We start from the raw sequence: 53,905 nt of genomic DNA on the forward strand, positions 1-53,905 counted from the left end.
TTTTGTCCGACTGCCTGCTCGACCCATGCAGGAACGCCCGTACCCAATTGCAAACTCCGTCCATTCCGGGCGCATATTACGCCCTGTGAACACGGAGCCTAGGCACACTGGCGGGCAGATGGCCATGCCACGGAGGCAAATTTGCACTGTTTTGGCCCTCAAACGGGCCTCTTATCCACCGAAAGCACCGCCCCCGGGGCCTCCGGAGGGACAAATTCCTTGCTCACCGGGAGTTCAGCGGGCAATTCTAGGGTGACAGTACGCCCGCAATGGCTGCTCGCGGGCACGGGAGAATTCACGATGAAACTGGGTCGCACCATCCTTTCCGCTACGCTTGCCGTGTCTCTTGCCGCTTGCGGCGGTGGGGACAGCAACGGTGGCAACTTCGCAGGAGGTGGCGGCGGGGGAGTCGGTGGTGGCGGCACATGCTCGCTTTCGGAGCGGCAGGACTGGGCCCTTTCGGTGCTGCAGGAATGGTACCTCTTCCCAACCCTGCTCGATACCAGCGTCAACAAGGCCAATTTCAACGACCTCCAGAGCTATATCGATGCGCTGGTGGCGCCGGCGCGGGCGCAGAACCGCGACCGCTTCTTCACCTACATCACCTCGATCGAGGAGGAGAACCGCCTCATCAACAGCGGCTCGAATGCCGGTTTCGGCATCCGCCTGATCTACGACACGGTGAACAACCGCGTGTTCGTGGCCGAGGCTTTCGAGAATGCGCCCGCTTTCCCGCAGGGCTTCGATCGCGGCACGGAGCTCCTCCAGATCAATGGCCAGACAGTCTCCTCGCTCATGGCGAGCGGCGGCCCGTCGGCCGTCAGCCAGGCGCTTGGCCCGTCCGATCCGGGCGTGACGCGCAGCTTCGTTATCCAGAACGGCGGCGTGCAAAGCAGCGTTACGGTCACCAAGGCAGAGTACGGGCTCGATCCCGTTTCGGACCGCTACGGCGTCGTCGTGCTCAACGACGGCACCGAGGATGTCGGCTACATCAACCTGCGCACCTTCATCGTGCAGGACGCCGGCCCGCAGCTGCGCGACGCTTTCCAGCAGTTCCGCAACCAGGGGATCGACAAGGTCATCCTCGATTTGCGCTATAATGGCGGCGGCCTGGTTTCGGTGGCCGAACTGCTCGGCGACCTTATGGCCGACGGTCTCGAGGGCCAGATTTTCTCCGAAACGAAGCTTCGCCCCTCCAAGGCATCCGAGGAATCGACCGACCTGTTTGCCAACCAGCCCGAGCAGATTGGCGTTACCAAGCTCGCCATCATCGGCCGCGGCGGCACAGCCTCGGCCAGCGAGCTCGTGACCAATTCGTTCATTCCCTATCTCGGCGCAAACATCGCGCTGGTCGGCGACAACACCTTCGGCAAACCCGTGGGACAATTCGCCTTCGACCGCTCGGCCTGCGACGACCGCTTGCGTGCCGTCACATTCCGCACGGTGAACGCCGATGGCCAGGGCGACTATTACGATGGCCTCGCCAGCGTGATGCCCAACACCTGCCGCGCGGCAGACGATATCTTCACCCAGTTCGGCGATCCGAACGAGGCCTCGATCTCGGTCGCGCTCGACTTCCTCGCCGGACGCACCTGCACTCCGATCTCGGGCAAGGACGACACGATCCAGGCACGCGGCGCAGAGCGCGTCCTGCTCCAGCCCGAGCGGCCCAATGTCGCGCAATGGGAAAACCCGGGCCTCTACTAGGAGCAAGGCCAGCCGCTTGACCGATCTCTCCTGAACGGGTCAAATCGAGTCATGCGGACCTATACGACCTTTGCCGAATTCTGGCCGTTCTACTTGCGCGAGCATTCCAAGCCCACCACGCGCGCCCTGCATTACTTCGGGACCACGCTGGTGGTCCTGATCGCGGCAGCGGCCCTCTGGACCGGAACCTGGTGGCTGTTCGCGGCACTGCCCGTGGCAGGCTATTTCTTCGCCTGGGCCGCGCATTTCGGCGTCGAGAAGAACCGCCCCGCGACTTTCACCTATCCGCTGTGGAGCCTCGGCGCCGACTTTCGCATGTGGTGGCTCTGGCTGACGGGCCGGCTCGGACCCGAGCTCGAGAAGGCCGGGGTCGTGAACTAGGCGAAAGCAGTCAACAGGGTCAGCGTGCCCAACCCGACCGAGAGCGGGACGCGCAACTGCATCCACCATTGCGGGGCGATCGCCGCAGCCCGTGCATCGACAGCAAGCGCCACCAGCAGCGCACTTCCGAGCATGACCAGAGAAGGCTCCGGCCAGCGCCAGCCGAGGGCAAGCGGGGCGAGGCAAGCGAGCGCAACGAGGCTGGGAAGCACGGCGGCTACCCACATCCAGCCGAGTGCTGCGCGCCTCTCCGCGGCAGGTGCGGTTGCCGCGAGCCCCCACCAGGTCCCGCCAAGGAAGCTCAGGATGAGCGCTGCGTAGAAGGCCGCTCCCGTCGATGCGACGAGGCGCCACTCCTCCGGTCCGAACCACGCGGCGAAGGCAGCGGCGATCTGGGGAAGCAATCCGGCGAGGCCCAGCAGGCGCGCCCTTTCAGGGACGTCACGCATGCCTCTGCCCTCCGGCCAGCCCCATCACGGGTTTTCCGGTCCTGTGAAGGGCTGCGCTTCGGTCCACGCGCAGCCGCTGCGCTGCTCGCCATCGACCATCAGCGTGGCGGCATAGGGATATGTCCTGTCGCTCATGCCATCCGAGCATTCCGTTGGGGTGATCGTGAGGTCGAAATTCGTACCATCCATTTCGCCGGAGAAAGCCAGCCCGTTGAACCCTGCGAACCGCTCCACCGGCACCTCCGTTCCCGTCTGGTTGTCCGGCGTGGTGTAGGTCATCGTCCCGTCGGCGATCTCCCCGCCCCAGAAGGGCTCGGTTCCAGTGAGGCGGATGGTCTCGCTTTCCGCGATCCCGTCGAAAGCTCCCACCTCGGGCTCCTCACCCGACTGGCAGGCGGCCAGCGCAAGGGCGCATGACAGCGCAAGAAGCGGACGGATCATGAGTTGCCTTTCGTGTGATGCGAGCGAATGAACTGCGCGGTCTCATCCAGCGCCTGCCGGCCTTCCGGAACGGGCAGCAGCATCCATACGTGGAACATGTCCGGATACTCCCGATAGACGTAGTCGCGAATGCCGAGCGCATCCAGTTTTGCGACCAGCCTGCGGGCATCGACCACGAGTATGTCCGACGTACCGGCAAAGATCGCCATCGGCGGCAATCCCTCGAGCGTGCCGAAGAGCGGACTGACCTTGTGATCGTCCAGAGGAAGCTGGCCGGCATAGGCCTTCCCGCAGGCTTCCAGTCCCGCAACCGAGAGCATCTTGTCCCGCGGCTCGATCTCTGCCTGCCCCTCGCCGGCGCCTGTTGCATCGAGCCAGGGCGAGAACAGCACGAGGCTCGCGGGCAGCGGGCCGCCGTCCTGCAGGATCACCTGGGCAAGCGCGAGTGACATGCCGCCGCCTGCACTGTCTCCCATGATCGTGATCGTCTCGGCCCCGTACCGCTCGGCAAGGTCGCCGTAGAGCGCGCGCATGGCGGGAATGGTCTGTGCCGCCGTCACTTCGGGCGCCAGCGGGTAGATCGGGACGGTCGCCGAAGCGCCGAGATCTTCGCACAACTTGGCCACCGAATCCCAGTGGACCGCGGCGATGTCCATCACGTAACCGCCGCCATGCAGGTAGAGCATGTGCGGGGCGCCCGGTTTCGCTCCGCCCTTCGGAGCGATCGTGACGACGGCATAGCCGTGCGCAGTGCTTTCGCTGATGTCGAGGCGCCGATGCCACTTCCCGCGCGGGCGGATCGGATCCTTTTCGCGCAGCTTTGCGATCCGCGCGTCCATCTTTTCGGGCTCGGAGAAGAAACGCTTGATGCCGAGCAGCGGCAGGGCAAGGTTGACGAGACGGGCGCGCAGGCTGGCGATGATCGGTTCTCCTGAATTGCGGGGAGAACCTAGCGTGCTTGCCTGCCCGTGCAAGCGGCTCAATTCGCGGCGTCAGTCCTTGCCGAAGAGACGCCCCATCAGGCTCTTCTTCTGCGGAGCGGCTTCTTCTTCCGGCTCGCTCTCGGCGACACGGCGGCGCAGGTCGAGACCGGTCGGCGCCTTCTCCTCGACCACTTCCTTGCGCGTGATGACGCTCGACGGGAGCATCTCGGGCATTTCCGCGCCGGCCAGCGCCTCGGCCGCAGAGCCAAGCGTTGCGCGCCATTCGATCCCGTGGACCATCATGACCTCGGGGCGCATGTCGACCATGCCGGCAAGGACCGGAATGCCGCCGGGAAGCGGTCGCGAACGGCTCGTGTGCTGCACCGCCTCGTGGAAGAGCAACGCGCGCCACCAGCAGGCCAGCACGTATTCGACATAGCGGCGCGGCGCATGGTCGGGCGCCTCGTCACGGAAGAAGTGGCGTTCCTTGTGGAAGACCAGCGCGGTATTGAGAGCGTCGAGCCCTTCGCATTCGAGGAAGACCTCGATGTCCTCGTCATAACCCGCCCAGGCAGGCCCTTCCTCGGCGCCTGCTTCGGCGATCATCTGGGCGGCACTCGCCTTGCTGAAGGCATAGGGCTCGTCGCCATAGATGCCGAGCAGCATGTAGGGGCGGTGCTCTTCGCCCTTGCCGAAAGCGGTATCCGGGTCATTGGCGATCGCAATGGTGACGCCGGTGATCGGTTCGCCCTCGTGGATTTCAACGGCCTCGGTCAGTTCGTCCCAGCCGTTGAATTCGATCGAGCGCACATTTGTCGACAGGCACTGCTGGGCGAGCGGGGTGTCGAGCGCTTCGAGCGACATCGCGAGGTACTTGCGCACATTTTCCAGATCGCCCTCGTGGAACGACTGCCGCAATTCGGCTTCCCAGGCGATCTCGCCTTCCTGGGTCGCAAACAGTGTTTGAAGCTCGTGCATCAAGGTATCCGTCGTCATGTTGGTCGCCCGCGGCGTTGGGGCCCTCTATACCCGGAATTGGTGGTCATACCATTAACTGTAGCCGTGAACCTTTGTCCGCCCCTTACCGCGCGCGGTTAAGGCGGGATGAAACAGGCTGGCCTGCGGCGGGCAGACTGCGCGGGAACCGGCGCTTGCGCGAAGGCGTTTATTGGGAAACGCTTTTGCGGAGAAACCAATGAAATACACCCCCCACATCCTGGGTGCGGTGGCGCTGGTAACGATTGGAGGCGCCCTCAGTGGCGCTGCGATCGGGGATATGCGCATGATCGAGCGCAGCCACACCGACACCCTGCCCGAAGCCCAGATGGTCAGAGCCGGGAACAGTGCCCTTCAAAGCGGCGAACGCCCGCCCGACCACTACGCGCTCGAGACACCCGAAGGCACGATCGAAGTGGGCGAACTGGCCCTGCACGGCAGGATGCGCAACTCGACCGATGGCATGTGGTGGGAAGGACGCCGCGAACGCCCGGCCGAACTCTCCGCGCGGTATGATGATTTCTACTCCGAAGCCGACGCTGCGCGACTGGCGCGCGAGGAAGCCCTGCTGGCCTTCACCGGCAGCCGCGCCGAATACCAGGTCCGCCGAGAAGAGGAAGCCGCGCGCGCCGTAGCAACCGAAGCTCTCGCGCAGGCCCGGTCGCAACCGGCGATGACCCGGGCCGAGGCGCCCATGGCGCTCGCCGAACCTGCAGAGATCGCGACACCCGCTCCTTCTGCCCGTGAACCGCGCAGGGGCAATGCCAAGACCATCGACGTTTCGGCGGCGCTGGCGGGGCAGAACTAGCGCCCTCCCCTTTCTACGACCCGCACACGAAAAAGGCGGCCCCGCGAAGGGCCGCCTTTTCCTTGTCTATCGCAAATGCGCTTACTGCGGCATCAGCACGGTATCGATGACGTGGATGACGCCGTTCGAGGCCGCTACGTCGGTCGCAGTCACCGTCGAGGTGCCGCCGGCCGCGTCGGTCAGGACGACATTGCCGTCGACCACATTGGCAGTCAGCGTGCCGCCACCCACGGTTTCGATCGTGTAGCCGCCTTCACCGGCATCGGTGATTGCCTGCGTCAGCGTGGCAGCGTCCACGTTGCCAGACACGACATGGTACTGGAGGATCGCACCGAGCGTCTCGGTGTCATTGGTCGTCAGCTCGGTCAGCGTCGCTTCGTCGATCTTGCCGAAGGCATCGTTGGTCGGAGCAAAGACGGTGAACGGACCTTCTCCCGAAAGCGTTTCGCCGAGACCGGCTGCCGTCACGGCGGTGACGAGCGTCGAGAAGTCTTCATTGCCCTGTGCAACTTCGACGATGGTGCCGGCTTCTGCTTCCGCATTCACGGCCGCGTCGGCGGCTGCAGCGTCGTCATAGGCTTCGTCGGCGGGCGCTTCGCTACATGCGGCGATTGCCAGCGAGGCTGCCGAGGCGAGCGCGATCGTGATCTTGTTCATGGTGTTTCCCTTTTGTCGGTAAATTCAAGCATTCAGACAGCCGGCTCACCCGGCTGGTGCTTCAAGATACGAACGCTGGGGCGCTGCGGATGTTTCGAATTTCGGCAACAATGTGTCGAGCCGAGCTAGTGCCGGGATGAGCCGTTCTTCGCACACGATCGCCACGAGGCTCAAATCCCTCGACTGGTGGGAAGGCCGTGAACACGGCGAACTGACGCCCTGAGACATTCGCGCCCCAGGGCAATCAGGGGCGTTCAGGGTAAATCACATCACCTTGTCGGGCCGCGGGTCGTGGCTGTGGCGGGCCTGCTTGCCGAAGTGCCGGTCGAGCCGCTGGGCGAGCGTCGAGGCAGCCTTGCGCGCGGCATCGTCAACCGTGGAGGCGCCTTCGGTGACGCCGATCGGCTTGCCGCCGCGCGGGCGCGCCTCGATGGTGCAGGCCTTGTCGTCATGCCCGTGCTTGTGGGCATTCTCGTCATGGACATGGATCTCGATCCGCGTCAGTCGTTCCTCGTAGCGCGCGAGCTTGTCCCGAACCTTAGCCTCGATCCTCTCGGCGACGTTCTCGGTGCCCATGACGCTGCTGTCGGAATTGAACTGGACCTGCATTGTGGGTTCTCCTCTTTCTGTTCTCTCACCCTCCGAGATGGGGAGTTTCGGACAGGATGGAAGGGCGGGAAAACGAATTCCCGCCCCTTTGAGAGATGAAACCGCGCTGCAGAAGGCTGCGCCCGGGAAATCAGTCCCTTCCGCCCACGGCGCCCAGGAACACAAGGTCGTTCGTGCCGTCGTTATTGATATCTTCGGCAAGACCATAGACCAGGGCAAATTCGCCTGCCTCGGGTCCGAAGAACGACCCGCGCAGCTGGAGCAGGCCATCGGCGGTCGCGATATCAGCGCTGATTTCGCCATCGTCCCCGATCGTTCCGGTACCGGTGTAGGGACCGTAGATCTTGTCGAGTGCGAAGGCGTTGGAATTCAGCGTTATGTTGAACGAGACTGTCTTCGCAGCGAAATCAGCGTCCATCTCGAATACGCTGTCCAGGTTCGTGAAGGAGCCCCGCACCCCTTTGCTGCCGTCGAATTCCCACGGCTGACCCCACCTGACGTCCACTTCGGGATAGGTCTTCTGTCCTGCCGGAAGATCGGAAGCGACAGTCGGATCGCCGGCTACACAGTAGGTCAGCGACGGTATCGTCCCCACGCCGACGATATCGGCAACGATCATGCGCGAGTAATCGTTCAGATTGCTTGGTCCGCCCGCGCCGTAAGCCGGCACGAACATCTTCAGCGATTCGAGGTTTCCTCCGCTCGGCCGGGTCTTGAGCCAGGAATACTGGTCCTCGTCCGGTCCCCATCCCGTCGTCCGATTGGCGCGCTGGTCGCTCGTCCAACTTTGCGAAAGGTTGTTCTGCGTGGAGATGCCGACCGTAAGGGCGGTACCGTCATAGGCGAGCGCCCCGCCAGCGCCGAAGCCCTGCGGGCCCGAAAGCTCGGGCATCGAATCCACAACCACGGGAGATGCGGTGAAGCAGGCCGTGTCGAAATCGACACTCCCGGCAATCGCGGCGAATTCCGTGTAGCTTGCCGGCGTGGGAGTCGGGGTCGGAGTGGGTGTAGGCGTTGGTGTGGGCGTCGGCGTAGGGCCTCCGCCGGTACGAGGAGGTGAATCCCCGCCACCACAAGCTGCAAGAGCGACACTGCACAGCAGTACAGGAAGAAACGAACGGACTTTATTCATTGGAATGCGACCCCCAGGTATTAAGGAGCCGCAGCCAATAATATCCAATACTTGGGCGTCAATCTGGACTTTTATGAATTCACAGGATTTTCAGGCGCGGCTCAAGATCTCGCCGGAAATCCGATCTCCCGAAGCCGGACTAAAGATGCAACCGCTTGCGCCAGTCGATGCGTGCCAGCAGCACCAGTGCAGCGAGCATCGCTACCTGGATCGCGATGCCGAGCGGACTGCTCAGTTCTTCGCGCAGCACCTCGCCCATGCTCGTGGAACGCACCCCCTGTGCCGTGTAGCCATAGATAGAATAACTCACGATACGGCCTGCAAAGAAGGCGGCGGTGAACGGCAAGAGACGCAGCCTCGTCAGCCCTGCCGCTTCGAACAATTGCGCCGAAGGGACCGGCGACAGTGCGAAGAGACCGAGCGCGAGCAGGCTGTTGCGCCGGCGCTTCTCCAGCGCCTCGCGCGCGGCATCGAGGTTCGCAAGTATCCTGTCCGACAGGTACCGCGCGCCCAATAACCGGGTCGCATGGGCCAGCAGGAAACGCCCGGTCGCAGCGGCAATCGCGCCGAGCAGCACCAGCGGGACAAGCTCGAGATCGCTGTTGAAGGCGTAGAGCGCGATGACCGACCAGGTAGGCGGCCCGAAGGCGGGCAGCAGGTTGATGCCCAGCACGAGGGCGAAGAAGATCAGATAGTCTGCCATCGTCTACTGGCCGCGCAGCCTAATGTATCGCTTCGCGGAAGTCGCCGGGTTTGCGCAGAGTCAGATGTTGCTCTGGTCCGGCGGTACCCCCTCGGGCAGCTGCGCCGCGCAATGCGGGTCCTTGGCGAGGCTGACATGGGCATCGATGCCGTAGCTCGTCATGCTGATCGATCCGAGAGCATGGCCTTCGAGCAGTGTCTCGACATTGGAGCCCTCCTCTGCCGCGATACCGGCGAGGTAGAGCAGCGGGAGGAAATGGTCGGGCGTGGGCACCGACATCGCGTAATCGGGATGTTCGCGCAGCTTGAGAATGTCCTCCGGTGCGCTGCGAAGCTGCTCGCCCGCCGCATCGTCGAACCTGCGACCCCATTCGGTACCGCTATCCGGCTTTTCCCACTCGACGCGGCGCAGGTTGTGCACCACGTTGCCGCTGCCCAGCACCATGACGCCTTCCTCGCGCAGCTTCGCCAGCTTGCGGCCCAGCCCGAAGTGATATTCGATCGGCCGCGTGGCATTGAGCGAGAGCTGCACCACCGGCACATCGGCATCGGGATACATGTGCTTGAGCACCGACCACGTCCCGTGATCGAGCCCCCACTGGTCGCGGTCGAGCCCCATCCACTCGGGCTTCACCAGCTCCTGGATGCGCCCCGCCAGCTCGGGATCGCCCGCAGCGGGATATTCGACATCGAACAGCTCCTGCGGGAAGCCGTAGAAATCGTGGATCGTGCGCGGCTGCGCCATCGCGGTGACTGCGGTGGCGCCGAAATACCAGTGCGCGGAAATGGCTAGGATCGCCTTGGGCCTGGGCAGGTTCCGCCCGATCGCCGCCCAGCCCTGCGTATAGCCATTGCTTTCGAGCGTGTTCATCGGGCTGCCGTGACCGATGAAAAGGGCGGGCGTTCGGGCCATTCAATGTCTCCAGTTGCGGTGGAGACTTAGGGATTGGCGGGGCGCTGTTGAAGGGGCGGGGAGGTTCCGATCACCCAAATTTCAGCGGAGTAGGAAAGTGTTACGACTTGCAAGTATAGTCTTACACCTTCAGTCTCGAAGAACTCATAGGGGAGCAATTTCTTGGAAGCGCTAGTCAATTCACCACTAGTATTTCTGGTGGCATTTGCGGTCGCGATATTGGTTCTCAAGGAACTGTTCGGCGGCAAGAAGCCCTATCGGCGCAAGGGGCGCTACAACAAGAAAACGAACTGGAAGAAGCAGGACGACCGTAATGCGCTGGCTGCCGACCAATTGCAGAAGGTTATGGCCGCCGATTTCAAACCGCGCAGCCTCCTGAATAGGTCTGAGGCCAATGTGTTCAGGGCGCTCGACGAAGCGGTGATTGCCCGTAATCCGGGTTGGCAGGTGATGGCTCAGGTATCGCTGGGCGAGTTCCTTTCATCGCCCGACAAGTCGGCCTTCTTCTCGGTGAATTCCAAGCGCGTGGATTTCGCACTGATGGACGAGAAGTGCTTCGTGCAGCACGCGCTCGAATATCAAGGTAGGGGCCACCACCAGGGCAGCGCCGCCGCGCGCGATGCGGTGAAGAAGGAAGCGCTGCGCAAGGCAGGCATCGGCTATCACGAGATCGTCGCCGGCCACACCACGCCGAGCGAACTCAGGGCGCTGGTGGAGAAGCTGGTTCCGGTGGGTTGATAGAGTATGCCCACGGCTCGAAACCTTCTCAGCCGCTCTTCCTTGGACGCAGCCATATCTCCACTTGCTTGAACACACCCCTAAGTCACCAACTTCATCCACGTCTCGCTGAGCGCAAACGGCGCGACCACTGCTTGGAACGCGATGAATACTGCGAGGGAAATCCAGCTTGCCTTGTGAACCTTGCCGAGGCGCAGCTTATCGGAGATAGGTAGCACCAGCACGAAAGCCAGATTGGCAGGTCCTACCAAGGCACCAATCAACTCGGGCTCGATCGGAGTGAAGTGCAGAAACAGCCGTCCGATGATAGTGCCAACTGCCGCATAGGCCGCCATGTACATGAAGCGCCAATGCCAGTCCGTTCGCTTGCGCAGCCAGACCGCCGCGACGAAAAAGCCGAGCATCAGCGGTAGGCTCTGGAACAGCCGGAAGGCTCCGCCGACGATATTGCTCACATCGCTTTCGGTCGTGGGGAAGGTGCCCAGTTGGACGCCGACACCGCTGAAAACGCTTAGCAACACGAGGCCCGCGCCCACCCAGCCAAGCGCCCGATGTGCCGCGAATTTCTCCCGTGCGATCAGCGATGGCTGGATGATGAAAAGCAGCGAGAAACCGAAGCCCGCAATGGCATGCGGGTGCATCCACATGTTCCACGAGGCTGGCGGATCATAAGTGCCCAGCGTCAAGGGAATAACATAGCGCGGCGCGAAGGCTGCAACCGTCATGACGAGCAACACGATCGCCATAATCCGAAGAAAACGCGCGTCCCGCTGCAGTTGCGAATTGTCCATATTGCCCCCAGCCATCGCGCACCCCCCAGCAGCTATGCACGCTTTAGGATGGGGCGACTACCCCTCCGGCAAGTACAGCTTCTCGCCCTTCTCGCGATACACTTCGCTCATCTCCTCCATGCCCTTCTCCGCTTCTGCAGCCTCTTCGGCTGAGGTCTCGGCACGCAAGTTCTCGGTCGCGAGATAGCTATCCGAGTTCTGCTTCGCCGCAAAATCCCGCACTTCCTGCGTGATCTTCATCGAGCAGAATTTCGGGCCGCACATGGAGCAGAAGTGGGCGGTCTTGGCGCCTTCTGCGGGGAGGGTCTGGTCGTGGTACTGCTCGGCCGTGTCGGGGTCGAGGCTGAGGTTGAACTGGTCGCGCCAGCGGAATTCGAAGCGCGCCTTGCTCAATGCGTCGTCGCGGACCTTGGCGGCCGGGTGGCCCTTGGCGAGGTCGGCGGCGTGGGCGGCGAGCTTGTAAGTTACCACGCCCACCTTCACGTCGTCGCGGTCGGGCAGGCCGAGGTGTTCCTTGGGCGTGACGTAGCAGAGCATCGCGGTGCCGTACCAGCCGATCTGCGCCGCGCCGATGCCGCTGGTGATGTGGTCGTATCCCGGCGCGATATCGGTGACGAGGGGCCCGAGCGTGTAGAAGGGCGCTTCGCCGCAAGCCTCCAGCTGCTTGTCCATGTTCTCCTTGATCTTGTGCATCGGCACGTGGCCGGGGCCTTCGATCATCACCTGCACGTCCTGTTCCCAGGCGCGCTTGGTGAGCTCACCCAGCGTGTAGAGCTCGGCGAACTGGGCTTCGTCGTTGGCGTCGGCGATACTGCCGGGGCGCAGGCCGTCGCCCAGCGAATAGGCGATGTCATAGGCCTTCATGATCTCGGTGATCTCGTCGAAGCGCTCGTAGAGGAAGCTCTCCTTGTGATGCGCGAGGCACCATTTCGCCATGATCGAGCCGCCGCGCGAGACGATGCCGGTGACGCGCTTGGCGGTCATCGGGACATAGGGCAGGCGCACGCCGGCGTGGATGGTGAAATAGTCGACGCCCTGTTCGGCCTGTTCGATCAGCGTGTCGCGGAAGATTTCCCAGGTCAGGTCCTCGGCAATGCCGCCGACCTTCTCCAGCGCCTGGTAGATCGGCACGGTGCCGATGGGGACGGGCGAGTTGCGGATGATCCATTCGCGCGTGTCGTGGATGTTGCGGCCCGTCGAAAGGTCCATGACGGTGTCCGCGCCCCAGCGGATCGACCAGACCATCTTGTCGACCTCGCTCGCCACGTCGGATGCCACGGCGGAGTTGCCGATATTGGCGTTGATCTTGACGAGGAAGTTGCGCCCGATCGCCATCGGCTCGGTTTCGGGGTGGTTGATGTTGGAGGGGATGATGGCGCGGCCGCGGGCGACCTCGTCGCGCACGAATTCGGGCGTGACGTAGTCGGGCAGCTCTGCGCCCCATGGCTGGCCATCGTTGCGCGCAGTGAGGCGGGCAGCTTCCTCGCGCAGCATTTCGCGGCCGAGGTTCTCGCGTTCCGCCACATACTCCATCTCGGGCGTGATGATGCCGCGGCGGGCGTAGTGCATCTGGCTGACGTTCATGCCGGGCTTCGCGCGCAGCACCTTCTTCGCGACATTGGGGAAGCCGGGGACGCCGCCCGAACGGTCGGGGCCGAGCTGGCCGTTGTCTTCCGGCTTCACTTCGCGTGCATCGTATTCCTCGACATCGCCGCGCGCGAGGATCCACTCGCGGCGCTTCTGTTCGAGACCCTTGCGGATGTCGATGGTCGCATCGGGGTCGGTGTATGGGCCTGAGGTGTCGTAGACGCGCACGGAGGGCTCGCCGCCCTCGAGATCGATCTCGCGCATGGCGACCTGGATGCCGCTGCCGCTCTTCGCGCCGACATGGACCTTGCGGCTGCCGCGAATGGGCCCGGTGGTGACGCCGATGTCGAATTTGCTGTTGATGTCGGCCATGCGAGTGCTCTCTCCATAAGGCGGAGGAAGAGCGGTATTGTCGCGCCGCTCCACTCCCTCCGCCGATGCTAATCGGTTCAGGTTCGACGGGTCGGCGGACTTCAACCGCCCTCTCAGCCTCATGGCTCCCCGGGGATGGCAATTCCCTAGGCTTCGCGCGAAGCCGAGTCCAGTAACGAAGCGCTATCCGTGCGTGCTTGCCGCCTGCCATTCGGCGATCGCATCGATCGGGAACAGCAGCATGATCACATTGAGCGTCAGCCCGTCGCGCACCACCACGCCTGCCACCACTTCGCCAATGATCGCGAGCGCTACGGTCCACTTCACCGGCAGGCGCAGCGCGAGCCAGAAACCGAACGCCATCCAGCAGATGTCGGCCGCCGAATTGAGCACGCTGTCACCCGAATAGCCGAAGTTGGCGGTGACCGAACGAAAGCGGTCGATCACAAGCGGCGTATTCTCGGCGACTTCCCACGCCGCCTCGAGGAATACCGCAAGCGGCAGGCCCCAGCGCTTGGCGGCATCCGCGCCGCCCAGACCTCGGCGCACGAACAGCCACCAGCCCAGCGCGTAGAAGATCATGCCGTGGATGATGTGGCTGGGCGTGTACCAGTCGGAGATGTGCTGGCTGTTGCCGGCGTCGTTGATCAGGCCGTGCCACAGCTTGACGTAGCCGCATTCGCAGATCGGCGGGCGATCCATGGCGAGCAGGACGAGGACGGCTGCGACAGTGATGCCGAGCGAGACGAATATCGCGGTGCGACCGGGTGCAAGCTTTCCCATCGCCACGGGAGTGACCCGCAAGCAGCCGATTGGCAAGCGCAGCAAGCAAATGAGAAGTGGATGCCCCGTGAGGATTCGAACCTCAATTGACGGAGTCAGAGTCCCATCGGTAGGGACATGGCCTCCGTTGAAAACCGCGAAAAACCGGGACGTTCGCGCCGCCATGTCGCAAATTTTCTGCACTGCGGATCAGTCGCGATCGGGAACATCATGTCGAAACGGCTGCGGATCTTCGCACGCTTTGTGACCAATTCTTGCCTTCGGCACCCTGAGCCACAACGTCGGCAACCGGCCCCAAAGCTGCCCGCCCGCTCCTTGCGCGGCGATGGCTCGGCGAAAGCGGCTTCAGATGGGTGGACAGCGGACGTGACGATTTGTCACGCCCTTAGCTCGTCGGGATATAAGACACGCGCGCATGGTGATGGCGCTGTCCCGGATCGGGGAGACGCGGCGAGCTCAGGAAAAACCAGTACTGCACGCCGTCGATCTCGACCGTCGAACCGTCCTCGTGCTGGAGCGGCCAGCAGTCCCACAGATCGCAGTCGGGCAGCAACGGCGTCACGTCCGATTGGCCGATCGCCGGCAGTTCGGCGGGCTGCCATCCGGGCCCGCAGAGCCACTTCGATGAGCCCATGGTCGGGGCGGGATCGGCTTGAGCCATCATCCAATACTCAATTATGTGCCCTGATCGTGACTTCGCCGAAGCCATGGAGCGGCTTGCCGTCGCGGTCGATTTCGCCGACAACCCGGTCGGCCTCGCTTGCTTCGCAGAACAGCACGATCGATCCGCCGAACCCGCCGCCGGTCATGCGCGCGCCGCCTTGCGCGCCGATGATTTCATTGAGCCAGTCCACCTGCGCGTCGACTTGGGGATGGCTCGCCTCGAACAGGTCGCGCATCGATGCATGGGCATCGCGCAGGAGCGAGCCCAGCCGCTCCAGGTCGCGATCGTCGATGGCGGCTGCAGCCTGCCGGGTTCGTTCGATTTCGCTGACAACATGGCGCGCCCTGAGGGCTTGGGTTTCGCCGAGCGCGGAATAATCCACTCCGGCCGGATCGACATCGCGCAAGCTCGCCACGCCGAGCGCTTCGGCTGCCGCCTCGCAATCGGTACGGCGGGAATTATAGGCGCCGTCGACCAGTTCGCGGGTGACGCCGGACTGGACGACGATGACGCTCCAGTCCTCAGGTAGTCCGACCTGCCGCCACTCGAGGCTGCGGCAGTCTAGCAGCATGGCCTTGCCTTCCTTGCCTGCTGCAACGACCATCTGGTCCATTATCCCGCAGGCGACCCCGGCGAAACGGTGCTCCACCTGTTGCGCAATCTGCGCGAGCCGTGTCGGTGAGTAGCCCATGGCCCCTGCGGCTTCGAGCAGAGCGCGCCCAATGGCGATGCACAGCGAGGCGGAAGAAGAGAGGCCCGATCCGCGCGGAAGGTCGCCCGCGATCAACAGGTCGAGGCCTCCGCCAACCAGGCCTTCCTCCTGAAGGAGATGCGCCATGCCATGTACGAGCGAGTGCCAACCGTCCTGCACCGGTGGCTCCTCGCCGGGATGGAACTGCAAGACTTCGTCGCCATAGTCGCTGGCGCGGACATCGAGCAGTTCGTCCTCGCGGCGCTTCCATGCGACTGCCGTACCCAGCGCGAGCGGCATGGGCAGGACGAGACCGTCGTTATAGTCGACATGATCGCCAATAAGATTCACCCGGCCCGGCGCGAAGGCAACGCCATCGGGTGAGGCACCGAAGCTGCGCTCGAAGCGGGTGCGGGCCGTCTCGATTGCGCCGCTCATATCGCCACCGCCTTGAGCCGTGCGGCGGCCTCCTCGGGCGTCAGGTCGCGCTGGGTTTCGGCAAGCAATTCGAAACCCACCATATGCTTGCGCACCGTCGCGCTACGCAGGAGCGGAGGGTAGAAATGCGCGTGCAGGCGCCAGTGGGCGCTGTCTTCGCCAAGTGCGTGCGGTGCGCCGTGCCAGCCCATCGAATAGGGGAAGTCGACCCCGAACAGGCCGTCGTATCGCTTGAGCAATCGGCCAAGAATGTGCGACAGGCTTTCGCGCGCGCGCTCATCCAGCTGTTCGAGCCGCGCGACGTTCTGTCTGGCCACCAGCAGCGTCTCGAATGGCCATGACGCCCAATGCGGGACGATGGCGAGCCACTCCTCGTTCTCTTCGACGACCCGTCGTCCATCCGAGGTTTCCGCTTCGATCACTTCGGCGAGGAGCGCCTTGCCGCGACTTTCGAAATGCTCGCGCTGGCGGTGCTCTTCCAGTCCGACCGATTGCGGCATGAAATCGCTCGCCCAGACCTGCCCATGCGGGTGCGGCGAGGAGGCACCCATCATTGCGCCCTTGTTCTCGAACAATTGTACATGCGCCCATTTCGCGCCGAGCTCTGCCGACAGGTCGCACCAGCATTCGACCACCGCCCGCCTGCCCGTATCGTCCATTCGTGCAAGCGTGTGCGAGTGGTTGGGCGAATAGCAGACGACCCGCGCCTCGCCGCGTGCCGGCATGGTCTCGAACAGCTCGCTCGCGCCCGCTTCCTCCCCATCGTCGAGCAGTGCGGGGAAGTCGTTCGGGAAGACGAAGGCCGCCGAATAGGCGGGATTGGCCTCGCCCCCGGTTCGCGTATTGCCAGGGCAGAGATAGCAGTCCGGATCGTATTCCGGCGCATCGGCGGGCGGCACGTCCGCTTGCTCTCCCTGCCATGGCCGCTTGGCCCGGTGCGGAGAAACCAGCACCCATTCGCCCGTAAGAAGGTTGCGCCGCCGGTGCGGCAGATCGCCGCCGCTCATGCCGCCTCCTCCAGATGGAATATCGCCACGCTTTCCGCCTTCTGGAGCGGCATCGGAAGGCCGCTCTCGGCAAGCCAGCTACCGCTGAACTCGACCGCTTCCTTGCCCATGCGAGTGAACAGGTCCGCACGCATCATTCCGTGACCTGCCTGTTCGCCGATGTCGAGCAGGCGGACCTTCCACGCCTCCCCAAGCGATGCGAAGGGCAGGCGAAGCGGCTGGGGCCTACGATCCTGCGGCGGCGAGGTGCGCACGCAGAAAAGCAGTTTCTCGCGCGCAGTCCCTTGCGCCTGCCAAAGCAGGTCGTCCGTGCCTTGGCCGAGGTCGACGCGGGTTCGGTGCAGCAGGTGGCGCCATTGTTTGTAGAAGCCGATCCAGCGCGCCAATTCCATGCGGTCCCCTTCGGCCAGCGCCTCGGGGTCGAGCTCGACGCCCAGATGCCCCATGCAAGCGATCGCCGCGCGGAAGCCCATGGCCTGGCTGCGACCGGTGGCATGCGCCGGGCTGGCGCCGACATGGGAGCCCATCAGTTCGGGCGGCAGGAAGGCGAGGAAGCCACGCTGCATGGCGACTCGCGCCACGGAATCGATATTGTCGCTGGTCCAGAAGCGGTGAACGAAGGGTGCGAGGCCCGCGTCGCTTCGCCCCCCGCCGCCTGCGCAGCCCTCGATCTCGACATCGGGATGCGCGGCCCGAAGGCGGCCGAATAGATCGTAGGACCCGCGCGTCTGGCCCGCGCCGCCCGATGGCGCATGGTCGCGGTTGTGATCCCACTTGAGGTAGGAGATCGGCGTTTCCGACAGGATCGCATCGAGCCGCGCGAACAGGTGGTCGCGGACGTCTTCGCGGCGCATGTCGAGCACGAGCTGGTTGCGCGCGGTGGGCCGCTTGCGTCCATCTGCGGCAAGCGCCCATTCGGGGTGGGCGCGGTAAAGATCGCTGTCGGTATTTATCATTTCAGGCTCGACCCAGAGGCCGAATTCCATGCCCATTTTGCGGACCTGCGAAGCGAGCGGCCCCAGCCCGTCGGGATACGTTTCGGGATCGGTTTCCCAATCGCCAAGCCCGGCGCGGTCGTGTCTCCGGCCCTTGAACCAGCCATCGTCGAGGACGAAGCGCTCGATGCCGATATCGGCCCCGGCCTGTGCAAGGCGGGCAATGCGATTAGCATCGTGGGCGAAATAGCAGGCTTCCCAGCTGTTGAGATGCACCGGGCGCGGCTTCATCGCGCCGCCCGGCCACTGGGTCAGCGAGCGCACTGCGGCATGCTGCTGCGCCATCGCGCCATTGCGGCCGCGCGTGGAAATGGCGAGGAACGCCTCGGGCGCGGTAAAGGTCGCGCCTTTTGAGAGGACCAACTCTCCGGGTGCCAGCGTGGCCTGTGCCGACAGATGCCAGTACCCCTCGTCGTCGCGCTCGACAGCGATTTCGCTATCGCCCGACCAGGCCAATTGCACCGCGTGGACAAGGCCGCGATGCCAGCCCGTGTCGGTATCGAGGACATAGGCTCCCGGAGGGCCGCCGTGGCCTGAAATGCCGCGCCGCGTGACGCGCTCCCAGCGATGCTCGGGCATGGCTTCGCGGCACTCTTTGAGTTCGGCATTATGCCGCCCGCGCCACGAGACGATGCTGTCCGAGCTTGCGTTGAGGGGAACCTGGATGCTTGCAAGCGAGGCCAGTACGACAGGGTCTTCGCCGAAGCTGGTAATCCTGGCAGAAAACCCGAAGGCGCCCCCGTCGATCACTCGGATGGTGAGCGCATGACAAATGGAGGAGACGTCGTCGAAGGACCTGACTTCGATCCGGTCATCGGCTTCCTCGACCTCGAAACGGGTCGGCGCAAACAGCGTGGCGGCGCCTGCTGGGTCCCGAAGTTCGACTGCAGCCGGACCGAACCAGCCCATGCCCGCCGGAGGTACAAGCGCTGCCGACAGATCGTGATCGGGCGCAAAGGAGGCTGGACCGCGGCATTCTGCAAGCGATGGAAGATCGCCCGGCCTCACCCGCGTGCCGCAATGGCGCCACAACACCCCGCGGTCCGGATCATGCTCCAGGACTATGCTCGCTTCGGGGGCGTTTAAAGTGACCAGCGACGGGCTCAAGGATCAGCCTCCGACCGGTTCGGCAATCAGGTCGTCTCCCGACCGCCAGCCTTCGCGCACCCAGAGGACGGCGAGCGCGGCCACGAACAGGCAGGCACCCGACACCCTCAGCACATTGCGCGGATCGCCGCCCAGCACGCCGTCGTAGAAACCGAGGCCGATGTTCACGATGCCGAGATTGAGCGAGCTCATCACGAAGGCGAAGAGCAGCATCGGGATCACGATCATCATGTTGAAGATGCCCATATAGACGCCCACGCGCTCGGGCGGGATCGAGTTGGAGAGGATGACGTAGGGATTGCCCATGATGCTGCCCCATGCAACCCCGACACCGACGATCGCCACGAATAGCAGCGCCTTTTCCTCGATTCCCGGCAGCACCAGCATGCTGACGCCGCCCGCGGCCAGGGCCAGCGCGTGTAGCGGACCGGCTCCGATCCGCTTGGCGATGGGGACCATGGCGAAGGCGGCGACAAAGGCTATGTTAACAGGGGCGCGACGATCACTTTGATGTCAGATGGGCTGAACATTTCGGCCTTTCATGTTGCATCCATGTTGCATGGAGCCACCGAGAGTGTGACGGATGCGGCGGTAATACAAGGGATTAGCTGCGCAACATGGCGCAACACGGGGAATTGGGAGTCAGCCCGCGAAGGCCTTGTTTTTGCTATGGAATAATGGATGCCCCGTGAGGATTCGAACCTCAATTGACGGAGTCAGAGTCCGTAGTCTTACCATTAGACGACGGGGCATCAGCTGCGGAGTGCCTGCGTTGAGAATCGCGTGGCGACCGCAAGAGAGGCCGCGCATCTAGTTTCGTGCGCGCGCAAGGTCAACCCCGCCGAGACGCCTTTGGCTTGCCCCTCGCGCTTTGCGTCGCTAGCGTTGTTCCCAGGTCCCCGTGCGAGGTGGTTCGCGCGGGAGGAATAACGAAAGATACCCCAATGGCGGATCAGGTTCCGCCGGACACAAAAAGGGGCCAGGAACACAAACGGGGCGGCACGTCCGGCAAGGTAGCCGATTTCCGCTACAAGCGCCCCTCCAGGCCCAATGGCAAAGGTGGCTCGGGCCGCGCCGCGAAATCGCGCGCCAAACAGGCCCCGGGCAAACCGGCATTCCAGCAAACCGAGCCCCCGCGCACGCGCCGTCAGGCCTATGCCGCACTCGACCTTGGCACGAACAATTGCCGCCTGCTGATCGCCCGCCCCTCGGGCGAGAACTTTACCGTGATCGATGCTTTCAGCCGCGTGGTGCGGCTTGGCGAAGGCCTCGCAGCGAGCGGACGGCTGTCCGACGACGCGATGGAGCGCACCCTGTCGGCATTGCATGTCTGCGCGGAGAAACTGCGTCGCCGCCATGTCCACCTTGCGCGCTCGGTCGCCACCGAAGCCTGCCGCAGGGCATCGAACGGTGCGGAATTCATCGAGCGTGTGCGCAAGGAAACCGGCATCGCGCTCGACATCATCTCCGCACAGGAAGAAGCCCGCCTCGCGGTCCTCGGCTGCCACGTGCTGCTCGAAGACGGAGCAGGCCCGGCGATCATTTTCGACATCGGCGGCGGCTCGACCGAGCTCGTGCTGGTCGAACCCAGCGGGGCCGTGCCGCGCATCCTCGACTGGATGAGCGTGCCATGGGGTGTCGTGTCGCTGACCGACACCATCACCGGTTCGGACGATACCGAGGAGCTGCGCCTCGATCGTTATCGCCGCATGCGCGAGACCGTGCTGAACAGCTTCAAGCCTTTCGCCAAGCGCATCCGCGAATACGCAAACGGGCCGGACCCTATCCGGTTGCTCGGCACGAGCGGCACGGTAACGACGCTCGCCAGCCTGCATCTGGAACTGCCGCAGTACGACCGGCGCGCGGTCGACGGGCTGATCGTCAAGAGCAGGCACATGCGCGACATTTCAGCGAAGCTGTCGCACATGAGCGGGCCCGATAGGCGCCAGCTGCCCTGCATCGGTGACGACCGTGCAAACCTCGTGGTCGCCGGCTGCGCGATCCTGGAAAGCATTCTCGACATCTGGCCCTCGGAAACTCTGGGCGTGGCCGATCGCGGGATCCGCGAGGGCATCCTGCGTAGTCTCATGGCCGCCGATGCCGACGGCGAACGCAGCCGTGCGGCCCTCCAACGCATGCGGGAGCAAGACGTATGAGCCGCTCGGGCAAGGACAAGGACACGCGGGTCCGCACTGCGAAGAAGCGGAGCGAATCCTCCACGCGATGGCTGCAGCGCCAGCTCAACGATCCCTACGTGAAGCAGGCCAAGGCCGACGGCTACCGCAGCCGCGCGGCCTACAAGCTGATCGAAATGGACGAGAAGTTCGGCCTGCTCAGGGGCGCGAACAGGATCGTCGATCTCGGCATTACGCCGGGCGGATGGAGCCAGGTCGCACGCAAGGTGAAGCCCAAGGCGCATGTCGTGGGTATCGACCTGCTCGAGACAGAACCGATCGAGGGCGTGACGATCTTCCAGATGGATTTTATGGACGACGATGCGCCGCGCGTTCTCGAGGAAGCGCTGGGCGGCAAGGCCGACCTCGTGATGAGCGACATGGCCGCCAACACGGTCGGCCACAAGCAGACCGATCACCTGCGCACGATGGGCCTCGTCGAGGCCGCGGCATGGTTCGCCGTGGAGAACCTCGAGAAGGGCGGGACCTTCCTTGCCAAGGTGCTCGCCGGCGGGACCGACAAGGACCTGCTCGACCTCCTCAAGAAGCACTTCAAGACGGTGAAGCACGCCAAGCCGCCCGCCAGCCGCAAGGGCTCGAGCGAGTGGTACGTCATCGCGCAGGGCTTCAAGGGCTAGGACACAAAAAACCCCGCTCGAAGGCGGGGTCTTTCGTTTGACTGTCGAAGCGCAGATCAGTCGACCTTGGTCGCGCCCTCGTTGTCGCCTGCGGCATTGGCCGATGCGACCGGCTCGTCTGCGGCCATTGCGCCTGCTGCTTCGGCTTCGCTCGGCGCTTCGCCTTCGACGCTAACGCCTTCCTCTTCGCCTTCGGCTGCGGGAGCCGCAGGTGCGGGCTTGGCGGGTGCCCCGCCATAGGTCGACATGAATTCCATCAGGTTGGCGCGATCTTCAGGCTTGGAGAGGCCTGCGAAGCTCATCTTGGTGCCATTGGCGAAGCCGCGCGGGCTGGTCAGCCAGGCGTCCATGTTTTCCCAGCTCCATTCGCCGCCATGGCCAGACAGGGCCGAGGAATAGGCGAAACCTGCGGCGTGGCCGCCAATGGCCGCTCCCATCACACCGTAAAGGTTCGGACCAATGCCGTTCGCGCCGCCCTGATCGATCGTGTGGCAGGCGGTGCACTTGGCGAACACGCGCTCGCCCGCAGCAGCGTCGGCCGAAGCCAGCAGCGTGCCGAGGTCGGGACCCGCATCGGCGCCGCCTTCTTCTTCCGCACCTTCGACGAAATAGCCCCAGTCCTTGTCCTCGGGATATTCATTGCTGTCGGCATGGAAATACATGCCGGCACCGATCGAAGCGCCGAGCGCGACGATGCCCGAGAAGAGAACCCAGCCGGAAGCGGTGTTGAAACGATCGTCCATTGCGTGATTGCCTACAAGAATCCGTGTGATCTGATACTCGGGCGCCGCTCTAGTGCCGCAAGGCCCCATACGCAAGTGCCGTAGCGTGTCTTTGGCGCAATAGCGCTTGCGACGCGGGAAATGGCCGTTAACACGCATCCCCCATGCGTACTTTTGCCCAGCCCGCCATCGACATGGTCGACACGATGCGAACCGCCGCCGCGGCCGATCCCGCGCGCGCGATCGCCTTTGGCGGCGCGCCGGGATCCAACTCGCACCAGGCGGCCATGCGGTTCGATCCCGAATGCCTGCCCCTTCCCTTCCTCGGCTTCGAGGATGCGCTCGACGCGGTGAAGCAGGGCAATGCGGGCTGCGCGATGATCCCGATCGAGAACAGCCAGCATGGCCGCGTGTCGGATATCCACTTCCTGCTGCCCGAAAGCGGGCTGTCGATCGTGGCAGAGCATTTCATGCGCATCACCCACTCGCTGATGGCGACCGGCCCCGGCCCGTTCGAGGCGGCCTACAGCCATCCGCAGGCGCTCGGCCAGTCGCGCCACTTCCTCCAGGAACGCGGCATCGTCGCCCTGACCCACGCCGATACCGCGGGTGCCGCGGCCTATGTCGCCGAGATGCAGGACCCGCGCTTCTGCGCCATCGCCCCGCCCATGGCCGCCGAGCTATACGGGCTCGATATCATCGAGGAAGCGGTCGAGGACGCGCATGACAACACGACCCGCTTCGTCGTCCTCGCGAAGGAACCGCGCGATCCTGCCGGAATCGAGGCCGAGCAGACAATGACCACCTTCATCTTCGAGGTGAAGAACATCCCCGCCGCGCTCTACAAGGCGCTCGGCTGCTTTGCGACCAATGGCGTCAACATGACCAAGCTCGAAAGCTATCAGAAGGGCGCGAGCTTTGCCGCCACGCGCTTCTATGCCGACATCGAGGGCGCGCCCGGCGATCCGCGGGTCGATGCCGCGCTCGAGGAACTCGCTTTCCAGACCAACGAAGTCCGCCTCCTCGGCAGCTATGCCCAGGCCCGCAAGCGGGGCTGAAGCTCGCTCCCCGACCTACCGCTTCGCTACCTGAGGTCGGGGCTGACAGTTAGGTTTCATTTTGCTATCCATTCCCACGGAAGGGAGTGGAGGATGCAGAAGGCGCTCAAGGCATTGCTGTGGCTCTTGCCGCTGATTTTCGGCGTGGGCTTCCTCGCGCCGGTGATCGCCGAGGGTCTTGTCGCCGCTGGCATTGCGGCACCCTTCGGCCTCGGCGCACTGACCTTCGGCTTGCTGGTCGGCGGCGTCTGGGGCGCTTTTGCGACGGTCACGGGGCGCTGGATATGAACGCGCCGGCCACCAATCCAGCCGATCTCTCGGCGCTGTCCGACGCTGAACTGCGCAAGCTCGAGAACAAGATCGCCCGCAAGCACTCGGGCATGTTCCCCTGGGGCATCGTGACATGGGCCTTCGGCAATCTCGCCGTGTGGCTCGCGCTCTGGCCGCTGGTGATCCTCGAGGTCATCCCGCTGTGGCTGAGCTTCATCGTCGCAACAGTGAACATTGCGCTGGTCTACCTGCCTACCCATGACGCGCAGCATCACATCATCGGCAGGCCCGGACAGAAGCTGTACTGGCTGAACGAGCTGGTCGGCCACGCCACCAGCTGGGTCATGGTCTATCCTTACGAAGTCCTGCGCGTCACGCACATGGACCATCACAGGCACACCAATGATCCCGACCTAGACGTCGACATCACCAGCCATGCCGACAACGCCTGGTCAGCGATCTGGAAAACGATCCGCCAGCGCCAACCGAACGGGAAGCGCTCCGGCGATTATCTGCGCTGCCTCGACCGTCACGGTAGGCAGGACCTTATCCTGCTCGCAATCGGGTACCGCCTCGGATTCTATGCGATCCTCATAGCGCTGGCGTGGAACGGTCTCGCGCTCGAGGCCTTCTTCCTCTGGTGGCTGCCCTACCAGATCGCGATCACCTACATCCTGTTCTTCCTCTCGTGGGCACCGCACAGCCCGGGCATGGGACAGGGCCGCTATCGCGACACGAAGAACTGGCGCTCGAAGGTCGGGAATATCCTCAGCATGGGCATGCAGTATCACGTGGTCCACCACCTGCATCCCTACATCCCGCTGATGCGCACGCCGGCGGCCTATCGCGAGATGAAACCCATTCTCGAGGCGCGCGGCGTCCAGCTGGAAATGTAGGCCGGACGCTTTCGCCCGGCCCACAAGTGTTGCGCGTCAGTCGCGCCAGACGAGGCGCTTGATCAGCACATCGCCCAGGACCTTGCGATATTTCGCGCGGTCGCCGCTTTCGGCCTGCAGCTGCTGGATGTTGCGCTGCATGTATTCGCGCATCTGCCGGTTGCGCGCTTCCCATTCCTCGTTGCTTTCGAACGTGTCGAAGCGCGTGATCAGCCACATGTCGGGCTCGCCCTCGCGGCCGTGGGTGTTCGACCAGATCTCGTAGCTTTCGATCCATCCCTGCGAGACGGCGTAGTCCATCCGCTTGCGCCATTCGGTGGCCAGCCACGTGGCGTATTTGAAGCCGCCGCCGTCTTCGATGCTGATCCCGGTAACTTCGATCCATTCCGCACCGGTCAGCGGATACTGGTCCTGTGCGGACGCGGCCTGCGGCATCGCAAAGGCCAATGCCGAAGCGATCAGGGCGGATTTCATCAGGTGTTTCATGCGGGTGACTCCCCTCGTTGAGTGCTGCGACCCAAGAGTGGCGTCAGGGCCATCACGGCCCGATTGTTGTTAGATTATTCACCAACGCGGCACGAAATCTGCGCCCGGCGCCGCGCTGAGTCAAAGCGCTGCGGCAAGCCGTTGCGAATCCGAGGTTTTACGGCTGCTTCGAGCGGATTTGTGCGCCGCAGCGACTCGAAAGTCTACTCGTCGCCGTAGATCGCGACCTCGTTCACACCTTCGCTGGTCGCGCGGCCCCGGTACATGCCCGCGGTGTTGAAGCTGTAAAGCGCATGACCGTCCGGCGTGACGACAATCACGCCGCCGTCGCCGCCAAGCGCCTTGACCTCTGCCATGACGCTGTCCGCCGCCCACTGGACCTCATCCTCGGGCAATCGGCCGCTGATGTAGATCACGTCTCTCTCTTCCGCCCGTGCTACGGCTTCCATCGCGACGGCGACATCTTCGTCTTCCACCTTCTGCGCCATGCGCAGCCGCGTGCAGATCTCGTGCGCTACGCCGACCCGGATGAAATACTCGCCCCAGCCGGTCGCCGAAACGGCGCAACTGCGGTTGTCGGCATAGGTGCCTGCGCCGATGATCGGGGCATCGCCGATACGGCCCCAGCGCTTGCCCGTCATCCCGCCGGTGGAGGTGCCCGCGGCCATGTTGCCGTTCGTGTCGAGCGCGACCGCACCGACCGTGCCGAACTTGATATCGACATCGATCGCGGAGAGCTGGCGCGCCTTCATCCGCTCGAGCGCCTCGCGGCGACTGTCGGTGTCGAAGTATTCGCCCGGCACCATTTCGAGGCCCTGTTCGGATGCGAATGTCTCCGCACCCTGGCCTGCCAGCATGACATGCGGACTGTCGGTCATGACCTTGCGCGCAAGCAGGATCGGATTGCGGATGTTGGTGACACCCGCGACCGCGCCGGCATCGCGGTTGCGCCCGTCCATGATCGAGGCGTCGAGCTCATGTCCGCCCTCCCAGGTATAGACCGCCCCGCGCCCGGCATTGAAGCGTGGATCGTCTTCCAGCAGCAGGATCGCCGCCTCGATCGCATCCATCGCATTGCCGCCTTCGGCGAGGATCTTCGAACCCGCGTCGAGCGCGCGCTGGAGCGAGGCGCGATATTCCGCCTCGGCTTCGGCACTCATGTTCTCGCGAGCGATCGTGCCGGCCCCGCCGTGGATCGCGAACGACCATCTCGGCTCGTGGTCGTCGGCCTGCGCGGGGGTTGAAAAAGCGGCGATCGCAAGTGCGATGGCGGCGACGAAACGGGCGTGGATTTCTCTCATGGCGCTGGGATAGCACGCAAAGTTATCCACTCAATCCCCACCCGCCCTTTTGGATAGAAACGACAAGCGTGATAGCCGTGACGCTACGGAAACCAATGGGGAGAGGTTTCATGATTTTCGACAGATATCGTTTCGACCAGCAACTCGCCATGGAGCTTGGAGAGAAGCTCCTGTTCGCGGCGGTTGCGCTGCTCATCACCTGGCTTGCCGCGCGCGCGGCAAAATGGACTTTCGCAAAGCTCGTCGACACGGTCGACTTCTTCAAGCGCGGGACCGGAAACGGCCAGTCGCTGGGGGAATCGCTCGGCAAGATAGTATCCTTGCTGATCTGGCTGTTCGGCTTGCTCGTCATCTTGAACATCCTCGAGCTGGGCGGGGTCGCAGGACCTATCGACAGCCTGCTCGAGAACGTCGTCGACTTCCTGCCCAACCTGCTGTGGGCCGGACTGATCTTCTTCATCGGCATGATGGTGGCGCGGATCGTGCGCGATCTGGTTGTCACCACGCTGCAGACGGTGGATTTCGACAAATGGGCCAACCGCGGCGGCGTCGACAATGTCACCGGCAATTCGGCCATCAGCAAGACCATCGGCACGATCGTATACGTCCTGATCGCCATTCCGGTGGCGATCGCTGCGCTCGAACAGCTGGAAATCCAGTCGATCAGCGAACCTGCATCCGACATGCTGCGGATGATCTTTGCCGCCATCCCGAACATCATCGCCGCGGCGATCCTGCTCGGCATCGGCTATCTCATCAGCCGTTTCGTGGTGCAGATCGTGAAGGAAGTGCTGCCGGGGCTCGGTGTCGACCGGGCGTTGTCGGAAAGCGGCCTTGTCGCTGAAGGAACCACCGCAAGCGGGATCATCGCCCGTATCGCACAGGTGGCGATCATCCTGTTCTTCGCCATCGCTGCAACGCGCATCCTCGGCTTTCCCGAGCTGACCGCGATCCTCGACCAGCTGCTCGAGCTGGGTGGACGGGTCATCTTCGGCGCGGTCGTGATCGCCTTCGGCTTCCTGATCGCCAACCTGCTCGCCCGCCTCATCGCCGGGGATGCAGGCAGCAGCACGGCGGCGACCATCGTGCGCTGGGCAACCATCATCCTGTTCGTGTTCATGGGCCTGCAGTTCACCGGCATCGGCGGGATGATCCCGGCCAATGCGCTGACGATCCTGATCGCCGGCATCGCGGTGGCAGGCGCGCTCGCCTTCGGCCTTGGTGGCCGCGACTGGGCGGCGCGCAAGCTCGACCAGATGGACAATGACCTGGGAGGAACAGGTCCCAAGACCTGACCGACCGGTCAAGAACCAGTACCCCAAGGAGAGAGGGGCCTGAGAGGGCGCGGGACCAAAAGGTCTCGCGCCCCTTTTTCTTTGTGCTAGGCCTTCCCGCGCAAAGGGAGATCGGCATGAAGGCATGGATTGGTGCGGGCGCTGCGCTGGCGGCGTTGTGGTCGGCGACGGCGCTGGCACAGGATGGCGCGGCGGACACGGGACAGGACGATCGCCGGTTCACTTCGCAGGACGTCTTCGACCTCGAATATGCCGACGACCCGCGCATCGCGCCCGACGGCCGCCACGTTCTTTACACGCGCCGCTCCAACAACATCATGACCGACCGCACCGAGGGCGCGCTGTGGCTTGCCGCGCTCGACGGCAGCTCTAACCGCCTGCTGCTCGATGGCGCGAGCGGCGGCGAATGGTCGCCCGACGGCACGCGCATCGCCTATACCGGCAGCGACGACGACGGGCGCAGCGCGATCTTCCTCCGCTGGATGGACACCGGCCAGGTCCAGCGCGTCGCGGCGCTCAGCGAGGGTGCAGGCAACATCGCGTGGTCGCCCGACGGCGAATGGATCGCCTTCACCTCCCGCGTCGACGGCGATACCGCTCCGCTCGCCAAGGCGCCGCCCAAGCCTGAAGGCGCCAAATGGTCTCCGCCGGTCAAGGTGATCGACCATGCCCGCTACCGTAGCGACGGCGCGGGCTTCATCGACGTGACCTTCAGCCACGTCTTCGTCGTTCCGGCAGGCGGCGGCACGCCGCGCCAGCTCACCAGCGGCGAATTCAACCACTCCGGCCCGCTCGAGTGGACGGCGCGAGGCGACGCGATCCTCTTCTCCGCCAATCGCAACGAGAGCTGGGAATTGCAGACGGTCGAGGGCGACATCTGGCAGGTCATGGTCGCCGACAAGAGCCTGCGACAGGTCACAAGCGGCAGCGGCCTCGAGACCTCGCCGCAGCTTTCGCCCGACGGGCGCAGCGTCGCCTTCGTGTGCATGCCCAATGTAAAACGACCCGTCTGGCAAGTGGACGTCTGCGTGCGCAATCTCGACGGCACGGGCGGGCGCAACCTCACCCAGAACCTCGACCGCGAGGTGGAGAATATCCGCTGGGAAGGAAGCCACATCTATTTCGCCTTCGATGATCGCGGCATCCGCAAGGTCGGCCGCGTGTCGCCTTCGGGCGGGGCTGTCGAAACCGTGGTCGAGGGCCTTTCGGGCACCACGCTGGGAAGACCCTATACCAGCGGCACTTTCGACGTATCGGACCGCGGCACGCTCGTCTGGACGCAAGGTGCGCACGATCGCCCCGCAGACCTTTACGCGCGTACCGGCAGGAATACCCGCAAGCTGACCGCGTTGAACGAGGACCTCCTCGCCCACCGCGAGCTCGGCCAGATCCACGAGATCACCTACGCCTCCTCGCATGACGGGACCGAAATCCAGGGCTGGTACGTGACCCCGCCGGGTTTCGACCCGTCGAAGAAATATCCCCTGCTTCTCGAAATCCACGGCGGCCCGCACGCTGCCTACGGCCCGCATTTTTCCGCCGAGATCCAGCGCTACGCGGCAGAAGGCTATGTAGTCTTCTACGACAACCACCGCGGCAGCTCTTCCTACGGCGAGGAATTCGGCCTGCTGCTCGAGCACAAGTATTCGAGCCCCGATGATGCCGCCGACCACATGTCCGGCGTCGATGCGATGATCGCCAAGGGTTTCATCGACGAGGAGAACCTCTTCGTGACCGGCGGATCGGCAGGCGGCATCGCGACCGCCTATCTCGTAGGCCTGACCGACCGCTTCAATGCGGCCGCAGCGGCGAAGCCGGTGATCAACTGGCTGAGCAAGACGCTGACGGCGGACAGCTACATCTTCCAGACCTTCCACCAGTTCCCCGGAATGCCGTGGGAAGTGCCGATGCACTACTGGGAGCGCTCGCCGCTGAGCCTCGTCGGCAATGTGACCACGCCGACGATGCTGTTGACGGGCGAGGAAGACCAGCGCACGCCCATCACCGAGAGCGAGCAGTTCTACCAGGCACTGAAGCTGCGCGGAGTGGACACGGTGCTGGTGCGCGTGCCCGAAAGCTCGCATGGCATTGCGGCACGGCCATCGCGCCTGATCGCCAAGGCCGACAACATCCTCGCATGGTTCGAACGCTACCGGACCGACAAGCCCGAAGACGAAAAGGAAGGTGACGAGCAATGAGCGAATTCGGATTTTCGAGCACGACCGACGAGGTTCTCGAAGGCAAGAACCTCTCCGGACGCACGGCGCTGATCACCGGCGGCTACTCCGGTCTCGGGCAGGAAACCGCCCGCGCGATGGCGGCCAAGGGAGCGCATGTCATCATTTCGGGCCGCGATGCGACGAAGCTCTCCGCCGCCGCCGATGCGCTGGTCGAAGAGACAGGTGCGAGGATCGATACGCTGGTGTGCGACCTCGCCTCGCTCGACAGCGTGCGCAAGGCCGCTGCCGAGGCAAACGATCGCTTCGACAAGATCGACCTCCTCATCAACAATGCGGGCGTGATGGCCTGCGAAGAGGCCAAGACTGCCGACGGCTTCGAAATGCAGTTCGGCACCAACCACATCGGCCATTTCCTGCTCACCAACCTGCTCATGCCGCTGGTCGAGCAGGGCGAGAACCCGCGCATAGTCAACCTGTCGAGCCGCGGCCACCACATCTCGCCGGTCGATTTCGACGACATCCATTTCGAACGCCGCGACTATGACAAGTGGGTGAGTTACGGCCAGTCGAAAACCGCCAACGTGTTGTTCGCGGTCGGCCTCGAAAAGCGGCTCGGTGACAAGGGCATCCACTCATACTCGCTCCACCCCGGCGGCATTCACACCAACCTCGGTCGCCACATGAGCGAAGAGGACATAGCGAACCTCACCGAGCGCCTCAGGAAGACAGCAGAGGAAAGCGGCCAGGAGCCCACCCCGTTCAAGACGATCCCGCAGGGCGCAGCGACCACGTGCTGGGTTGCAACGGCCGACGAGCTGCAGGGCGCCGGTGGTCTCTATTGCGAGGATTGCCACGTCGCGAACGAGGACGACGAGGACCTGATGGGCGGCGTACGCAGCTATGCCATCGACGAAGGCAATGCCGAACGTCTCTGGCAGGTCAGCGAGGAAATGGTCGGGCAGACCTTCGCCTATTGATCGAGGCGCTCGACGAGCCCTTCATGAAGCCAGCGGCGCAGCATGCTGCCCGCAAGTTCGACAGCCTGCTCGCCTTCGCTGGCGAGCAGCTCTTCGCATGTCTCGCCATAAGTCGCGCCTGACATCATCTCGGAAAGCGCCCTGCCCTCTGCGGTGGAGACATTGATGAAGACGGGCCGCTCGCCCTCGCGCCAGACGATGCAGGTGGCCGGTTCGGCAAGAAGGGTCACTTCGCCTTCCTCGGCCGCTTCGGCGAGCGAAGACCAGAGCGCCTTGAGATCGTGGCGGAGGTCGCGCACCGCGATGCCGGGCATGAATGCCAGGCGCAGCTTCGCCCAGTCCTCCTCGCCGAATGCGCTCGCCTGCTCCAGGAACTGCTCCGTACCGAGCGGCTCCGCGTCGCGCGCCACGAAAGCAAGGTGCATCGACCATTCGAGCCATGCGAGCTCGGCGACTTCGGGGTCATTCGCGAAGAGCTCCTCGCAGGTTTCGGCAAAGCCTTGCCCCGCAAGGTCCAGCGTCCAGCCCGAGGGCGGACAGGTAATGAGGTGATGCGCGGCAGCGCGCGCGAAGCTCTCATCGCCGACCAGCCTTTCAGTCCGTTCGAAGGTCGCGCGTAAGGCTTCGACAAGCGCGCTGCGGTAATTGTTACGATAAATTTCGAGACCGGCAGCATGGCGCGCGGTCCAGTCGGGTGGAAGCGCACGCTCGTCGTCGAGCAGGCTCGCCATGAAATCGGCCTGTCTGGTCGCAAGCGCGGTCATGCCGCTCTCGCTTGGCTGGCCTGGCGCGCGATGACGCGCGCCCGGTCCAGTTCTTCGAGCAGTTCGGCGATCGGCGGAATGCCGTCGTCACGCTCGATCATCGTCGCGACCGGGCCGGTCTGCGCGATCGTTTCGGCATAAAGCGCCCACACGGCATCGCAGACTTCGCGGTCGTGCGTGTCGATGGTGATCGGACGCTTCTCGGTCGCCGGGATATGGCCGGCGAGATGGATCTGGCGCACGCGGTCGAGCGGCAGGCCGGCGATGTATTCGCTGGCCGAGAAACCGTGGTTCTGCGCGCTCACATAGACGTTGTTGACGTCGAGCAGCAGGTAGCAGCCGGTGCGCTGCGCCATGGTGGAGAGGAATTCCCACTCGGCCATCTCGTCTTCGGGGAAAGTCAGGTAGCTCGACGGATTCTCGAGCAGCATCGGCCGCCCGAGCGCATCCTGCGCGCGTTCGACATTGTCGCATACGACGCCCAGCGCCTCGCCGGTCAGCGGTAGCGGCAGGAGGTCGTGGCTGTTGTGCGCGCTGGTGCGCGTCCAGCACAGGTGGTCGGAGACCCAGAGCGGATCGATCCGGTCGGCGAGGCTGCGGAGGCGCGAGAGATAGTCTTCGTCGAGGCCCTGCGCCGAACCGACTGACATCGAGACGCCGTGGAGGATGACGGGATGCTTCGCGCGCACCTCTTCGAGCAGGCGCAGCGGCTTGCCGCCCTCGACCATGTAGTTCTCGGAAATGACCTCGACGAAATCGACCGGCACCTCGCCTTCGAGGAAGTCGGCATAGTGTGTACGCCTGAGGCCGAGACCGAAGCCGGCGAAGTGGTCGATCGAGGTCATGGCATCGCTACCTTTCGGCAAAAGGGGCGGCCCGCTTCCGGTTTGGTGAGGAAGGGCTCGAAACTCCGGTCGAGCGGGCCGCCAAGGCTGGCAATCGTTACGAAATGTCGCCGATGGTGCCGCCCTTGGTGAGGCATTCGCCAGCCTTCATGGCCTTGAAGCCGTGGCCCTTGCACTCGTTCTGGCCCTTGCAGGCGTTCTCGGTGGTGGCGCAGTCGGCCTGGCCCTTGCAGCTGTGGACGCCGTAGCAATGGACGGTGTCTTCGGCACTGATGGCGCGGCCGCTGCTGCCGGCGGGCGGTTCGGCTGCGAAAGCCGACAGCGAGGAAAGTGCGAATGCTGCTGCAGCTGCGGCAGTGGCGGCGGTCTTGCGAGTGGCGGTGGTCATGAGATCCAATCCCTTTTTTCCAGATTGCGTGCGGGGGTGCACAGGCAATCATTCGGCGCGCGGGAGCAGCCGGTTACAGCCGGAAAATTTTTGGGATGCCGCGTAACCGGATCGGATTCCTTCCCGAATGACCCGTCAGTTCCGGCGATGTTTTCTCCGGCGCGACACTGACGACCCCCAACTTGGAAGAGAATTGCCATGAACAACGCATCGATTGCCCGCCTCGCGGGTCTCGCCCTGACCGCCGGCATCGCCGGCTCCATGATCGCCACCCCCGCCGCCGCGCAGAAGAAGCCGGCGATGGAGAAATGCTACGGCGTCGCCAAGGCCGGCCAGAACGACTGTGCCGCGGGCCCGGGCACCAGCTGCGCCGGCACCTCCACCCGCGATTACCAGGGCAATGCATGGAAGCTCGTTCCCAAGGGCAGCTGCGAGAACATCGAGACGCCCAAGGGCAAGGGCTCGCTGAAGCCGATCAAGCGCTGAGGCCCTGACCTCCCCCCCCCTCCGCCAGCACCAAGCGAGAACAGAGCAATGCAGAACGTCCTGACCCCCTACGACCGGCTCACGGCATGGCTATCCTCCCGCCTGCCCGAAGGCCTTGCACTGCTCATCACCCGCGTGGCGCTGGCGGGGATCTTCTGGCGATCGGGACGGACGAAGGTGGAAGAAGGCACCGCGTTGTCGATCAACGAGACGACCTACTTCCTGTTCGAGTACGAATACACCGGCCTCCCCCTGCCGGTGGACCTGGCCGTCCCGCTCGCCACCTATGCCGAGCACCTGTTCCCCATCCTCCTGGTGCTCGGCCTTTTCACCCGCTTCGCCGCGCTCTCGCTGCTCCTCATGACGCTGGTCATCCAATTCTTCGTCTATCCCGAAGCCTGGTGGGCGACGCACATCCTGTGGGTCGCGATGGCTGCGATCCTCGTATCGCGCGGCGGCGGCCTGTTCTCTGCCGACAGGCTGCTCGCTTCGCGGCGGGCCAGGTGATAGCCTCGTTCAAGGGGAGAGGTTCGACATGATTGCCGATGAAGCCGAAATGGCCAGCATGATGGCAGCCGCCCAGAAGGGCGATGCCGGAATGTACCGCGCCCTGCTCGCAGAGGTGCAGCTCTGGCTCGAACGCTATTACAGGAAGCGCGTGGCCCCCGCCCAGCTCGACGACCTGGTGCAGGAAGTGATGCTGGCGGTGCATCACAAGCGTGCGACCTGGGATCCCAGCCGCGCCTTCTATCCCTGGCTCGCGGCGATCGCCCGCTACCGCTGGGTCGACCACCTGCGCAAGGTCTACCGCTCCGCCGAAGACGAGCTGGGCGACCACGACGCGCCCGAGGACAGCGAGGAAGAAGCGGTGATGGCGCGGATGAGCCTCGAGAGGCTCTTCGTCCACCTGCCCGAAAAGCAGGTCGAGGTCATCGAACTCGTCAAGATCGAGGGGCTGTCCATCGCGGAAGCCTCTGCAAAGACCGGCCAGAGCGAAAGCCTGGTCAAAGTGAATATCCATCGCGGATTGAAGAAGCTGTCCGCGCTCGTAGAAAAGGCCGAATGACATGAACCGGGTCCCCAGCTCCCTGATCGACGAACTCGCGAGCGATCTTGCTCCCGTCCAGCCGCTACGGCTGTGGCAGGGTGTCGCGCTCGTGGCGTTCGCGGCCGTGGCCACCGTGCTCCTCGTCGAACTGCTCGACGGGCTGTGGCATGGCGCCTTCACCGGCCAGGCCTCGCCCGAATTCTTCATCACCAACGGCATGCTCGCGCTGCTCGGCGCGGCGGCATCCTTCGCGGTGGTCAAGATGGCCAGCCCGCGCGTCGGAAACAGCCATGAAGGCGCGCGCTGGTCGGCGCTGATGTTGGCGATCCTTCCGGTGACCGCGCTCGTGATGCTGGGCATCTCGGGCTTCTTCGGCACGGTGACGAGCGACATGTACGGCGTCGACTGCTTCCTTGCGGGTTCCGCCTTCGGCCTCGTGACGGCCGGCGCGCTGACGCTGTGGCTGCGTCGCGGTGCACCTGTCTCGCTGAACGCCGCGGGCACCTACACCGGCATTGCTGCAGGCGCGATCGGCAGCTTCACCTACGGGCTCGCCTGCCCGGTGGACCACATCGGCCACCTCGGCATCTGGCACGTCGCGCCGGTCGTCCTGTCGGCCATCATCGGGCGTTTCGCAATTCCCCCGCTCGTCCGCTGGTAAGGCACGTTCGTCGGGCGGCGGCTTGCAAAACCGCGGGCTAAGGCGCACCCCTCCCCTCAACCAGGAGGGAAGACCTATGAAGACGTTCGCCGCAGCCATCGCGCTTGCCACCGCCACGACGCTTGCCCTGCCCGCAGCCCCGCTGGCCGCGCAGGAAGCCCCCGCCACCCCCGGCTGGGTCGAGACCAGCAACGCCTACACGCAAAAAGTCATCACGATGCAGGCGCAGTTCTTCCCGACGGGCGCCTCCTCGGCGGGCTACGAACAGTATGACGGGCTGGTCAACGACATGTCGCCCGACCGCGACGAGCGCTATATCGCTGCCGCAAGATCTTTGATCGCGGAATTCGAGGCCGCCAAGGCCACCGAGACCAACCCATACGTCCTGCAGGACCTCGACATCCTGATCGGCTCGCTCGAACAGGACATCGAGGGTATTGAACTCGGCAGCCGCTACATGCTCGAGTTTGCGCAGGTCCCCCAGGGCATGTTCGGCAATATCGGCCAGCTCCTGTCCGACCAGACCGCCGAGCACCGCCGCGGCAAGGCTCTCGAACTGCTGCAGCGCTACACCGGAACCTGGCCCGATACCGAGCCGATGACCGAGCTCGCCAAGCGCCGCTTCGAGGCGAGCCGCGGTGACGGCAAGATGGGCCCCTATGTGGTCGAGGTCGAGGAATCGATCGACAAGATCCCGACCTTCATCGCCGGCATCCGCGAGCTCTTCGAGAAATACGAGATCGAGGGTGCGGATGAGGCCCTCGACGCGATGGAGACGCAGCTTACCGACTATGGCGAGTGGACGCGCACAACGGTCGTGCCAGCCAGCCGCGACAGCGCGCGCCTGCCCGAAGAACTCTATGCGCTCAGCCTCAAGCAGGTCGGCATCGATACCGATCCGCGCGAGCTGATGACCGAGGCGCGACGCGGTTTCTACGAGCTGCGCGCCCAGATGGAGGCACTCGCACCGCAGATCGCCGAGAAATACGGCTGGGAGGAAACCGACATGGCTTCGGTCATGGCGGGCCTCAAGCAGATGACCGTCCCCAATGACGAGATCGAGGACTTCTACCGCGATGTGAACCGCAAGCTGGAGGCGGAAATCCGCCGCCACGACATCGTCTCGCTTCCCACCAGCGAGCTGCAGATGCGCGTCGCATCGGCCGCGGAGAGCGCCGCCCAGCCCGCGCCGCACATGCGCCCGCCGCGCCTCATCGGAAACACGGGCGAACAAGGCACTTTCGTCCTGACCGTCGGTAATCCGACCGCCGGGCCGGATGACCGCTACGACGACTTCAACTTCCCCGCGGCGAGCTGGACGCTGAGCGCGCACGAGGCGCGTCCGGGCCATGAAATGCAGTTCGCTGCGCTCGTCGAGCAGGGCGTCAGCCTTGCCCGCATGCTCTACGCCTTCAACAGTGTGAACGTCGAAGGCTGGGCGCTCTATGCCGAGGCCGAAATGCTTCCGCACGAGCCGATCGAGGGCCAGTTCATCGCGCTGCAGTTCCGCCTGCTGCGCGCGGCGCGCGCCTTCCTCGACCCGAGCCTCAACCTCGGTCTGCTGACCCGCGACGAGGCCGAGCGCGTACTGCGTGAAGAAGCGCTGTTCTCGCCCGGCATGACCAAGCAGGAACTCGACCGCTACGAATTCCGCATGCCCGGCCAGGCAGGGTCCTATTACTACGGCTATCGCAAGCTGATCGACCTGCGCGTCGAGACCGAGCTGGCGCTGGGCGAGGACTTCAACGAGAAGGCTTTCAACGACTTCCTGCTGAGCCAGGGCATCATCCCGCTCGAACTGATCGCCAAGGCCGTGCGCGAGGAGTTCATCCCCTCGCAGCAGATGGGCGGCTGACGGTTAGAGCCAGCGCAGGCGCCTGAAGACGATTATCAGCGTCACGAAGAGCAGCAGGCAGAAGGTCACGACGGTCCAGAAGGCGTCGGGATCGTTCATGCCCGGCATGCCGCCGACGTTGATGCCGAGCAGGCCGGTGAGGAAGCCCAACGGCAGGAAAATGCCAGCCACGATGGTGAGCATGTAGGTCGCGTGCTCACTCGAGGCGAGGCTGCGCGCGCGCAGCTCGTCCTGCAGCACCAGCGCGCTTTCCTTGCTGATATCGATATCGTCGAGATAGCGGCGAAGGCGCGCGATGCTCTCGGCGATCTCGCGCCGGTCGTGTTCCTCGAACCAGAAGGGCGCATCGCGGCTGATCTGTTCGAGCGCCTCGTGCTGCGGCGCCATGTGGCGCTTGAGAGCGAGGCAGTTGCGGCGGATCGTCGAAATGCGCTTGAGCATGTCCTCGGCATGCTCTTCCACGTCCATGTCCTCGAGCTCGTCGAGCACGTCGTTCATGTCGACGATGGTGTGGCTCATCCGCGTGATCAGCAGTTCGGCGAGCAGCGTGATCGTCGCCCCGGCATCGGGCGGCCCCGCCCCTTTGTCGAGCATCGCCACGACTTCGCGGGGCGTCTGCAGCGGATGGCGGCGCAAGGTGATCAGGCGCCGCCCGTCGCACCACAGCTGCATCGAGATCATGTCCTCGGGCTGCGCACCGGGATTGAAGTTGATGCCGCGTAGCGTGCCTACCAGCGTCTCACCTTCGGCAAAGGCACGTGGACGGGTCTGGTCGCTGGTCAGGAGTTCGGCGGTGGGCTCGGGTATCGCGAGCTGGGTTTCCAGCCACTCCTGGACGCCGGGCCGGTTCCGGCAGATATGAAGCCAGAGCACCTCGCCCGGCGCCTGGGGCTGCCAGTTCATCGCCTCTTCCCAGCCGATCTCCCTGGCCCCGCCCTGCCCGTCGAGCACGCGCCCGAAAAGCAGCGCGCTGTCGGTCATAACTTCGTCTGTCGGTTCGCTCATAACCGCTTCATGCCGCAAGTCTTCGCAGCTGTCATTGCCCCTTCATGATTGGCCCACTATATCGCGGCTCATGTCTTCCATCCGTCCCTGGCGCACCATCGAGCGCCGCCAGTCCCGCCAGATCATGGTCGGCAATGTTCCCGTCGGGGGCGATGCGCCGATTTCGGTCCAGACCATGACGAACACTCCGACCGAGGATGTGGTCGCGACGATCGACCAGATCCGCCGCTGCGAGGACGTGGGCGCCGACATCATCCGCGTGTCCTGCCCGACCGAGGAATCGACCGAGCATTTCGACAAGATCACGAAGGCTGCGAATGTCCCGATCGTCGCGGACATCCACTTCCACTACAAGCGCGCGCTCGAGGCTGCCGACAAGGGCGCTGCCTGCCTGCGCATCAATCCGGGCAACATCGGTTCGTCGGACCGTGTCGCCGAAGTCGTCCGCGCGGCAAAGGCCAACGGTTGCGCGATCCGGATCGGCGTCAATGCGGGCAGCCTCGAGAAGGACCTGCTGGAGAAGTACGGCGAGCCCTGCCCCGAGGCGCTGATCGAGAGCGCGCTCGACCACATCAAGCTGCTGCAGGACCACGATTTTCACGAGTACAAGGTCGCGGTGAAAGCCAGCGACGTGTTTCTCGCGGTCGCCGCCTATCACGGGCTGGCAGAGGCGGTGGACTGCCCGCTGCATCTCGGCATCACCGAGGCCGGCGGCCTTATCGGCGGCACGGTCAAGAGCTCGATCGGCATCGGCAGCCTTCTGTGGGCGGGTATCGGCGACACGATCCGTGTGTCGCTCTCGGCGGAACCCGAGCAGGAAGTGAAAGTCGGCTTCGAGATGCTGAAGGCGCTCGGCCTCAGGACCCGCGGCGTCCGCGTGGTTTCCTGTCCCAGCTGCTCGCGCCAGGGCTTCGACGTGATCCGCACTGTCGAGACGCTCGAAAAGCGGCTCGAGCACATCAAGACGCCGATGAGCCTTTCGGTGCTCGGCTGCGTGGTCAACGGCCCCGGCGAAGCACGCGAGACCGATATCGGCCTGACCGGCGGCGGCTCGGGCAAGCACATGGTCTATCTCTCGGGCGTGAAGGATCACCACATCGAGAGCGAAGACATGCTCGACCACATCGTCAAGCTGGTAGAAGAAAAGGCAGCAAGGATTGAAGCGGGCGAAGCTGTTGCTTTCGATCCGCACGGGGGGTCGTAAATTGAAAAATCTTGTTGGCGCGGCAGCGCAGGGTTTCCGGACAGTTTTTGCCGGAGGGACGTCGCTGTTCTGGCTGGCCCCGATCATCCCGCTGATCGCGATCGTACCTGAGTTCGTCCAGCACGTTGCCGAAATCCGGATGGGAATGTTCGAAAGCCGGGAGGCGTTCTCCGCGCTTGCGAATGACGAGACCCGCTGGATGTTCGGCTTTGCAAAGATTGCCGGCCTGTTCATCGCGATACTTGCCGCTGCGCGCTACTGGGGTGGTCAGCGTGAGAGCTGGTGGGACCTGCGCAACATTGCATGGAAACCCTTCTTGATCGCGGTTGTCCTGCAAATCGCCCTGGCAGGGTTGCTCGCCGGACTTGAACAGGTCGTGCCCGCGTCCATCAAGGACGTCGTCGATCTCGCGATCATGATCCTGACCCTGCCCTTGCTCGTCTACCTTGTCGGCCCGATCCTCGGCGATCACACGATGACGCTGAAACGGGCCTATTCGAGTGGCTGGTTGAAAGCGATCGCAATCGGCGTCTTTGGTTTCCTCGCCTTCTGGCCCGCGCAACAGCTGCACGGCCTCAACCACGAATGGGCCTTTGGCGCCGCCGCATGGCAGGTCTGGGCATTGATGATCTGGGATACGTTGCTTGTCGGACTCATGGCTTGCTGGATGGGTAGCGCTCTCGCGGCAGGTTACCTTCTCGGCGAGCCAGCCGAGGATCACGGCAGCATGGCTGCGCCGGAGCCCGCAGCATGATGCGCGTCGTTCCGATCGCGAGCTTCGCGCTGGCACTAGCCGCATGCTCTACAGTTCCGGACACCCCGGCCGCGTACCACCCCGAGGCGCGATCCTACGATGTTTCGCGCGATGCCTCGGCCGATGTCGATGCCGCGCTCGAGCGCGCGATGACGAGCGGCAAGCACGTGCTCCTCGTCATGGGTGCGAACTGGTGCCACGACAGCCGCGCGCTGGCCGGATGGCTCGAAACGCCGCGCTTCCAGCAGCTTGTCGATGCCGAATACGAGCTGGTCTTCGTCAACATCGGCATGCCGCAAACGGGCGACGGACATAATCTCGAGATCGCGCGCCGCTTCGGTCTCGAAGAACTTCCCGGAACCCCGAACCTTCTGGTACTGACGCCTTTCGGGACGCTGGTGAACGCCGACACCGCTACGAGCTGGCGCAATGCCGCCAGCCGCAGCGAGGATGAAATCTACGACGAGCTGGCACGCCTCGCCAGCTGAGCGCCGGAAAGGACAAGCCGATGACCCTCGAAACCGACTATCTGGTCATCGGCGCGGGTGCGACCGCCCTGTCCTTCGTCGACACTCTCCTTGCCCAGGACCCCGACTGCGACGTCGTCATGGTCGACAAGCACGCCTCGCCCGGCGGGCACTGGAACGATGCCTATTCCTTCGTCGCGCTGCACCAGCCGAGCGCGACCTATGGCGTGGAGAGCGTCCCCCTCGGACAGGACCGGATCGATGAGAGCGGGCCCAACAAGGGCTTCTACGAGCTCGCCAGCGGATCGGAGGTCCTCGCCTATTTCCAGTCGGTGATGCGCGACCACCTGCTGCCGACCGGCCGGGTGCGCTACTTCCCCAATTGCGAGTACCTGGGCGACCACCGCTTTCGCAATGTCCTCTCCGGCGAGGAGCACGAGGTGGAGGTACGCCGCAAGCTCGTCGACACGACCTATTTCGCCACCTCCGTTCCGGCCACGCACGAACGCAAGTTCGAGGTCGCCGACGGGGTGCGGGTGGAAATACCCGGCAAGCTTCCCGAACTCTGGCGCAGCGCGGAAGGCATTCCTGAGCATTTCGTCATTCTCGGCGCCGGCAAGACCGCGATGGACGCCGGCGTCTGGCTGCTCGAGGCCGGCGTTCCGGCAGAGCGCATCAGCTGGGTCAAGCCGCGCGAGAGCTGGCTCATCAACCGCACGATCACCCAGCCGGGCGAGGAGTTCTTCGAAAGCACGGTGGGCGGGCAGATTGCCATCATGAAGGCCGCCGCCAGGGCCGAAAGCGTGAGCGCGCTGTTCCACCAGCTTGAGGAAGACGGCGCGATGCTGCGCATCGACCAGAGCGTCGAGCCCGAGATGTTCCACTACGCCACGATTTCCGAGGGCGAGGTCGAGAGCCTTCGCAAGATCGGGAACGTCGTGCGCAAGGGCCGCGTCGAGCGGATCGAGCCGGGCCGGATGATCCTGCAGCAGGGCGAGCACGAGGTGCCCGAAAATGCGCTTTTCATCGATTGCACTGCCTCGGCCGTGCGGCCGAAGCCGGTCTCCCCGCAGTGGGAGAATGGCACCATCCGCCTGCAATTGTTGCATGTACCGCTAGTCACGCTCAACGCCGCCGTCACTGCCTTCGTCGAGGCCAATTTCGAGACCGACGAGGAAAAGAACGCACTGTGCAAGCCGGTGAGCTTCGTCGACGATATCGAGGGATATGCGGGCACGCTGCTCGGCACCGGCCAGAACCGTTTCCTGTGGGCGACCAACGAGAAGATCTCGGCATTCCTGTCGCAGTCGCGGCTCGATCCGGGAGCGCCGACGGTGCGCTGGCTAAAGCAAAATGCACCCGAGCGCCTTGCCGTCGCCGCCGAAATGCCTGCCGTGACGATGGCAGCCATACCGAACTTGCAAAAGCTGGTCGCCGAGGCCGAAGCAAACCGCGGGTAGCGCCATTCTCCACGTCGTCCACCACGCCGATTACATGGCTCCCGCTCCCACACGCGGGACCTTCCGTTTCGACAAGTACATGGCGGTCATGCAGGTGCTTCGCGAGAGCGGTTATGCGCTGACGGAGCACGCCCCGCCGCCGATGCCGCGCCGATGGCTCGAGGCAGTGCACTGCCCGACCTATGTCGAGGAGGTCTTCAACGCGAGCGTTCCGCAGAAGAAGGAGCGCCGGATCGGTTTTCCCGTGACGCCGCATATCTCGCAGCGCGTGCAGCACACCAATGGCGGCACATGGCTCGCAGCGCAGCTTGCGAAGACCCACGGATATGCCGCCAACTCCGCTGCCGGCAGCCATCACGCCCTGCACGATACCGGCGCGGGCTATTGCGTGTTCAACGACCTCGCAGTTGCCGCCAACCGGCTCATCGCGGAAGGCGATGCCGACCGCGTGCTGATCGTCGATCTCGACGTTCACCAGGGCGATGGCACCGCCAGCCTTACCGCGGCGCGTGACGACATCTTCACGCTGTCGCTACATGCGGAAAAGAACTTCCCCGTGCGCAAGGCGCGCTCCAACCTCGACGTACCGCTAGCCGACGGGGTTGACGATGATGGCTATCTCGAAGCGCTCGAGAAGCATTTGCCCGGCGTCATCGACACATTCGCGCCGGACCTCGTGCTCTACCAGGCTGGCGTGGACGTCCACGGCGACGACAGGCTCGGCCGCCTCGCATTGACCGATTCGGGGCTGGAGCGCCGCGACGAGCTGGTGATCGGGGAAATCCGCAAGCGCGGCCTGCCGGTCGCAAGCGCGCTGGGCGGCGGATACGGGGCCGACCCGCTCGAAGTGGCGGGCAGACACGCCAGATCGATGCTGGCGTGCGCCAGAACGAATGCACGCTATGCCGACAGGTCAGCTTCCGGTAAAACATATGCTATAGGTTAGGACCGATGAAACGCCGCGATCTCCTCAAGGGCACGATAGCCGCAGGCGCAGCCGCCGCGCTGCCTGCACGGGTGTTTGCGCAGGCAAATCCGACCGCTTCGCGTGATCGACAGCTGATCGCCATCGCCCGCGAGCAGCTCGACAGGGTCGGGGCCGATATCTGGAAGAAGGACATCGTCGGAATCGCCGATTTCGGCCTGCATTCGGCGAACCAGCGCTTCCATTTCGTCGATCTCGTCAACGAGCGGGTTGAAAGCTTCTTCGTCAGCCACGGAACGGGCTCGGACAGCGAGCATGACGGCTGGCTCAAACGCTATTCGAATATCGAGGGCAGCGAGGCGACCAGCCGCGGCGCATATATGACCCGTAGCTGGTATCGCGGGAAATACGGCACCTCGATCCGTCTCGACGGGCTCGACCCGACGAATTCCAACGCCCTCCCGCGCGCCATCGTGATGCATCCGGCCGAATATGCGCGGCCCGAACATATCGGGCGCTGGGGCAAGCTGGGGCGTTCGAACGGCTGTTTCGCGCTGGGCCCCGACCAGTTCGCCAAGGTCCTCTTGGACCTCAGCGGCGGACGGCTGCTCTACGCCGAAAGCCTCGGCCTTGCCGAGGACGGTTCGCGGCGCATGCCTCCGATCGCGCAGACCGAATTGCTGCGCCGTCCGGGTGGAGGCACGTTCGAGAGGACCAATCCCGGGGTCTTCTGACAGGCGGCCGACGCGCCGCCTTCAATTCAGACAGTGATCTGCATGTCGTCGATGATCTCGACGGCTTCCTCGCTGGTCTCGCGGGCGCGGTTCGACACGCGTGGCGCATCGAGCGCCTCGAGCACCGGCTTGTCGCGATCATAGAGATCCTTGTACGCGCGCAGCTCGCCGTCGACGTCGGTCGCCATCGTGAAATAGGTGATGTAGACCGGCCACTGCTTGGCCATCGGATAGCGGGTGTACTTGCCGCTCAGCGTGATCTCGCTGACCTCTTCCTGGATTGCCGGAATGTCCTCGCGGCTGTTCGCATTACCCAGCATCGACATGGTCATGGCCAGCTCGCGCGCGCCCTGCACACGGATGCAACCGTGGCTGAGCGCGCGGTTGTCTTGATTGAACAGGTGGCGGCTCGGCGTGTCGTGGAGGAAGATCGCGTGCTCGTTCGGCATGTCGAGCTTCATCAGGCCGAGCGAATTGGTCGGCCCGGGCTGCTGCACCACGCCGATCCAGCCGCCGGCGCCCTTGGTCGCCTTGTAACCCTGCGATGCGGCCCACTGCGGGTTATTGAGCACCTTCTGGCCCAGCCCTTCGCCGACCACGATCGACTGCGGCACGGTCCAGGTGGGGTTGAAGATCACCGCCTCGACCATTTCGGCCAGCTGCGGGGTCGCAGTGCGGCCCGGCTTGCCCACCACGGTGCGATAGCTCTTGATGATCCTGCCGTTCACCGTGAGGCGCAGCATGAATTCGGGCACGTTGGTGATGAGGTACTGGCGGCCGAGGTCCTGCGGCAGCCAGCGCCAGCGGTCCATATTGGCGCGGATCAGGCGGATTCGCTGCGGATCAGTGGCGGTCGCGAGCTTATCGCGAAGGCGCGCATAGTCGGGGTGTACCGGATGCAGGCCGCTCAGCGTGCCGGCGATGTCACCACCCGCCAGAGCATCTTCGAGGAGCTTCCAGGTGGGCATGCGATCCGCGTCGGGATCGACCACGAACCACTGGCGCCGGTTATCCATCGGCGTGCGGCCGTCGCGAAGGTCCTCGACCAGCCAGACGAACACCTCGCTGGCCAGTTTGTTGAGCGCCTCGCTTTCGCCCTGCGCGGCGAGAGCGGCGAGCTCGTCAGCATGGTAGTCGGCAGGGCGCAGGCCTTCTGCTTCCATAGTCGGGATGAAGGCGATCAGTTCCTCGACCTGTGCGACGCTCCACTCGCCTTCGAGCGAGGGGACCTGCTGGACGACTTCGCCCGACTGCATCCGGATATCGCCGAAGGCTTCCTCGACAGTCTGCGGGGCAGTCTGTTCGGCCTGCGCCTCAGCAGCAGGTGCGGCCTGCTGCGTTGCTGGCAGAATGCTCTCTGGCTGGGCGCTTTGCGCCGATGCGGTCGAAACAAGGCCTGCTGCGAGCAGCGCAGTGCCGGAAAGGAAACGGTTCTTCTTCATCAGTCCCACCAAGGTGCGTTGGCTTCCTAAATAGTCGCGCAGGACGCGGCCCGCCATCGCTTATTGTGCATATCTTCGGCGAATGCTGCTTGCGCATCGCTGAACCGTGATGACCTTGCCCGTTCACCTGCCTATGCTCAACGGCAATGAGCACATCCGCCGAGCATCTTCGCCCCGTACTGGCGACCTTGGCGGGAATTGCGCTGTTCTCGGCGATGGACGCGGTCATGAAGAGCGCCTCGATCGCGATCGGTGCCTACAGCGCCTACCTGCTGCGCTGCCTCATCGGATTTGCGGTGATCGCGCCCTTCTGGTGGTGGAACAGCCGCAAGTTGCCCGGCCGCACGGTCCTGCGAATCCACCTCATTCGCGGCGTGGTCGTGGCCTTCATGGGCTGGACCTTCTTTGCAGCGCTGGTGCGCCTGCCGCTCGCAGAGGCGATCGCCATCAGTTTCGTGGCGCCGCTCATCGCGCTGTTCCTCGCCGCTTGGCTGCTTGGCGAGAAGATCCAGCCGAAAGCCATTGTCGCGGCCCTGCTCGGCCTTGCCGGTGTCGTGATTATCGTTGGCGGCAGGATCGGGCGCGAGCGCATGACCGATGAAGCGCTCACCGGCCTCCTGCTCGTCGGGATTTCGGCCCTGCTCTATGCCTGGAACCTCGTCCTCCAGAGGCAGCAGGCACTGGTTGCAAGCCCCTCTGAAGTCAGCACTTTCCAGAACGGCATCGTCAGCCTCGTGCTGCTGGTGGGAGCACCATTCCTGCTGGTCCTGCCACAGGGCGGGGTCTGGCTGGAAATCGGCGCCGGGGCATTGCTTGCGGTCGGCGCGGCGCTGTTCCTCGCCTGGGCATACGCCCGCGCGGAGGCGCAAAGGCTCGTGCCGGTCGAATATACCGGCTTCCTCTGGGCCTCGCTGTTCGGCTGGCTCTATTTTCGGGAAACAGTGGGACCGACGACCGTGGCCGGTGCCATGCTGATCATCGTGGGATGCTGGATAGCCACACGCAGGCGGCCCGAGCAAAGCGCTCTCTAGCGCGCTGACTTATCGCTGGGCGGCAGCGACCTGCGGCGCAGGCTCGCCCGCTTCTGCGGGCTCACCGGCGAAGGTGAACGCAGCAGTGAACATTCCGGCCACGCCAAGGGCAGCAGCAATAACGGCGACACGCAGGGTTCGGCGCGACTTGTCGGTCGCGTCCAGCAGGGCACTCATAACAAACTCCTCATTCGGGCCGCGCGCTTCCGGCGATTTGTGGCCGTGCGCAACAATTGCCCCGATTTTGCCTTAATAATCCCTGAAGTCGCCTCAGAGTTCCCGATGAGACGTTTTGCCTAGGCGGCGGACCTTGATTTTTTGGCCCATTCGGCGCAGAGGCGCGGCACATTCTGCCGCCTTGCCCATTGGCCAAGTGACGGCTTCTTACAGAAAGGACGAAAGCCCGCATGACCCAGGTCGGCCAGGACACGCTCGGAACACGCTCTACCCTCACCGTTGGCGGCAAGGATTACGCCTACTATTCCTTCAAGAAGGCGGCCGAGAAAATCGGTGACGTGTCGAAGCTTCCCTTCAGCCTGAAGGTCCTGCTGGAAAACATGCTGCGCTTCGAGGACGGTGGCTTCACCGTATCGACCGACGATGCGCAGGCGATCGCCGACTGGCAGAAGAACCCGACCACCGGCAAGGAAATCCAGTACCGCCCAGCGCGCGTGCTGCTGCAGGACTTCACCGGCGTGCCCTGCGTGGTCGACTTGGCGGCCATGCGCGATGCGATCGGCAAGCTCGGCGGCGACACCTCGAAGATCAATCCGCAGGTTCCCGTGAACCTCGTGATCGACCACTCGGTCATGGTCGACGAATTCGGCCACCCCAAGGCATTCGAGAAGAACGTCGAACTCGAATACGCCCGCAATGCCGAGCGCTACGACTTCCTCAAGTGGGGTTCGAAGAGCTTCAAGAACTTCTCCGCTGTGCCCCCGGGCACCGGCATCTGCCACCAGGTGAACCTCGAGTACATCGGCAAGGGCGTGTGGAACTCGGAAGGCCCTGACGGCGCGACCGTCGCCTATCCCGACACCTGCGTCGGCACCGACAGCCACACCACCATGATCAACGGCCTCGGCGTCCTTGGCTGGGGTGTCGGCGGTATCGAAGCCGAGGCAGCCATGCTCGGCCAGCCGATCTCGATGCTCATCCCCGAAGTCGTCGGCTTCAAGCTGACCGGCGCAATGGCCGAAGGTGTCACCGCAACCGACCTCGTGCTGACCTGCGTGCAGATGCTGCGCGAAGTCGGCGTGGTCGGCCGTTTCGTCGAATTCTACGGCGAAGGCGTTGCCAACCTCACCCTCGCCGACCGCGCGACGATCGCCAACATGGCGCCCGAATACGGCGCGACCTGCGGCTTCTTCGGCATCGACGACAAGACGCTCGAATACATGCGCCTCACCGGCCGCGACGAAGAAACCATCGCGCTGGTCGAAGCGTATTCGAAAGAACAGGGCATGTGGTTCACGCCCGAGAACGAGCCGGTCTTCACCAAGACGCTCGAGCTCGACATCTCGAAGGTCGTGCCCAGCCTCGCCGGCCCGAAGCGCCCGCAGGACCGCGTCGCGCTGCCGCAGGTGGACGAGCTGTTCAACACCGACCTCAAGTCGATTTACAGCAAGGATGCGCCGCTGCGCGTGGACGTCGAAGGCAAGGACCATGACGTCGGCGACGGCGATGTCGTGATCGCGGCCATCACCAGCTGCACCAACACGTCGAACCCCGACGTGCTGATCGCTGCCGGCCTCGTCGCCAAGAAGGCGCGCGAGAAGGGCCTCGCGCCCAAGCCGTGGGTGAAGACCAGCCTCGCACCGGGTTCGCAGGTGGTCACCGACTACCTCGAAAAGAGCGGCCTGCAGGACGATCTCGACGCCATGGGCTTCGACCTCGTCGGCTACGGCTGCACCACCTGCATCGGCAACTCGGGCCCGCTCGCCCCGCCGATCAGCAAGGCCATCAACGGCAACGACATCGTCGCCGCTTCGGTCCTCTCGGGTAACCGCAACTTCGAAGGCCGCGTGTCGCCCGACGTGCGCGCCAACTTCCTCGCCTCGCCGCCGCTCGTGGTCGCCTACTCGATCCTCGGCACGGTGACGAAGGACATCACCGAAACCCCGCTCGGCCAGGACCAGGACGGTAACGACGTGATGCTGGCCGACGTGTGGCCGACCAACGAGGAAATCCGCGAGCACCGCACCAAGAACATCGACCGCGAAATGTTCGAGAGCCGCTATGCCGACGTCTACAAGGGCGACGAGCACTGGCAGGCGATCAAGGTCGAGGCCTCGGACACCTACACCTGGAACCCGACCAGCACCTACGTCGCCAGCCCGCCCTTCTTCGAAGGCATGAGCATGGAGCCGGCACCGGTCACCGACATCACCGATGCGAAGCCGCTGGCGATCCTCGGCGATTCGACCACGACCGACCACATCTCGCCCGCAGGCTCGATCAAGGAAGACAGCCCGGCTGGCGAATACCTCAAGAGCCACCAGGTCTCGAAGCAGGACTTCAACTCCTACGGCTCGCGTCGCGGCAACCACGAAGTCATGATGCGCGGCACCTTCGCCAACATCCGCATCAAGAACGAGATGGTCCCCGGCACCGAGGGCGGCATCACCACCTACAAGGGTGAGCAGATGCCGATCTACGATGCTGCCATGAAGCACAAGGCCGACGGTACGCCGCTGGTCGTCGTTGCAGGCAAGGAATACGGCACGGGTTCGAGCCGTGACTGGGCCGCGAAGGGCACCATCCTCCTCGGCGTTCGTGCCGTGATCGTCGAGAGCTTCGAGCGTATCCACCGCTCGAACCTGATCGGCATGGGCGTGCTCCCGCTGCAGTTCAAGGACGGCGACACCCGCCAGAGCCTTGGCCTCGGTGCGGACGACACCTTCACGATCAAGGGCCTTGCCGACCTCACCCCGGGCCAGGACGTCGAAGTTGAAGTGACGCATGAAGACGGCTCGAAGGCCAGTTTCACCGCGCTCTGCCGCATCGATACGGCCAACGAGATGGAGTATTACCGCAACGGCGGCATCCTCCACTACGTGCTGCGCAAGCTCGCCGCATCGTGATCCGGAAAAGCATCCTCGCCGCACTCGCGCCGCTTGCCCTCGCAGGCTGCGCGGGTAGCGGCGGGTATGCCGGACCCGACAGTGCCGACATCGCCAGCGCGCGTGTCGCCACCGTCAATGCGCAGCAGCTCGCAACGCTGGTCGAGGCGGGCGAAGTCGTGCTGATCGACGTGCGCACACCCTATGAGTTCGCAGACAGCCGGATCGCGGGCGCGCTCAATGCGCCGCTCACGCATTTCGATCCGGCAACGATCCCCATCGACACGACCCGCGAAGTCATTCTCTACTGCGGATCCTCGCGCCGTTCGGGCATCGCGGCCGAGCGCCTTGCCGAGTATCGCGGCACGGTGGTGCGCCACCTCGAAGGCGGCATCCGCGCCTGGACCGACGCGGGCTACCCGACCGTTTCCAACGACCCGAGCGACGACCCGCGCCGCTGAGGCGTCAGGCCGGCTGGGCTGAAGGCTGGCGGCTGCCCGGTCGCATGCCGTGCTGCCAGCCGAACCAGACTGCAGCGATCCCCGCCAGCGCGCCGAGTGCCAATGTGATGGCAGGCGGGATCTGGGCGTAAAGCGCGAAGGCGGCGCTCATGCCGGGGATGTATTCGGCAAACCACATCAGTACCATCTGTGCGGCTACGAAGAACATCACGGCCAGCCACGGCGCGCCATGCTTCCGGTCGCGAAGGTAGAGCGCGGTTGCAAAGAGGAAAACGAGGCCGTCGCTGATCACGATTACGTCGAGCACATCGCGCGGTCCTTCGCTGCTGAGGAAATCGAGCCACGGAATGTAGAGATCGATCACCCGGCTGAAGGGGGATTCGAAAAGGATGGCGGGAGTGGCGAGCATGTAACCCGCATGCAGCCTCACGTTCCTGCGGTGCTTCAGCGCGTTGTAGAAGAGATAGAGATAGGCGGCGATGGCCGTGACCATCCCTATCCCGAAAGCCGGGCCCAGTTGCATGATGAATGGGTTTTCCTCGGCGGCAAAGCGGCTCGCCGAAAGATTGATGATCGACACGAAGCCGACGATCAGCAACGGGAAAAGGGCAAAGCTCGCCCGTCCCATCGTGCGGTGCCATGCGAGTTGCCGGTTATGGATCGTCAGGCTTTGCGCGATCAGGAAAAGTAGCCATGCCAGCGATGTGAAGGCATGGACATGGAACGCGAATGGTATCGGTGTCGCGAAGAGCAGGAAATAGCTCGGCCAGAAGCCCGCTATCGTGACCAGCACGGTGAACCCGACCCAATAATGTCCGTATTTGTAAGGCATCGTCATCCCCTCCCCAAAAGCGGATGCGACCCTCGTCCAATTTTTGGCAGTCTCTCACGAAGACCGCGTCTTGGCAAACAAGCTTGCCGGCGGCCTATTTCCCCTCTTCGAACAGTCCGCCCTGTGGCTGGATCGGCGGGCTCATACCGAGGTGCGACCAGCCGCCATCGTTGAGCATGCGGCCGCGCGCGGTGCGTGCGATGAGGCCCAGCTGGATCAGGTACGGCTCGATCACCTCTTCCACCGTGTCGCGCGGCTCGGAAAGACCCGCCGCGAGCGTTTCGACGCCCACGGGGCCACCCTTGTATGTGGTCGCGATCATGGTGAGGTACCGGCGGTCCATCGCATCGAGGCCAAGGCTGTCGACCTCGAGCCGGGTCAGCGCCTCGTCGGCGACCTTGCTGGTCACGGTCGGCTCGCCCAGCACGGATGCGAAATCGCGCACGCGGCGCATCAGGCGGCCTGCGACACGCGGGGTGCCGCGCGAACGGCGGGCGATTTCACGCGCACCGCCTTCGTCGATCCCCATGCCGAGCAGGCCTGCCCCGCGGGTGACGACCTTGAGCAGTTCGTCCTCGGTGTAGAAATTGAGCCGCACCGGGATGCCGAACCGGTCGCGCAAGGGCGTGGTCAGCAGCCCCTGCCGCGTGGTTGCGCCGACCAGCGTGAAAGGCGGCAAATCGATCCGCACGCTGCGCGCCGAAGGCCCTTCGCCGATAATGATATCGAGCGCACGATCCTCCATCGCCGGGTAGAGCACTTCCTCGACCACGGGATTGAGGCGGTGGATCTCGTCGATGAAGAGCACGTCGTTCGGCTCTAGATTGGTGAGCAGGGCGGCAAGGTCGCCCGCCTTGGCAATCACCGGGCCCGACGTGGCGCGGAAGCCGACGCCCAGTTCCTTCGAAACGATCTGCGCCAGCGTGGTCTTGCCGAGGCCGGGCGGGCCGAAGAACAACACATGGTCCATCGCCTCGCCGCGATTCTTCGCCGCCTCGATGAACACGCGCAAATTCTCGCGCGCGGCCTTCTGCCCGACGAACTCCTCGAGGCTCTTGGGCCGCAGCGCCGCATCCGGGTCTTCCGGCTGACGGTCGGGCGAATGGAGGGGAACGGGTTCGGTCATCAGAGCGCGCCACTATCCCGCAGGATCGCCGCACAGTCGAGAGTTTGTCGGATCACTTCACCAACTGCCTTCGCATCGTGCCGGTTGCAGTCGCCATAGGCCGCGAGATGCTGTTTCGACGTCACGCGCGGCCGCGCCCAAACAAGGATGGCCGAGTTCATTCTTGCCAAGTCCACATGCCAGGCCTCGGCCTCGAAGCCTTTGACCGAACGTGAGCCCGACAGCTGGTAGACACGCCAGTCGGTCAGCTTCGCTCCGGAATTGTCGGGAGCGTCCCCGCGATACTGGCGGAGGTGGTCCAGCACAGCTTCGCCCAGGCGCTCGTCCTCGCAGGTTCCGGCAAGGAGGGAGGGCTCACCGTATTCAGAGATTCCCGCGACGCTGGTGACGAAGTACCGGCAGGAATGGAGATAGAGGCGCGCCTTCGCCTGATACTGGACGTAATCCTCTTTTGCTTGGCCGGAGCCGGTGAAAAGGCGCATCAAGCCACTCAAAACGGGTTCACCGTGTAGCCGCGCTGCTGGAGCTTGGCGTGGGCGGTCATGGCGGAGAGGTCCATTTCGACGCCCTCGATCAACTCGTCCTTGCTCACGCCATAGGCTGCCGCGCTCTGGCCGCAGACGATGAAGCGCACGCCGTGGTCGAGCATCGCACGGATCATGGCAGCGCTGCCGTTCTCGCCTTCTAGCTCGTGCGCAGCCCAGCCCTCTGCCGAGAGCAAATCGTGGACCGCCTTGCCATGCACCACCACGGCGACGCGGATGTTCTCTTCCGCCACGCCATGCGCGACATGCATGTTGATGAAGCGCGCCGCGCTTTCGAAACCGCGATTGCGACCGCCGTCCTTGGCGGGTTCTGCGACGTCGAAACTGTGCGAAAGCTCCGTGTCGGGCTCGAAGGTCTCCACGCCCTTGACCGGCGCGTGCGGGCCGAAGTCCTCGAACACCGGACCGGTCTTGAACGCGCTCATGTCCTGCGCGGCGAGCGGCAGGGCAATCAGGGCTGCGCCGAGGACGGCAATGGATCGGATCATATGTTTTCTCCGGCAGTCTTTCGGCTGAGATCATGCCCGCAGTTGGCGCAGATGCGCGAAGGCCACCAGCTGCGCTGTTCGTTCTCTGTCGTGTAGCCCGATGGCGGCGATGAGTTGAAGATCGACTGCCCGCATGAAGGGCAATGTTTCGAAGCCAGTTTGCGGGCAATTGTTTCCCCGAAATAGGGCAGGTCATACGACCGCGGCGAGAGGCCCGAGGCACCGCCACTTGCGCCGATCACACAAGCGACCACGAAGCCCCAGATCGGCAGTATCTGCGGCTCCACCCCGTTGATTGCATCGACCAGCGCCACCATCGCCACGATCACCCAAAGCAATGCATAAGCCTGGGCCAGCGCCGTCACGACGCGCGTTGCGGCCCATACGGGATAGGGCGCAAGGGCCGTTCCAGAGGCCTGCGGTTCGCTCAACCCGCTGCCCTCTTCAATGCGACGCGGATGAGGTCGCCCTCGCTCGCGCCTTCGCCCAGTTCGCCCTGCGCTGCCGCCACTGCGCGTGCCGCCACGGCGGGCTTGAAACCAAGGTTCTCGAGCGCGCTTACAGCATCGGCGCTCGCGCCGCCCGCAGGCGTCGCCGGAGCCACTCCGCTAGTAGCACCGCCTCCCGGAAGCGCGCCGGCCTTGTCCTTCAACTCGTTGACGATGCGTCCGGCGAGCTTGGGCCCCACGCCCTGCGCGCGCGCAACGGTGGCGGCATCGCCATTGGCGCAGGCCTGCTGCACCTCGCCGGTCGACAGTGCCGAGAGGATCGCGAGCGCGACCTTGCTGCCGACGCCCTGCACCTGCGTGAGCAGGCGGAACCAGTCGCGCTCGGCGGCTTCGGCAAAACCGAGCAGGCGCATATCGTTCTCTGACACCTGCAGGTCGGTGTAGATCGTGCAGGCCTCGCCCTTCTCGCCCAGCGCGGCGAGTGTCTTGGTCGAGCAATGGACGAGATAGCCCACGCCCGAGACGTCGATCACCGCCCAGTCGACACCGGTTTCGTCGAGCAGGCCCTTCAGCTTCGCAATCATGGTTTGTTCCTGCCCCAACGTAGCGCGCTTGGCCAGAGTTGGATCGAAGTTGTGAACCACGGGGGCAAGCCCGTCAGGCTGGAACACATGGAACACGGTCCTGGGGAAGGAATCTCGGGGGGATAGCTTGGGGTCGGGTCATGGCACCACCATGCCGCCTTCGCGCCGGGTAGGAAAATCTTGCGCACCGCTCTGCTCGACAGCGACACGCGATGCGCTAAGACACACGCATGAGCTGGAACACATTCGGACGCGTGCTGCGCTTCACCACCTGGGGGGAAAGCCATGGCCCTGCCATCGGCGCGGTGCTCGATGGGTGCCCGCCGGGTATCGAGCTGAGCGAGGCCGACATCCAGCCCTTCCTCGATGCGAGGAAGCCGGGGCAGAACAAGTTCACCACG

General features: G+C 64.3%; 60 protein-coding genes, 1 tRNA gene and 1 riboswitch (2 of these 62 running past the window's edge). Of the genes, 27 read left to right on the top strand and 34 right to left on the bottom strand.

The annotated features are described in order from the left end of the window. Positions 1-47, bottom strand: the beginning of a protein-coding gene (locus tag K3163_RS12345) for a YbhB/YbcL family Raf kinase inhibitor-like protein (protein ID WP_221427620.1). Its footprint begins 535 nt before the window's first position; 47 of the gene's 582 nt are visible here — the first part of the coding sequence; it begins with the start codon at positions 45-47; its stop codon lies beyond the left edge, outside the window. 253 nt (positions 48-300) lie between these two features. Here K3163_RS12345 and K3163_RS12350 point away from each other — a divergent pair, with 253 nt between their 5' ends. Beyond that, positions 301-1,707, top strand: coding sequence for a S41 family peptidase (locus K3163_RS12350; protein ID WP_221554410.1), 1,407 nt, complete (start codon positions 301-303; stop codon positions 1,705-1,707). 51 nt (positions 1,708-1,758) lie between these two features. Further along, complete coding sequence (locus K3163_RS12355; RefSeq protein ID WP_221554411.1) at positions 1,759-2,088, top strand: Mpo1-like protein; 330 nt, start codon at positions 1,759-1,761, stop codon at positions 2,086-2,088. Here K3163_RS12355 and K3163_RS12360 read toward each other — a convergent pair. Genes K3163_RS12360 through K3163_RS12375 form a run of 4 tightly spaced genes read right to left on the bottom strand, consistent with a single transcriptional unit; the run spans position 2,085 to position 4,897 of the window. Then, on the bottom strand, positions 2,085-2,537 hold the full coding sequence (locus K3163_RS12360) for a DUF3429 domain-containing protein (RefSeq protein WP_221554412.1): 453 nt from the start codon (positions 2,535-2,537) through the stop codon (positions 2,085-2,087). The genes K3163_RS12355 and K3163_RS12360 overlap by 4 nt on opposite strands. Positions 2,538-2,561: 24 nt before the next feature. Then, the gene (locus K3163_RS12365) at positions 2,562-2,978 is read right to left on the bottom strand and encodes a COG3650 family protein (protein ID WP_221554413.1); all 417 of its coding nucleotides are present in this window, start codon (positions 2,976-2,978) and stop codon (positions 2,562-2,564) included. Next, positions 2,975-3,961, bottom strand: a complete 987-nt coding sequence (locus K3163_RS12370) for an alpha/beta hydrolase (protein ID WP_247712672.1) — start codon at positions 3,959-3,961, stop codon at positions 2,975-2,977. Before K3163_RS12370 ends, K3163_RS12365 begins: the two co-directional genes overlap by 4 nt. 9 nt (positions 3,962-3,970) lie before the next feature. Next, on the bottom strand, positions 3,971-4,897 hold the full coding sequence (locus tag K3163_RS12375; protein ID WP_221427616.1) for a hypothetical protein: 927 nt from the start codon (positions 4,895-4,897) through the stop codon (positions 3,971-3,973). Positions 4,898-5,096: 199 nt separating this feature from the next. On the opposite strand from K3163_RS12375, the gene K3163_RS12380 reads away from it, so the two are divergent. After that, the gene (locus K3163_RS12380) at positions 5,097-5,705 is read left to right on the top strand and encodes a hypothetical protein (RefSeq protein ID WP_221554414.1); all 609 of its coding nucleotides are present in this window, start codon (positions 5,097-5,099) and stop codon (positions 5,703-5,705) included. Positions 5,706-5,786: 81 nt separating this feature from the next. On the opposite strand, the gene K3163_RS12385 is transcribed toward K3163_RS12380, so the two are convergent. The 5 genes from K3163_RS12385 to ygiD all read right to left on the bottom strand — a co-directional run bounded on the left by K3163_RS12385 (position 5,787) and on the right by ygiD (position 9,718). Further along, complete coding sequence (locus K3163_RS12385; protein ID WP_221427614.1) at positions 5,787-6,362, bottom strand: fasciclin domain-containing protein; 576 nt, start codon at positions 6,360-6,362, stop codon at positions 5,787-5,789. Between the two features lie 264 nt (positions 6,363-6,626). Next, a complete protein-coding gene (locus tag K3163_RS12390) occupies positions 6,627-6,971 on the bottom strand; it encodes an HPF/RaiA family ribosome-associated protein (protein ID WP_221427613.1) in 345 nt (114 codons plus the stop codon). A gap of 130 nt (positions 6,972-7,101) precedes the next feature. Continuing rightward, the gene (locus tag K3163_RS12395; protein WP_221554415.1) at positions 7,102-7,872 is read right to left on the bottom strand and encodes a transferrin-binding protein-like solute binding protein; all 771 of its coding nucleotides are present in this window, start codon (positions 7,870-7,872) and stop codon (positions 7,102-7,104) included. Between the two features lie 370 nt (positions 7,873-8,242). Continuing rightward, positions 8,243-8,806, bottom strand: a complete 564-nt coding sequence (locus K3163_RS12400) for a hypothetical protein (protein WP_221427611.1) — start codon at positions 8,804-8,806, stop codon at positions 8,243-8,245. 60 nt (positions 8,807-8,866) lie between these two features. After that, complete coding sequence (gene ygiD / locus K3163_RS12405; protein WP_221554416.1) at positions 8,867-9,718, bottom strand: 4,5-DOPA-extradiol-dioxygenase; 852 nt, start codon at positions 9,716-9,718, stop codon at positions 8,867-8,869. A gap of 198 nt (positions 9,719-9,916) precedes the next feature. Between ygiD and K3163_RS12410 the strand changes: the two genes are divergently transcribed. Continuing rightward, positions 9,917-10,456 carry a DUF2726 domain-containing protein gene (locus K3163_RS12410; protein WP_345719735.1) on the top strand — a complete coding sequence of 180 codons (540 nt, stop codon included), beginning with the start codon at positions 9,917-9,919 and terminating at the stop codon, positions 10,454-10,456. A gap of 80 nt (positions 10,457-10,536) precedes the next feature. Here the strand turns inward: K3163_RS12410 and K3163_RS12415 are convergent, their stop codons facing one another. From K3163_RS12415 to K3163_RS12455, 9 genes are all read right to left on the bottom strand, one after another. Further along, positions 10,537-11,262 (bottom strand): hypothetical protein, encoded by a 726-nt coding sequence (locus K3163_RS12415; RefSeq protein WP_221554418.1) that lies wholly within the window; start codon positions 11,260-11,262, stop codon positions 10,537-10,539. A gap of 42 nt (positions 11,263-11,304) precedes the next feature. Beyond that, positions 11,305-13,206, bottom strand: coding sequence for a phosphomethylpyrimidine synthase ThiC (thiC, locus tag K3163_RS12420; protein WP_221554419.1), 1,902 nt, complete (start codon positions 13,204-13,206; stop codon positions 11,305-11,307). Between the two features lie 36 nt (positions 13,207-13,242). Next, positions 13,243-13,348, bottom strand: a riboswitch (TPP riboswitch). 41 nt (positions 13,349-13,389) lie between these two features. Beyond that, positions 13,390-13,989, bottom strand: coding sequence for a DUF2585 family protein (locus K3163_RS12425; RefSeq protein ID WP_221554420.1), 600 nt, complete (start codon positions 13,987-13,989; stop codon positions 13,390-13,392). Between the two features lie 385 nt (positions 13,990-14,374). Beyond that, positions 14,375-14,653 carry a glycoside hydrolase family 68 protein gene (locus K3163_RS12430; protein ID WP_221427604.1) on the bottom strand — a complete coding sequence of 93 codons (279 nt, stop codon included), beginning with the start codon at positions 14,651-14,653 and terminating at the stop codon, positions 14,375-14,377. A gap of 7 nt (positions 14,654-14,660) precedes the next feature. Next, positions 14,661-15,782, bottom strand: a complete 1,122-nt coding sequence (galK, locus tag K3163_RS12435; RefSeq protein ID WP_221554421.1) for a galactokinase — start codon at positions 15,780-15,782, stop codon at positions 14,661-14,663. After that, positions 15,779-16,789, bottom strand: coding sequence for a UDP-glucose--hexose-1-phosphate uridylyltransferase (locus K3163_RS12440; protein ID WP_221554422.1), 1,011 nt, complete (start codon positions 16,787-16,789; stop codon positions 15,779-15,781). The genes galK and K3163_RS12440 overlap by 4 nt, the downstream gene beginning before the upstream one ends. After that, the gene (locus K3163_RS12445) at positions 16,786-18,891 is read right to left on the bottom strand and encodes an alpha-galactosidase (protein ID WP_221554423.1); all 2,106 of its coding nucleotides are present in this window, start codon (positions 18,889-18,891) and stop codon (positions 16,786-16,788) included. The genes K3163_RS12440 and K3163_RS12445 overlap by 4 nt, the downstream gene beginning before the upstream one ends. A 3-nt stretch (positions 18,892-18,894) precedes the next feature. Beyond that, positions 18,895-19,350, bottom strand: a complete 456-nt coding sequence (locus K3163_RS12450; RefSeq protein ID WP_221554424.1) for a hypothetical protein — start codon at positions 19,348-19,350, stop codon at positions 18,895-18,897. A gap of 219 nt (positions 19,351-19,569) precedes the next feature. Further along, positions 19,570-19,643: transfer RNA gene (locus tag K3163_RS12455), tRNA-Gln, on the bottom strand. Positions 19,644-19,835: 192 nt separating this feature from the next. Here K3163_RS12455 and K3163_RS12460 point away from each other — a divergent pair. Together K3163_RS12460 and K3163_RS12465 are read left to right on the top strand one after the other, a co-directional pair. Next, positions 19,836-21,047 (top strand): Ppx/GppA phosphatase family protein, encoded by a 1,212-nt coding sequence (locus K3163_RS12460; RefSeq protein ID WP_221554425.1) that lies wholly within the window; start codon positions 19,836-19,838, stop codon positions 21,045-21,047. Continuing rightward, the gene (locus tag K3163_RS12465) at positions 21,044-21,703 is read left to right on the top strand and encodes an RlmE family RNA methyltransferase (RefSeq protein WP_221427598.1); all 660 of its coding nucleotides are present in this window, start codon (positions 21,044-21,046) and stop codon (positions 21,701-21,703) included. The genes K3163_RS12460 and K3163_RS12465 overlap by 4 nt, the downstream gene beginning before the upstream one ends. Before the next feature lie 56 nt (positions 21,704-21,759). Here the strand turns inward: K3163_RS12465 and K3163_RS12470 are convergent, their stop codons facing one another. Further along, positions 21,760-22,446, bottom strand: coding sequence for a c-type cytochrome (locus K3163_RS12470; RefSeq protein WP_221427597.1), 687 nt, complete (start codon positions 22,444-22,446; stop codon positions 21,760-21,762). A 143-nt stretch (positions 22,447-22,589) separates the two neighbouring features. On the opposite strand from K3163_RS12470, the gene K3163_RS12475 reads away from it, so the two are divergent. From K3163_RS12475 to K3163_RS12485, 3 genes are all read left to right on the top strand, one after another. Next, entirely contained in the window at positions 22,590-23,483 is an 894-nt protein-coding gene (locus tag K3163_RS12475; protein WP_221427596.1) for a prephenate dehydratase, read from the top strand. A 93-nt stretch (positions 23,484-23,576) separates the two neighbouring features. Next, positions 23,577-23,771 (top strand): hypothetical protein, encoded by a 195-nt coding sequence (locus K3163_RS12480; protein WP_221429565.1) that lies wholly within the window; start codon positions 23,577-23,579, stop codon positions 23,769-23,771. After that, the gene (locus K3163_RS12485) at positions 23,768-24,649 is read left to right on the top strand and encodes a fatty acid desaturase (protein WP_221554426.1); all 882 of its coding nucleotides are present in this window, start codon (positions 23,768-23,770) and stop codon (positions 24,647-24,649) included. The genes K3163_RS12480 and K3163_RS12485 overlap by 4 nt, the downstream gene beginning before the upstream one ends. Before the next feature lie 36 nt (positions 24,650-24,685). Here K3163_RS12485 and K3163_RS12490 read toward each other — a convergent pair whose 3' ends face one another. Together K3163_RS12490 and K3163_RS12495 are read right to left on the bottom strand one after the other, a co-directional pair. Next, positions 24,686-25,135, bottom strand: coding sequence for a hypothetical protein (locus tag K3163_RS12490; RefSeq protein ID WP_221427595.1), 450 nt, complete (start codon positions 25,133-25,135; stop codon positions 24,686-24,688). A 203-nt stretch (positions 25,136-25,338) separates the two neighbouring features. After that, positions 25,339-26,436 (bottom strand): isoaspartyl peptidase/L-asparaginase family protein, encoded by a 1,098-nt coding sequence (locus K3163_RS12495; RefSeq protein ID WP_221554427.1) that lies wholly within the window; start codon positions 26,434-26,436, stop codon positions 25,339-25,341. Between the two features lie 110 nt (positions 26,437-26,546). Here K3163_RS12495 and K3163_RS12500 point away from each other — a divergent pair, with 110 nt between their 5' ends. From K3163_RS12500 to K3163_RS12510, 3 genes are all read left to right on the top strand, one after another. Continuing rightward, complete coding sequence (locus tag K3163_RS12500) at positions 26,547-27,731, top strand: mechanosensitive ion channel (protein ID WP_221554428.1); 1,185 nt, start codon at positions 26,547-26,549, stop codon at positions 27,729-27,731. A gap of 116 nt (positions 27,732-27,847) precedes the next feature. Further along, positions 27,848-29,929: a S9 family peptidase gene (locus tag K3163_RS12505; RefSeq protein WP_221554429.1), complete on the top strand. Its 2,082-nt coding sequence runs from the start codon at positions 27,848-27,850 to the stop codon at positions 29,927-29,929. Then, positions 29,926-30,888, top strand: coding sequence for an SDR family NAD(P)-dependent oxidoreductase (locus K3163_RS12510; protein ID WP_221554430.1), 963 nt, complete (start codon positions 29,926-29,928; stop codon positions 30,886-30,888). The genes K3163_RS12505 and K3163_RS12510 overlap by 4 nt, the downstream gene beginning before the upstream one ends. On the opposite strand, the gene K3163_RS12515 is transcribed toward K3163_RS12510, so the two are convergent. The 3 genes from K3163_RS12515 to bufA2 all read right to left on the bottom strand — a co-directional run bounded on the left by K3163_RS12515 (position 30,882) and on the right by bufA2 (position 32,885). Then, positions 30,882-31,652: an HvfC/BufC N-terminal domain-containing protein gene (locus tag K3163_RS12515; protein WP_221554431.1), complete on the bottom strand. Its 771-nt coding sequence runs from the start codon at positions 31,650-31,652 to the stop codon at positions 30,882-30,884. The two genes, K3163_RS12510 and K3163_RS12515, sit on opposite strands and share 7 nt — an antisense overlap. Continuing rightward, positions 31,649-32,497, bottom strand: a complete 849-nt coding sequence (gene bufB, locus K3163_RS12520) for an MNIO family bufferin maturase (RefSeq protein WP_221554432.1) — start codon at positions 32,495-32,497, stop codon at positions 31,649-31,651. The genes K3163_RS12515 and bufB overlap by 4 nt, the downstream gene beginning before the upstream one ends. A gap of 97 nt (positions 32,498-32,594) precedes the next feature. Further along, positions 32,595-32,885: a BufA2 family periplasmic bufferin-type metallophore gene (gene bufA2, locus K3163_RS12525; protein WP_221554433.1), complete on the bottom strand. Its 291-nt coding sequence runs from the start codon at positions 32,883-32,885 to the stop codon at positions 32,595-32,597. Positions 32,886-33,083: 198 nt separating this feature from the next. Between bufA2 and K3163_RS12530 the strand changes: the two genes are divergently transcribed. The 5 genes from K3163_RS12530 (at position 33,084) to K3163_RS12550 (ending at position 36,935) form a co-directional block, all read left to right on the top strand. Continuing rightward, on the top strand, positions 33,084-33,371 hold the full coding sequence (locus tag K3163_RS12530; RefSeq protein WP_221427587.1) for a BufA1 family periplasmic bufferin-type metallophore: 288 nt from the start codon (positions 33,084-33,086) through the stop codon (positions 33,369-33,371). 48 nt (positions 33,372-33,419) lie between these two features. After that, positions 33,420-33,878, top strand: a complete 459-nt coding sequence (locus tag K3163_RS12535) for a DoxX family protein (RefSeq protein WP_221554434.1) — start codon at positions 33,420-33,422, stop codon at positions 33,876-33,878. 28 nt (positions 33,879-33,906) lie between these two features. Beyond that, on the top strand, positions 33,907-34,437 hold the full coding sequence (locus K3163_RS12540) for a sigma-70 family RNA polymerase sigma factor (RefSeq protein ID WP_221554435.1): 531 nt from the start codon (positions 33,907-33,909) through the stop codon (positions 34,435-34,437). 1 nt (position 34,438) lies between these two features. Further along, positions 34,439-35,080, top strand: a complete 642-nt coding sequence (locus tag K3163_RS12545) for a DUF1109 domain-containing protein (RefSeq protein WP_221554436.1) — start codon at positions 34,439-34,441, stop codon at positions 35,078-35,080. A 76-nt stretch (positions 35,081-35,156) separates the two neighbouring features. After that, positions 35,157-36,935: a DUF885 domain-containing protein gene (locus K3163_RS12550; protein ID WP_221554437.1), complete on the top strand. Its 1,779-nt coding sequence runs from the start codon at positions 35,157-35,159 to the stop codon at positions 36,933-36,935. Positions 36,936-36,938: 3 nt separating this feature from the next. Here the strand turns inward: K3163_RS12550 and K3163_RS12555 are convergent, their stop codons facing one another. Next, a complete protein-coding gene (locus K3163_RS12555; RefSeq protein ID WP_221554438.1) occupies positions 36,939-37,940 on the bottom strand; it encodes a zinc transporter ZntB in 1,002 nt (333 codons plus the stop codon). A 70-nt stretch (positions 37,941-38,010) separates the two neighbouring features. Between K3163_RS12555 and ispG the strand changes: the two genes are divergently transcribed. Genes ispG through K3163_RS12585 form a run of 6 tightly spaced genes read left to right on the top strand, consistent with a single transcriptional unit; the run spans position 38,011 to position 43,484 of the window. After that, positions 38,011-39,144 carry a flavodoxin-dependent (E)-4-hydroxy-3-methylbut-2-enyl-diphosphate synthase gene (gene ispG, locus K3163_RS12560; protein ID WP_221554439.1) on the top strand — a complete coding sequence of 378 codons (1,134 nt, stop codon included), beginning with the start codon at positions 38,011-38,013 and terminating at the stop codon, positions 39,142-39,144. Position 39,145: 1 nt separating this feature from the next. Beyond that, positions 39,146-39,898, top strand: a complete 753-nt coding sequence (locus tag K3163_RS12565; protein ID WP_221554440.1) for a hypothetical protein — start codon at positions 39,146-39,148, stop codon at positions 39,896-39,898. Beyond that, positions 39,895-40,386, top strand: coding sequence for a thioredoxin family protein (locus K3163_RS12570; RefSeq protein ID WP_221554441.1), 492 nt, complete (start codon positions 39,895-39,897; stop codon positions 40,384-40,386). Before K3163_RS12565 ends, K3163_RS12570 begins: the two co-directional genes overlap by 4 nt. Positions 40,387-40,406: 20 nt before the next feature. Next, positions 40,407-41,825 (top strand): NAD(P)-binding protein, encoded by a 1,419-nt coding sequence (locus tag K3163_RS12575; protein WP_221554442.1) that lies wholly within the window; start codon positions 40,407-40,409, stop codon positions 41,823-41,825. Positions 41,826-41,859: 34 nt separating this feature from the next. Next, positions 41,860-42,771, top strand: coding sequence for a histone deacetylase family protein (locus K3163_RS12580; RefSeq protein WP_221554443.1), 912 nt, complete (start codon positions 41,860-41,862; stop codon positions 42,769-42,771). 5 nt (positions 42,772-42,776) lie between these two features. Then, positions 42,777-43,484 (top strand): murein L,D-transpeptidase catalytic domain-containing protein, encoded by a 708-nt coding sequence (locus tag K3163_RS12585; RefSeq protein ID WP_221554444.1) that lies wholly within the window; start codon positions 42,777-42,779, stop codon positions 43,482-43,484. A gap of 26 nt (positions 43,485-43,510) precedes the next feature. Here the strand turns inward: K3163_RS12585 and K3163_RS12590 are convergent, their stop codons facing one another. Next, entirely contained in the window at positions 43,511-44,926 is a 1,416-nt protein-coding gene (locus K3163_RS12590) for a L,D-transpeptidase family protein (protein WP_221554445.1), read from the bottom strand. A 146-nt stretch (positions 44,927-45,072) separates the two neighbouring features. On the opposite strand from K3163_RS12590, the gene K3163_RS12595 reads away from it, so the two are divergent. Beyond that, positions 45,073-45,957, top strand: coding sequence for a DMT family transporter (locus K3163_RS12595; RefSeq protein ID WP_221554446.1), 885 nt, complete (start codon positions 45,073-45,075; stop codon positions 45,955-45,957). A gap of 9 nt (positions 45,958-45,966) precedes the next feature. On the opposite strand, the gene K3163_RS12600 is transcribed toward K3163_RS12595, so the two are convergent. Continuing rightward, entirely contained in the window at positions 45,967-46,134 is a 168-nt protein-coding gene (locus tag K3163_RS12600; RefSeq protein ID WP_221427574.1) for a hypothetical protein, read from the bottom strand. 230 nt (positions 46,135-46,364) lie between these two features. On the opposite strand from K3163_RS12600, the gene acnA reads away from it, so the two are divergent. Further along, positions 46,365-49,040: an aconitate hydratase AcnA gene (gene acnA / locus K3163_RS12605; RefSeq protein WP_221554447.1), complete on the top strand. Its 2,676-nt coding sequence runs from the start codon at positions 46,365-46,367 to the stop codon at positions 49,038-49,040. Continuing rightward, positions 49,037-49,480 (top strand): rhodanese-like domain-containing protein, encoded by a 444-nt coding sequence (locus K3163_RS13655; RefSeq protein WP_221554448.1) that lies wholly within the window; start codon positions 49,037-49,039, stop codon positions 49,478-49,480. The genes acnA and K3163_RS13655 overlap by 4 nt, the downstream gene beginning before the upstream one ends. A gap of 4 nt (positions 49,481-49,484) precedes the next feature. Here the strand turns inward: K3163_RS13655 and K3163_RS12615 are convergent, their stop codons facing one another. The 6 genes from K3163_RS12615 to ruvA all read right to left on the bottom strand — a co-directional run bounded on the left by K3163_RS12615 (position 49,485) and on the right by ruvA (position 53,504). Next, positions 49,485-50,312 carry a hypothetical protein gene (locus K3163_RS12615; RefSeq protein WP_221554449.1) on the bottom strand — a complete coding sequence of 276 codons (828 nt, stop codon included), beginning with the start codon at positions 50,310-50,312 and terminating at the stop codon, positions 49,485-49,487. 94 nt (positions 50,313-50,406) lie between these two features. Then, complete coding sequence (gene ruvB, locus K3163_RS12620; RefSeq protein WP_221554450.1) at positions 50,407-51,438, bottom strand: Holliday junction branch migration DNA helicase RuvB; 1,032 nt, start codon at positions 51,436-51,438, stop codon at positions 50,407-50,409. Beyond that, the gene (locus tag K3163_RS12625) at positions 51,438-51,920 is read right to left on the bottom strand and encodes a hypothetical protein (RefSeq protein ID WP_221554451.1); all 483 of its coding nucleotides are present in this window, start codon (positions 51,918-51,920) and stop codon (positions 51,438-51,440) included. The genes ruvB and K3163_RS12625 overlap by 1 nt, the downstream gene beginning before the upstream one ends. An 8-nt stretch (positions 51,921-51,928) precedes the next feature. Beyond that, the gene (locus K3163_RS12630) at positions 51,929-52,471 is read right to left on the bottom strand and encodes a DsrE family protein (RefSeq protein ID WP_221554452.1); all 543 of its coding nucleotides are present in this window, start codon (positions 52,469-52,471) and stop codon (positions 51,929-51,931) included. Further along, positions 52,468-52,902, bottom strand: a complete 435-nt coding sequence (locus tag K3163_RS12635) for a hypothetical protein (RefSeq protein WP_221554453.1) — start codon at positions 52,900-52,902, stop codon at positions 52,468-52,470. The genes K3163_RS12630 and K3163_RS12635 overlap by 4 nt, the downstream gene beginning before the upstream one ends. Then, positions 52,899-53,504: a Holliday junction branch migration protein RuvA gene (ruvA, locus tag K3163_RS12640; RefSeq protein WP_221554454.1), complete on the bottom strand. Its 606-nt coding sequence runs from the start codon at positions 53,502-53,504 to the stop codon at positions 52,899-52,901. The genes K3163_RS12635 and ruvA overlap by 4 nt, the downstream gene beginning before the upstream one ends. Before the next feature lie 230 nt (positions 53,505-53,734). Here ruvA and aroC point away from each other — a divergent pair, with 230 nt between their 5' ends. Continuing rightward, positions 53,735-53,905, top strand: the start of a protein-coding gene (aroC, locus tag K3163_RS12645) for a chorismate synthase (protein WP_221554455.1). It continues 897 nt past the right edge of the window; only the first 171 of its 1,068 coding nucleotides appear in the window; it begins with the start codon at positions 53,735-53,737; the stop codon falls past the right edge of the window.

This window comes from Qipengyuania xiapuensis (genome assembly GCF_019711395.1).
GTDB lineage: Bacteria > Pseudomonadota > Alphaproteobacteria > Sphingomonadales > Sphingomonadaceae > Qipengyuania > Qipengyuania xiapuensis.

Coding starts and splice junctions, on each gene's coding strand:
- K3163_RS12475 (WP_221427596.1), top strand. CDS start 22,590: ATGCGTACTTTTGCCCAGCCCGCCATCGACATGGTCGACACGATGCGA.
- K3163_RS12575 (WP_221554442.1), top strand. CDS start 40,407: ATGACCCTCGAAACCGACTATCTGGTCATCGGCGCGGGTGCGACCGCC.
- K3163_RS12530 (WP_221427587.1), top strand. CDS start 33,084: ATGAACAACGCATCGATTGCCCGCCTCGCGGGTCTCGCCCTGACCGCC.
- galK (WP_221554421.1), bottom strand. CDS start 15,782: ATGAGCGGCGCAATCGAGACGGCCCGCACCCGCTTCGAGCGCAGCTTC.
- K3163_RS12380 (WP_221554414.1), top strand. CDS start 5,097: ATGAAATACACCCCCCACATCCTGGGTGCGGTGGCGCTGGTAACGATT.
- K3163_RS12355 (WP_221554411.1), top strand. CDS start 1,759: ATGCGGACCTATACGACCTTTGCCGAATTCTGGCCGTTCTACTTGCGC.
- K3163_RS12580 (WP_221554443.1), top strand. CDS start 41,860: ATGGCTCCCGCTCCCACACGCGGGACCTTCCGTTTCGACAAGTACATG.
- K3163_RS12510 (WP_221554430.1), top strand. CDS start 29,926: ATGAGCGAATTCGGATTTTCGAGCACGACCGACGAGGTTCTCGAAGGC.
- K3163_RS12360 (WP_221554412.1), bottom strand. CDS start 2,537: ATGCGTGACGTCCCTGAAAGGGCGCGCCTGCTGGGCCTCGCCGGATTG.
- K3163_RS12500 (WP_221554428.1), top strand. CDS start 26,547: ATGATTTTCGACAGATATCGTTTCGACCAGCAACTCGCCATGGAGCTT.
- K3163_RS12350 (WP_221554410.1), top strand. CDS start 301: ATGAAACTGGGTCGCACCATCCTTTCCGCTACGCTTGCCGTGTCTCTT.
- K3163_RS12585 (WP_221554444.1), top strand. CDS start 42,777: ATGAAACGCCGCGATCTCCTCAAGGGCACGATAGCCGCAGGCGCAGCC.
- K3163_RS12625 (WP_221554451.1), bottom strand. CDS start 51,920: ATGCGCCTTTTCACCGGCTCCGGCCAAGCAAAAGAGGATTACGTCCAG.
- K3163_RS12505 (WP_221554429.1), top strand. CDS start 27,848: ATGAAGGCATGGATTGGTGCGGGCGCTGCGCTGGCGGCGTTGTGGTCG.
- K3163_RS12390 (WP_221427613.1), bottom strand. CDS start 6,971: ATGCAGGTCCAGTTCAATTCCGACAGCAGCGTCATGGGCACCGAGAAC.
- K3163_RS12590 (WP_221554445.1), bottom strand. CDS start 44,926: ATGAAGAAGAACCGTTTCCTTTCCGGCACTGCGCTGCTCGCAGCAGGC.
- K3163_RS12430 (WP_221427604.1), bottom strand. CDS start 14,653: ATGATGGCTCAAGCCGATCCCGCCCCGACCATGGGCTCATCGAAGTGG.
- K3163_RS12375 (WP_221427616.1), bottom strand. CDS start 4,897: ATGACGACGGATACCTTGATGCACGAGCTTCAAACACTGTTTGCGACC.
- K3163_RS12365 (WP_221554413.1), bottom strand. CDS start 2,978: ATGATCCGTCCGCTTCTTGCGCTGTCATGCGCCCTTGCGCTGGCCGCC.
- K3163_RS12480 (WP_221429565.1), top strand. CDS start 23,577: ATGCAGAAGGCGCTCAAGGCATTGCTGTGGCTCTTGCCGCTGATTTTC.
- K3163_RS12555 (WP_221554438.1), bottom strand. CDS start 37,940: ATGAGCGAACCGACAGACGAAGTTATGACCGACAGCGCGCTGCTTTTC.
- K3163_RS12440 (WP_221554422.1), bottom strand. CDS start 16,789: ATGAGCGGCGGCGATCTGCCGCACCGGCGGCGCAACCTTCTTACGGGC.
- K3163_RS12545 (WP_221554436.1), top strand. CDS start 34,439: ATGAACCGGGTCCCCAGCTCCCTGATCGACGAACTCGCGAGCGATCTT.
- K3163_RS12570 (WP_221554441.1), top strand. CDS start 39,895: ATGATGCGCGTCGTTCCGATCGCGAGCTTCGCGCTGGCACTAGCCGCA.
- K3163_RS12485 (WP_221554426.1), top strand. CDS start 23,768: ATGAACGCGCCGGCCACCAATCCAGCCGATCTCTCGGCGCTGTCCGAC.
- K3163_RS12450 (WP_221554424.1), bottom strand. CDS start 19,350: ATGGTCCCCATCGCCAAGCGGATCGGAGCCGGTCCGCTACACGCGCTG.
- ruvB (WP_221554450.1), bottom strand. CDS start 51,438: ATGACCGAACCCGTTCCCCTCCATTCGCCCGACCGTCAGCCGGAAGAC.
- K3163_RS12400 (WP_221427611.1), bottom strand. CDS start 8,806: ATGGCAGACTATCTGATCTTCTTCGCCCTCGTGCTGGGCATCAACCTG.
- K3163_RS12630 (WP_221554452.1), bottom strand. CDS start 52,471: ATGATCCGATCCATTGCCGTCCTCGGCGCAGCCCTGATTGCCCTGCCG.
- K3163_RS12465 (WP_221427598.1), top strand. CDS start 21,044: ATGAGCCGCTCGGGCAAGGACAAGGACACGCGGGTCCGCACTGCGAAG.
- ygiD (WP_221554416.1), bottom strand. CDS start 9,718: ATGGCCCGAACGCCCGCCCTTTTCATCGGTCACGGCAGCCCGATGAAC.
- bufA2 (WP_221554433.1), bottom strand. CDS start 32,885: ATGACCACCGCCACTCGCAAGACCGCCGCCACTGCCGCAGCTGCAGCA.
- K3163_RS12515 (WP_221554431.1), bottom strand. CDS start 31,652: ATGACCGCGCTTGCGACCAGACAGGCCGATTTCATGGCGAGCCTGCTC.
- ruvA (WP_221554454.1), bottom strand. CDS start 53,504: ATGATTGCGAAGCTGAAGGGCCTGCTCGACGAAACCGGTGTCGACTGG.
- K3163_RS12385 (WP_221427614.1), bottom strand. CDS start 6,362: ATGAACAAGATCACGATCGCGCTCGCCTCGGCAGCCTCGCTGGCAATC.
- K3163_RS12425 (WP_221554420.1), bottom strand. CDS start 13,989: ATGGGAAAGCTTGCACCCGGTCGCACCGCGATATTCGTCTCGCTCGGC.
- thiC (WP_221554419.1), bottom strand. CDS start 13,206: ATGGCCGACATCAACAGCAAATTCGACATCGGCGTCACCACCGGGCCC.
- K3163_RS12490 (WP_221427595.1), bottom strand. CDS start 25,135: ATGAAACACCTGATGAAATCCGCCCTGATCGCTTCGGCATTGGCCTTT.
- K3163_RS12535 (WP_221554434.1), top strand. CDS start 33,420: ATGCAGAACGTCCTGACCCCCTACGACCGGCTCACGGCATGGCTATCC.
- K3163_RS12550 (WP_221554437.1), top strand. CDS start 35,157: ATGAAGACGTTCGCCGCAGCCATCGCGCTTGCCACCGCCACGACGCTT.
- ispG (WP_221554439.1), top strand. CDS start 38,011: ATGTCTTCCATCCGTCCCTGGCGCACCATCGAGCGCCGCCAGTCCCGC.
- acnA (WP_221554447.1), top strand. CDS start 46,365: ATGACCCAGGTCGGCCAGGACACGCTCGGAACACGCTCTACCCTCACC.
- K3163_RS12600 (WP_221427574.1), bottom strand. CDS start 46,134: ATGAGTGCCCTGCTGGACGCGACCGACAAGTCGCGCCGAACCCTGCGT.
- bufB (WP_221554432.1), bottom strand. CDS start 32,497: ATGACCTCGATCGACCACTTCGCCGGCTTCGGTCTCGGCCTCAGGCGT.
- K3163_RS12615 (WP_221554449.1), bottom strand. CDS start 50,312: ATGCCTTACAAATACGGACATTATTGGGTCGGGTTCACCGTGCTGGTC.
- K3163_RS12540 (WP_221554435.1), top strand. CDS start 33,907: ATGATTGCCGATGAAGCCGAAATGGCCAGCATGATGGCAGCCGCCCAG.
- K3163_RS12495 (WP_221554427.1), bottom strand. CDS start 26,436: ATGAGAGAAATCCACGCCCGTTTCGTCGCCGCCATCGCACTTGCGATC.
- K3163_RS12460 (WP_221554425.1), top strand. CDS start 19,836: ATGGCGGATCAGGTTCCGCCGGACACAAAAAGGGGCCAGGAACACAAA.
- K3163_RS12470 (WP_221427597.1), bottom strand. CDS start 22,446: ATGGACGATCGTTTCAACACCGCTTCCGGCTGGGTTCTCTTCTCGGGC.
- K3163_RS12595 (WP_221554446.1), top strand. CDS start 45,073: ATGAGCACATCCGCCGAGCATCTTCGCCCCGTACTGGCGACCTTGGCG.
- K3163_RS12415 (WP_221554418.1), bottom strand. CDS start 11,262: ATGGCTGGGGGCAATATGGACAATTCGCAACTGCAGCGGGACGCGCGT.